General features: G+C 62.7%; 55 protein-coding genes and 1 riboswitch (2 of these 56 cut by a window edge). Of the genes, 36 read left to right on the top strand and 19 right to left on the bottom strand.

Annotated features, from left to right (window positions below; genetic code table 11):
- Positions 1-232: the 5' end (the start) of a precorrin-6y C5,15-methyltransferase (decarboxylating) subunit CbiE gene (gene cbiE, locus Q1A32_RS16110; RefSeq protein WP_299655289.1), read on the bottom strand. Its footprint begins 980 nt before the window's first position; the window shows 232 of its 1,212 coding nt (coding positions 1-232); its start codon is at positions 230-232; its stop codon lies beyond the left edge, outside the window.
- Between cbiE and Q1A32_RS16105 the strand changes: the two genes are divergently transcribed.
- Positions 231-986, top strand: a complete 756-nt coding sequence (locus tag Q1A32_RS16105) for a cobalt-precorrin-6A reductase (RefSeq protein WP_299655286.1) — start codon at positions 231-233, stop codon at positions 984-986. The genes cbiE and Q1A32_RS16105 overlap by 2 nt on opposite strands.
- Here the strand turns inward: Q1A32_RS16105 and cobJ are convergent.
- Genes cobJ through Q1A32_RS16070 form a run of 7 tightly spaced genes read right to left on the bottom strand, consistent with a single transcriptional unit; the run spans position 959 to position 8,857 of the window.
- Positions 959-1,711 (bottom strand): precorrin-3B C(17)-methyltransferase, encoded by a 753-nt coding sequence (cobJ, locus tag Q1A32_RS16100; protein ID WP_299655283.1) that lies wholly within the window; start codon positions 1,709-1,711, stop codon positions 959-961. The genes Q1A32_RS16105 and cobJ overlap by 28 nt on opposite strands.
- Positions 1,708-2,442 (bottom strand): precorrin-2 C(20)-methyltransferase, encoded by a 735-nt coding sequence (gene cobI, locus Q1A32_RS16095; protein ID WP_299655280.1) that lies wholly within the window; start codon positions 2,440-2,442, stop codon positions 1,708-1,710. The genes cobJ and cobI overlap by 4 nt, the downstream gene beginning before the upstream one ends.
- Positions 2,439-3,068, bottom strand: a complete 630-nt coding sequence (locus Q1A32_RS16090; RefSeq protein WP_299655277.1) for a precorrin-8X methylmutase — start codon at positions 3,066-3,068, stop codon at positions 2,439-2,441. Before Q1A32_RS16090 ends, cobI begins: the two co-directional genes overlap by 4 nt.
- 1 nt (position 3,069) lies before the next feature.
- Entirely contained in the window at positions 3,070-4,167 is a 1,098-nt protein-coding gene (locus Q1A32_RS16085; RefSeq protein ID WP_299655274.1) for a cobalamin biosynthesis protein CobG, read from the bottom strand.
- A complete protein-coding gene (cobN, locus tag Q1A32_RS16080; protein WP_299655272.1) occupies positions 4,164-7,397 on the bottom strand; it encodes a cobaltochelatase subunit CobN in 3,234 nt (1,077 codons plus the stop codon). The genes Q1A32_RS16085 and cobN overlap by 4 nt, the downstream gene beginning before the upstream one ends.
- Positions 7,398-7,409: 12 nt before the next feature.
- Positions 7,410-8,480 carry a cobalamin biosynthesis protein CobW gene (gene cobW / locus Q1A32_RS16075; protein WP_299655268.1) on the bottom strand — a complete coding sequence of 357 codons (1,071 nt, stop codon included), beginning with the start codon at positions 8,478-8,480 and terminating at the stop codon, positions 7,410-7,412.
- Positions 8,481-8,482: 2 nt separating this feature from the next.
- A complete protein-coding gene (locus tag Q1A32_RS16070) occupies positions 8,483-8,857 on the bottom strand; it encodes a DUF1636 domain-containing protein (RefSeq protein ID WP_299655265.1) in 375 nt (124 codons plus the stop codon).
- An 83-nt stretch (positions 8,858-8,940) separates the two neighbouring features.
- A riboswitch (cobalamin riboswitch) is annotated at positions 8,941-9,176 on the bottom strand.
- Positions 9,177-9,262: 86 nt separating this feature from the next.
- Between Q1A32_RS16070 and Q1A32_RS16065 the strand changes: the two genes are divergently transcribed.
- On the top strand, positions 9,263-9,865 hold the full coding sequence (locus Q1A32_RS16065) for an HAD family hydrolase (RefSeq protein WP_299655262.1): 603 nt from the start codon (positions 9,263-9,265) through the stop codon (positions 9,863-9,865).
- 69 nt (positions 9,866-9,934) lie between these two features.
- The gene (gene cobO / locus Q1A32_RS16060) at positions 9,935-10,546 is read left to right on the top strand and encodes a cob(I)yrinic acid a,c-diamide adenosyltransferase (RefSeq protein ID WP_299614907.1); all 612 of its coding nucleotides are present in this window, start codon (positions 9,935-9,937) and stop codon (positions 10,544-10,546) included.
- A gap of 9 nt (positions 10,547-10,555) precedes the next feature.
- On the opposite strand, the gene Q1A32_RS16055 is transcribed toward cobO, so the two are convergent.
- Positions 10,556-10,705, bottom strand: coding sequence for a hypothetical protein (locus tag Q1A32_RS16055; RefSeq protein WP_299611280.1), 150 nt, complete (start codon positions 10,703-10,705; stop codon positions 10,556-10,558).
- A gap of 97 nt (positions 10,706-10,802) precedes the next feature.
- On the opposite strand from Q1A32_RS16055, the gene Q1A32_RS16050 reads away from it, so the two are divergent.
- Positions 10,803-12,251, top strand: coding sequence for a cobyric acid synthase (locus tag Q1A32_RS16050; protein WP_299655258.1), 1,449 nt, complete (start codon positions 10,803-10,805; stop codon positions 12,249-12,251).
- 23 nt (positions 12,252-12,274) lie between these two features.
- Entirely contained in the window at positions 12,275-12,667 is a 393-nt protein-coding gene (locus tag Q1A32_RS16045) for a 5-carboxymethyl-2-hydroxymuconate isomerase (RefSeq protein ID WP_299614901.1), read from the top strand.
- A gap of 85 nt (positions 12,668-12,752) precedes the next feature.
- On the opposite strand, the gene Q1A32_RS16040 is transcribed toward Q1A32_RS16045, so the two are convergent.
- From Q1A32_RS16040 to Q1A32_RS16025, 4 genes are read right to left on the bottom strand one after another with little or no spacing between them, the layout of a single operon-like run.
- Entirely contained in the window at positions 12,753-13,487 is a 735-nt protein-coding gene (locus tag Q1A32_RS16040) for a proteasome-type protease (RefSeq protein WP_299611289.1), read from the bottom strand.
- Between the two features lie 39 nt (positions 13,488-13,526).
- Positions 13,527-14,327, bottom strand: a complete 801-nt coding sequence (locus Q1A32_RS16035; RefSeq protein ID WP_299655254.1) for a transglutaminase family protein — start codon at positions 14,325-14,327, stop codon at positions 13,527-13,529.
- Positions 14,328-14,330: 3 nt separating this feature from the next.
- Positions 14,331-15,272, bottom strand: a complete 942-nt coding sequence (locus tag Q1A32_RS16030) for an alpha-E domain-containing protein (protein ID WP_299655251.1) — start codon at positions 15,270-15,272, stop codon at positions 14,331-14,333.
- A 4-nt stretch (positions 15,273-15,276) separates the two neighbouring features.
- Positions 15,277-16,704 (bottom strand): circularly permuted type 2 ATP-grasp protein, encoded by a 1,428-nt coding sequence (locus Q1A32_RS16025; RefSeq protein WP_299611298.1) that lies wholly within the window; start codon positions 16,702-16,704, stop codon positions 15,277-15,279.
- Between the two features lie 231 nt (positions 16,705-16,935).
- Here Q1A32_RS16025 and Q1A32_RS16020 point away from each other — a divergent pair, with 231 nt between their 5' ends.
- The 4 genes from Q1A32_RS16020 (at position 16,936) to Q1A32_RS16005 (ending at position 21,307) form a co-directional block, all read left to right on the top strand.
- Positions 16,936-17,766, top strand: a complete 831-nt coding sequence (locus Q1A32_RS16020) for a 3-keto-5-aminohexanoate cleavage protein (RefSeq protein WP_299655248.1) — start codon at positions 16,936-16,938, stop codon at positions 17,764-17,766.
- A gap of 85 nt (positions 17,767-17,851) precedes the next feature.
- The gene (locus Q1A32_RS16015) at positions 17,852-19,087 is read left to right on the top strand and encodes an acyl-CoA dehydrogenase family protein (RefSeq protein WP_299611304.1); all 1,236 of its coding nucleotides are present in this window, start codon (positions 17,852-17,854) and stop codon (positions 19,085-19,087) included.
- A gap of 88 nt (positions 19,088-19,175) precedes the next feature.
- Positions 19,176-20,810, top strand: a complete 1,635-nt coding sequence (locus tag Q1A32_RS16010; RefSeq protein WP_299655244.1) for a hypothetical protein — start codon at positions 19,176-19,178, stop codon at positions 20,808-20,810.
- Positions 20,811-20,812: 2 nt separating this feature from the next.
- Positions 20,813-21,307 carry a hypothetical protein gene (locus Q1A32_RS16005; protein ID WP_299611309.1) on the top strand — a complete coding sequence of 165 codons (495 nt, stop codon included), beginning with the start codon at positions 20,813-20,815 and terminating at the stop codon, positions 21,305-21,307.
- Here the strand turns inward: Q1A32_RS16005 and truA are convergent.
- Positions 21,304-22,071, bottom strand: coding sequence for a tRNA pseudouridine(38-40) synthase TruA (gene truA, locus Q1A32_RS16000; RefSeq protein WP_299655242.1), 768 nt, complete (start codon positions 22,069-22,071; stop codon positions 21,304-21,306). The two genes, Q1A32_RS16005 and truA, sit on opposite strands and share 4 nt — an antisense overlap.
- A 201-nt stretch (positions 22,072-22,272) precedes the next feature.
- Here truA and Q1A32_RS15995 point away from each other — a divergent pair, with 201 nt between their 5' ends.
- From Q1A32_RS15995 to ileS, 6 genes are all read left to right on the top strand, one after another.
- Complete coding sequence (locus Q1A32_RS15995) at positions 22,273-23,685, top strand: YcjX family protein (RefSeq protein ID WP_299655240.1); 1,413 nt, start codon at positions 22,273-22,275, stop codon at positions 23,683-23,685.
- Positions 23,682-24,125, top strand: a complete 444-nt coding sequence (locus tag Q1A32_RS15990) for a GNAT family N-acetyltransferase (RefSeq protein ID WP_299655238.1) — start codon at positions 23,682-23,684, stop codon at positions 24,123-24,125. The genes Q1A32_RS15995 and Q1A32_RS15990 overlap by 4 nt, the downstream gene beginning before the upstream one ends.
- Positions 24,125-25,138, top strand: coding sequence for a YcjF family protein (locus Q1A32_RS15985; RefSeq protein ID WP_299655236.1), 1,014 nt, complete (start codon positions 24,125-24,127; stop codon positions 25,136-25,138). The genes Q1A32_RS15990 and Q1A32_RS15985 overlap by 1 nt, the downstream gene beginning before the upstream one ends.
- Positions 25,139-25,140: 2 nt before the next feature.
- Entirely contained in the window at positions 25,141-26,760 is a 1,620-nt protein-coding gene (locus tag Q1A32_RS15980; protein ID WP_299655234.1) for a cyclic nucleotide-binding domain-containing thioredoxin-disulfide reductase, read from the top strand.
- Between the two features lie 115 nt (positions 26,761-26,875).
- Positions 26,876-29,581 (top strand): DUF2339 domain-containing protein, encoded by a 2,706-nt coding sequence (locus Q1A32_RS15975; RefSeq protein WP_299655231.1) that lies wholly within the window; start codon positions 26,876-26,878, stop codon positions 29,579-29,581.
- A 283-nt stretch (positions 29,582-29,864) separates the two neighbouring features.
- Positions 29,865-32,786, top strand: coding sequence for an isoleucine--tRNA ligase (ileS, locus tag Q1A32_RS15970; RefSeq protein WP_299655229.1), 2,922 nt, complete (start codon positions 29,865-29,867; stop codon positions 32,784-32,786).
- 399 nt (positions 32,787-33,185) lie between these two features.
- Here ileS and Q1A32_RS15965 read toward each other — a convergent pair whose 3' ends face one another.
- Complete coding sequence (locus Q1A32_RS15965; RefSeq protein WP_299655226.1) at positions 33,186-35,378, bottom strand: primosomal protein N'; 2,193 nt, start codon at positions 35,376-35,378, stop codon at positions 33,186-33,188.
- A gap of 90 nt (positions 35,379-35,468) precedes the next feature.
- Between Q1A32_RS15965 and fsa the strand changes: the two genes are divergently transcribed.
- The 4 genes from fsa to Q1A32_RS15945 all read left to right on the top strand — a co-directional run bounded on the left by fsa (position 35,469) and on the right by Q1A32_RS15945 (position 39,190).
- Positions 35,469-36,122, top strand: a complete 654-nt coding sequence (gene fsa / locus Q1A32_RS15960) for a fructose-6-phosphate aldolase (RefSeq protein ID WP_299655223.1) — start codon at positions 35,469-35,471, stop codon at positions 36,120-36,122.
- 283 nt (positions 36,123-36,405) lie between these two features.
- Positions 36,406-37,113: a DUF484 family protein gene (locus tag Q1A32_RS15955; protein ID WP_299611338.1), complete on the top strand. Its 708-nt coding sequence runs from the start codon at positions 36,406-36,408 to the stop codon at positions 37,111-37,113.
- Between the two features lie 82 nt (positions 37,114-37,195).
- Positions 37,196-38,134, top strand: a complete 939-nt coding sequence (locus tag Q1A32_RS15950; RefSeq protein WP_299655220.1) for a tyrosine recombinase XerC — start codon at positions 37,196-37,198, stop codon at positions 38,132-38,134.
- Between the two features lie 366 nt (positions 38,135-38,500).
- Entirely contained in the window at positions 38,501-39,190 is a 690-nt protein-coding gene (locus Q1A32_RS15945) for a phosphatidylcholine/phosphatidylserine synthase (protein ID WP_299611344.1), read from the top strand.
- Here the strand turns inward: Q1A32_RS15945 and Q1A32_RS15940 are convergent.
- Positions 39,187-39,636 (bottom strand): methylated-DNA--[protein]-cysteine S-methyltransferase, encoded by a 450-nt coding sequence (locus tag Q1A32_RS15940; RefSeq protein ID WP_299655217.1) that lies wholly within the window; start codon positions 39,634-39,636, stop codon positions 39,187-39,189. The genes Q1A32_RS15945 and Q1A32_RS15940 overlap by 4 nt on opposite strands.
- Positions 39,637-39,772: 136 nt before the next feature.
- On the opposite strand from Q1A32_RS15940, the gene Q1A32_RS15935 reads away from it, so the two are divergent.
- The 3 genes from Q1A32_RS15935 to Q1A32_RS15925 all read left to right on the top strand — a co-directional run bounded on the left by Q1A32_RS15935 (position 39,773) and on the right by Q1A32_RS15925 (position 42,390).
- Positions 39,773-41,005, top strand: coding sequence for an MFS transporter (locus tag Q1A32_RS15935; protein ID WP_299655214.1), 1,233 nt, complete (start codon positions 39,773-39,775; stop codon positions 41,003-41,005).
- A 58-nt stretch (positions 41,006-41,063) separates the two neighbouring features.
- Entirely contained in the window at positions 41,064-41,930 is an 867-nt protein-coding gene (locus Q1A32_RS15930; RefSeq protein WP_299655211.1) for a 50S ribosomal protein L11 methyltransferase, read from the top strand.
- A 112-nt stretch (positions 41,931-42,042) separates the two neighbouring features.
- Positions 42,043-42,390 (top strand): hypothetical protein, encoded by a 348-nt coding sequence (locus Q1A32_RS15925; protein ID WP_299611356.1) that lies wholly within the window; start codon positions 42,043-42,045, stop codon positions 42,388-42,390.
- A 99-nt stretch (positions 42,391-42,489) separates the two neighbouring features.
- On the opposite strand, the gene Q1A32_RS15920 is transcribed toward Q1A32_RS15925, so the two are convergent.
- Both Q1A32_RS15920 and Q1A32_RS15915 read right to left on the bottom strand, forming a co-directional pair.
- Positions 42,490-42,699 (bottom strand): DUF1127 domain-containing protein, encoded by a 210-nt coding sequence (locus tag Q1A32_RS15920; RefSeq protein WP_299611359.1) that lies wholly within the window; start codon positions 42,697-42,699, stop codon positions 42,490-42,492.
- Positions 42,700-42,985: 286 nt separating this feature from the next.
- Positions 42,986-43,798 carry a serine protease gene (locus Q1A32_RS15915; protein WP_299655208.1) on the bottom strand — a complete coding sequence of 271 codons (813 nt, stop codon included), beginning with the start codon at positions 43,796-43,798 and terminating at the stop codon, positions 42,986-42,988.
- Positions 43,799-44,238: 440 nt separating this feature from the next.
- Here Q1A32_RS15915 and ruvC point away from each other — a divergent pair, with 440 nt between their 5' ends.
- Genes ruvC through Q1A32_RS15895 form a run of 4 tightly spaced genes read left to right on the top strand, consistent with a single transcriptional unit; the run spans position 44,239 to position 47,097 of the window.
- On the top strand, positions 44,239-44,745 hold the full coding sequence (ruvC, locus tag Q1A32_RS15910) for a crossover junction endodeoxyribonuclease RuvC (RefSeq protein ID WP_299655616.1): 507 nt from the start codon (positions 44,239-44,241) through the stop codon (positions 44,743-44,745).
- The gene (ruvA, locus tag Q1A32_RS15905) at positions 44,742-45,389 is read left to right on the top strand and encodes a Holliday junction branch migration protein RuvA (protein ID WP_299655205.1); all 648 of its coding nucleotides are present in this window, start codon (positions 44,742-44,744) and stop codon (positions 45,387-45,389) included. Before ruvC ends, ruvA begins: the two co-directional genes overlap by 4 nt.
- Positions 45,390-45,429: 40 nt before the next feature.
- Positions 45,430-46,464 carry a Holliday junction branch migration DNA helicase RuvB gene (gene ruvB, locus Q1A32_RS15900; RefSeq protein ID WP_299611366.1) on the top strand — a complete coding sequence of 345 codons (1,035 nt, stop codon included), beginning with the start codon at positions 45,430-45,432 and terminating at the stop codon, positions 46,462-46,464.
- 9 nt (positions 46,465-46,473) lie between these two features.
- A complete protein-coding gene (locus tag Q1A32_RS15895; RefSeq protein ID WP_299655202.1) occupies positions 46,474-47,097 on the top strand; it encodes a hypothetical protein in 624 nt (207 codons plus the stop codon).
- Positions 47,098-47,253: 156 nt separating this feature from the next.
- On the opposite strand, the gene Q1A32_RS15890 is transcribed toward Q1A32_RS15895, so the two are convergent.
- Entirely contained in the window at positions 47,254-48,390 is a 1,137-nt protein-coding gene (locus Q1A32_RS15890) for a lytic murein transglycosylase (protein WP_299655199.1), read from the bottom strand.
- Between the two features lie 193 nt (positions 48,391-48,583).
- On the opposite strand from Q1A32_RS15890, the gene Q1A32_RS15885 reads away from it, so the two are divergent.
- From Q1A32_RS15885 to ftsH, 10 genes are all read left to right on the top strand, one after another.
- Positions 48,584-49,426 carry an alpha/beta fold hydrolase gene (locus Q1A32_RS15885; RefSeq protein ID WP_299655196.1) on the top strand — a complete coding sequence of 281 codons (843 nt, stop codon included), beginning with the start codon at positions 48,584-48,586 and terminating at the stop codon, positions 49,424-49,426.
- A gap of 87 nt (positions 49,427-49,513) precedes the next feature.
- Positions 49,514-49,906, top strand: coding sequence for a YbgC/FadM family acyl-CoA thioesterase (locus Q1A32_RS15880; RefSeq protein ID WP_299655193.1), 393 nt, complete (start codon positions 49,514-49,516; stop codon positions 49,904-49,906).
- A 100-nt stretch (positions 49,907-50,006) separates the two neighbouring features.
- Positions 50,007-50,702: a protein TolQ gene (gene tolQ / locus Q1A32_RS15875; protein WP_299611380.1), complete on the top strand. Its 696-nt coding sequence runs from the start codon at positions 50,007-50,009 to the stop codon at positions 50,700-50,702.
- A gap of 3 nt (positions 50,703-50,705) precedes the next feature.
- Positions 50,706-51,176: a protein TolR gene (gene tolR / locus Q1A32_RS15870; protein WP_299655190.1), complete on the top strand. Its 471-nt coding sequence runs from the start codon at positions 50,706-50,708 to the stop codon at positions 51,174-51,176.
- Between the two features lie 3 nt (positions 51,177-51,179).
- Positions 51,180-52,298, top strand: coding sequence for an energy transducer TonB (locus Q1A32_RS15865; protein ID WP_299655187.1), 1,119 nt, complete (start codon positions 51,180-51,182; stop codon positions 52,296-52,298).
- Positions 52,295-53,611: a Tol-Pal system beta propeller repeat protein TolB gene (gene tolB, locus Q1A32_RS15860; RefSeq protein WP_299655184.1), complete on the top strand. Its 1,317-nt coding sequence runs from the start codon at positions 52,295-52,297 to the stop codon at positions 53,609-53,611. Before Q1A32_RS15865 ends, tolB begins: the two co-directional genes overlap by 4 nt.
- Before the next feature lie 88 nt (positions 53,612-53,699).
- Positions 53,700-54,218, top strand: coding sequence for a peptidoglycan-associated lipoprotein Pal (pal, locus tag Q1A32_RS15855; RefSeq protein ID WP_299655180.1), 519 nt, complete (start codon positions 53,700-53,702; stop codon positions 54,216-54,218).
- A 24-nt stretch (positions 54,219-54,242) separates the two neighbouring features.
- Positions 54,243-55,061: a tol-pal system protein YbgF gene (gene ybgF, locus Q1A32_RS15850; RefSeq protein ID WP_299655177.1), complete on the top strand. Its 819-nt coding sequence runs from the start codon at positions 54,243-54,245 to the stop codon at positions 55,059-55,061.
- A gap of 3 nt (positions 55,062-55,064) precedes the next feature.
- Positions 55,065-56,312 (top strand): tRNA lysidine(34) synthetase TilS, encoded by a 1,248-nt coding sequence (tilS, locus tag Q1A32_RS15845; RefSeq protein WP_299655173.1) that lies wholly within the window; start codon positions 55,065-55,067, stop codon positions 56,310-56,312.
- Between the two features lie 77 nt (positions 56,313-56,389).
- Positions 56,390-56,394, top strand: the 5' end (the start) of a protein-coding gene (gene ftsH, locus Q1A32_RS15840) for an ATP-dependent zinc metalloprotease FtsH (protein WP_299655171.1). Its footprint extends 1,912 nt past the window's final position; only the first 5 of its 1,917 coding nucleotides appear in the window; its start codon is at positions 56,390-56,392; its stop codon lies off the right edge, out of view.

Raw genomic sequence — 56,394 nt, 5'->3', positions numbered from 1 at the left:
GTCCCCGCAGGGACGCGAGGATGGCGATGCCGTCGGCGTAGGGGACGGGCCAGGGGATGAGATCTGTCCCCGCGGGGACACTTGTGGTTAACGGGTCGTTAACCACGAGATCCAGATGGCGTTGGGGGGCCATGATGACCTCAGCCTGCGTCAGGGCGGCTTGACTTGCAGCGGAGAGACCGGCAACTCCGTCTTCGCCTATTCCGACGATGGTAAGCCAGGGATCAGACATGCGCGCGAACCTTTTGATCCTTGCTGGCACGACCGAGGCCACCGCGTTTGCCAATACCGCCGCCGAAGCGGGGCTGACCGGGATCGTCAGCTTTGCGGGACGTGTGGATCGGCCCAAACGGCAGCCGTTGCCACAGCGGATTGGGGGTTTTGGGGGTGTGGGCGGTTTGGTTGACTACCTGCGAGCAGAGCAGATCACCCATGTGATTGATGCCACGCACCCCTTTGCCGCGCAGATGAGCCGGAATGCTGTTGAGGCCTGTGCACAGGCGGAAGTGCCGCTGATTGCACTGACCCGTGCGCCATGGGTCGGGCAGGCGGGCGATGACTGGACCCAAGTGCCGGATATTGCTGGGGCGGTAGCTGTTCTCAATCAGCCGGCCAAACGCGTTATGTTGGCGGTGGGGCGGATGCATCTGGCGGAATTCGCGCCGAACCCGCAACACTTCTATTTGCTGCGGCTGGTTGATCCGCCGAAGGACCCGCCGCCCTTTCCCGACCATCATGTGCTCGTGTCGCGCGGGCCGTTTACGGAAGGTGACGACCGGGCGCTGATGCTGGAGCATGGGATTGAGTTGGTGGTGTCGAAGAATGCAGGCGGCACCGGCGCCTATGCCAAGATCGCCGCAGCGCGCGCCTTGGGCCTGCCGGTGATCATGATAGACCGACCCGAACTGCCCGAGCGGCAGGAGGCACATAGCGTAGCCGAAGTTATGGATTGGCTGCGTCATTCCGGGGTCGACCTTGGGGTATAGACAATGGGCGCACCGTTGCGGTTGATGATCCGTGTGCGGGACGAGCCGACGATGACCATGGTTCGCATGTCCGCCATGTCGGCGCGCGTGTCGGGCAGAGGGACTATGCGGACTTCCTCGTCGGGGCGGGTGACGTTGCGGGCGAAGATGACGGGGCGGGTGTCGTTGCAGGCGTTTTTGAGGACTTCGAGTGTGCGTTTGAACCCTTCGGGCCGGGATTTCGAGCGCGGATTGTAGAAGGCCATGGCGAAGTCACCCTCCGCGGCGAGGCGCAGGCGCTTTTCGATCAGGCTCCACGGTTTGAGGTTGTCACTGAGGTTGATCGCGCAAAAATCATGGCCCAGCGGCGCGCCGCAGCGGGCAGAGGCGGCGAGCATGGCCGTGATGCCCGGCAGGACCGAGATGTCGAGGTCTCGCCAGTGCGCTGGGCCAGCCTCGACGGCTTCGAAGACGGCCGCGGCCATGGCGAAAACGCCGGGATCGCCGGAGGACACGACGACGACTTTGCGGCCGTCGGACGCCATTTCAAGCGCGTGGCGCGAGCGGTCGATTTCAACGCGGTTGTCCGATGCGTGCAGCGTCAGGCCGGGGCGTTCTGCGATGCGCGCGACGTAGGGGATGTAGCCGACAATGTCGGTGGCTTGGGTCAGCACATCCGACACTTCGGGCGTGATCAGGGCATCGTCGCCGGGGCCAAGGCCCGCGATGCGCACCCACCCGGTCATGGCCGGCGGCCCTGTCCATGCACGACGATAATCGAGAAATAGGGGGTAATCTTGCCCTCGGCCTGGCACAGTTTCTGGACATTCTGGTTCGGCATCGCCGCAAATTCGATCAGATAGGCGTCTTCGTACTTGCCCGCTCGGCGCAGAGCGCTGCGCACCTTGTCGATGTTGCGTCCGATCTTCATCACCACCAGCGCGTCGGCATGTTTCATGCCGCTGACCAGCGTGTCTTCGTCGAGCGTGCCCATGAGGACCGTCAGAATGTCGTCGCCCCAGGTGATCGGTGCACCGGTGGCCGTCCATGCGCCGGACATGCCGGTGATGGCGGGCACAACCTCGACCGGGACATGGGGTTTCAGGCGGGTGTAGAGATGCATGAAAGAGCCGTAGAAGAACGGGTCGCCTTCGCACAGGACCACGACGTCTTCGCCGCCGTCCGCCAGTTGGCGCAGGTGGTCGGTGCAGGCGGCGTAGAAGCCCGAAAGGATTTCGTTGTAGCGCGGGTCGGTCAACGGGATTTCAGTGGTGACCGGGTATTCCATTGGGAATTCAATGGCGTGGTCGGCCAGCATGCCGTTCACGATGGTGCGCGCTTGGCCCGGGCGGCCCGCCTTGCGGAAGAAGGCGACGTGCTTACCGTTGCGTACCAGACGGTCCGCGCGGACGCTGAGCAGGTCCTGTGCGCCGGGGCCGAGGCCGACGCCGTATATGGTTCCGGGTGCGCGTGTCATTCTTTGCGGCTTGCGATGGCGTTGACGGCGGCGACGGTGATGGCGCTGCCCCCCAGACGCCCCTGCACGATGCAGCAGGGGACGGGTTGGTCGGCCCAGAGGGCGTCTTTGGATTCGACCGCGCCGACGAAGCCCACGGGGCAGCCGATGATGGCAGCGGGGCGGGGGCAGTCGGGGTCTTCGAGCATGTTCAGCAGGTGGAAGAGCGCCGTGGGGGCGTTGCCGATGGCGACGACGGCGCCGCTCAGGTGGGGTCGCCAAAGCTCGAGGGCGGCGGCGGAGCGGGTGTTGCCCATCTCCGCCGCCAGTTCGCGGACGTCTTCGTTATGGAGTGTGCAGATCACTTCGTTGTTGGCGGGCAGGCGGGGGCGGGTGATGCCTTCGCTCACCATGCGCGCGTCGCAGAGGATGGGGGCACCGTTTTCGAGGGCCGTGCGGGCGGCGGGGACGAAGCCGGGGGAGAAGCGGCAGTGTTGTTCAAGCCCGACCATGCCTGCGGCGTGGATCATCCGCACGGCCACCTGTTCTTCGTCGGTGTCGAAGCGGTCGAGGGACGCTTCGGCCCGTATCGTGGCGAAGGATTGCAGGTAGATGGCCGCGCCATCGGTTTGGTATTCGTAGGGCATTTTAGCTCGCTGGCGTCAGGATTTGGGCAGGTGTCAGGCCGCGCTGGCGGGGGGCATCCCATGGATGGCCGTTCTCTACAAGGTCGAACGCGCCGTTGTTGCCGACAAGCGTTGTGGGTGCGGGGCGGGGGTGCGCGCACCCTTTTGAGCAGCCGGAGATGTGGAGGCCGGGTTTTGCGATTTTCCGGGCGAGAGTGCGTGTGTCGACTGTGGCAGCGGCGCAAGCAGGCGCGCCGGGGCAGGCGTGCGTGTGCAGGAGTGGGTCAGCTGGGTCCGTGATAAAGCCGTGGGGCGTGCAGGGGTATGCGTTTTCGAGGGTGAAGAGCCGCCATGGGGTGACGCGGAGCGCGGTGGCTTGGCTGTCTTGGATGAGGGCGGTGAGGGCGGCGGCGTCGATGCTGCCAAAAGGCGCGCCGTAGGTGGTGCCGTCGGGGTGGAGGCGGTCTGCGGTGGGGGCTGGTGCGGTGTCTTTCCAATGCGCGGGGAGTGCGGTGGTTTTCAGGTGTTTTGCCATGCGCCCAGCAGTCTGGCCGTTTGTTGCCGTGAACCAGTTGGCCAGGTCGATCAGGGCGTCCGGCGCATCCGCTTCGTGGATGCATTTGCCCTTGGAGGCACCGTCAGCGCGGAGGATGATGTCGCCTGTTGCGCTACGTTCGAAGCGGAAGTCGGCTGGGGTGTCGCTCAGGATGGGGTTTGCCCCGGTGTCGACGGCGATGCCCACTTTGGCTGGGAGCTTGGGCATTTGAGGTAGGGCTGAAAGGAGGTTGGCGTGCAGGCGGGTGGTAAGGTCGCCGTCCTGCCATAGGGGCGTGACGGTGATGTTGCGGCGGGCTTCGTCTTCGGCCGCGGCGTCGATGAGGTTGAGGCCGTAGAGCGCTTTGAGCAGGTCTTCGTGCTGGTCCTCGCGGACCCCCCGCATTTGCAGGTTGGCGCGGCTGGTGAGGTCGATGATGCCGTTGCCGTGGGTTTGGCTGAGGGTGCAGAGGCCGAGCGCTTGGTCGCTTGTCAGGCTGGCCAGACGGGGACGTATGCGAACGATCAACCCGTCGCCGGACATCATGGGACGCCATGCGCCGGGGCACCATCCTTTGACACTCATTGCGCGGCCTCAAGTGACGCGCGGATCGAGTTGCGGCGGGTGTGCCAGAGGCCTGCGGCATCAAGGGCGGCGAACTGGTCTTGCATGGCTTGGTACGCGCCCGGGTTGGCGTCTTGCAGGAAGGCCGAGACCTCGGGGTCTCCGAACGTGGCGTCGTGGTAGGCGTCGAACAGGTGCGGGCCGACGACGCCTGCGAGGTGCGCGAAGGCGGCCATGTGATCGAGGGTGGCGGCGATTTCGGCGCCGCCGCGGAAGCCGTGGCGCATCATGCCGCGCAGCCACTGGGCCTGCGTCGCGCGGGCCTGCACGACGCGGGCGATTTCTTCGGGCAGGGTGCGGGCGCGGGGGCGGTCGGGCTGTGTGGTATCGAGGTGGTAGAGGGACGCCTTGCCGCCCGTGACGGCTTGTGCCGCTGCAAAGCCCGCCTCGTGCGCAGCGTAGTCGGAGGCGAGGAGGACGTCCGTCTCGGGCAGGTCTTGCAGGTGGACGAAGCTGTCGGCTTGGGCGACGCGGGCGCGGATACCGGCCTCGTCCTTTTCCGTTTTCGTGCCATCGAGGGCGTAGGCGCTGGCGGCAAGCCAGGCGTTGCCCGCGGCGGTGCGCGCCTCGTCCGTGAAGGTCTCGATATCCGCGCCCATGCCGAGGCCGAAGCTGCCGGGGGCGGGGCCGTAGACGCGGGCTGTGGCTGCGTGGCCTGCATAGGGGTTCCAGTCGGGGGCTTCGTCGCGCCCGCTCAGTGCGCGGACGGCTTGGGCAAAGAGGGCTGAGAGCGTCGGAAACACGTCGCGGAAGAGGCCAGAGACACGCAAGGTCACGTCGATGCGGGGGCGGTCCAGGTCGGTGATGGGCAGGACTTCGATGCCGGAGACGCGTTCGGAACCTTGATCCCAGACGGGTTTCACGCCCAGAAGGTGCAGGGCCATTGCGAATTCCTCGCCCGCCGTGCGCATGGTGGCGGAGCCCCAGAGGTCGACGATCAGGCCGCGCGGCCAGTCGCCTTCTTCCTGCAGGTGGCGGCGGACAAGCTCTTCGGCCAGCTTGACGCCTTGGGCATAGGCCGCTCGGGTGGGGACCGAGCGAGGGTCGGTGGTGTACAGGTTCCGGCCTGTGGGCAGCACGTCGCGCCGCCCGCGATAGGGAGAGCCGGAGGGGCCGCCGGGGATGCGTTTGCCGTTCAGCGCGTTGATCAGGGCGGAGCGTTCGGTTTCAGCATCCTGACCCCAGATATGCAGGCCGTCGCCGAACTGGCTTTCCTTGATGTCGCAGACAAAGCGGTCGATGCGGGTGATCGCCTCTGCCGAGCAGGTGGCGCGGTCGAGGCCGAGATCGTTTTCGACGCCAATCGCCTGCGCTTCGGCCCGGATATCCTCTTGCAGCCGGTCACGGCGCTTGGGGTCAAGGCCGTCGGCGTTGGAGAACTCGTCGAGCAGCGACTCTAACCGGACAAAGCGGTCGGGCGCGGCGCTGTCTTTCATCGGGGGCGGCAGATGGCCCAGCGTCACGGCGCCGATGCGCCGCTTGGCCTGCGCGGCCTCGCCGGGGTCGTTGACGATGAAGGGGTAGATGACGGGCAGGGTGCCGGTGAGGGCTTCGGGCCAGCAGGTGTCGGACAGGGCGACGGACTTACCGGGCAGCCATTCGAGCGTGCCGTGCGCGCCGATGTGGATCAGGGCTTGCGTCTGGGATTGGAGCCAAAGGTAGAACGCGACGTAGGCGTGGCGTGGGACGCGGGAGAGGTCGTGGTAATCGTCGTCGCGTTTCGCCGGTGTGCCGCGCTCGGGTTGCAGGGCGATGAGGATGTTGCCACGGCGGATGGCGGGGAAGTGGAAGTGGCCCTCGTCGGTGTCCTCCTCGGGACTGCCCCATGAAGTCGTGAGGTCGTTCTGGAGGGATTGGTGGAGGTTGGCGAGAGCGGCTTTGTAGGCGTCGAGCGGCCAACCTATGGTTTCGGTTTCGAGGGCGTGCGCAACTGGGGACGCTTCGGTGTCGTGGCTTGCATCCTTGAGGTCCGACAGGATCGCTTCGGCCGAGGCCAGCGCGTCGAGGCCCACGGCGTGGGCCATGTTCCAGTCCTTGCCCGGATAGGTGCTGAGCACCAGCGCGAGTGTGCGGTCCTGCGCCGGGGTGGCGGCGAGATCGGTCCACGCTTTGACCCGGTCGGCCACAGTATTGATGCGCTGGGTATCGGCGGCGTGGGCGTAGCGGGCGAATTGCAGGTCGTCGTCGCGGGGTTGTGGTTCCTTGAACGACGCGACCCCGGCGAAAAGGCGGCCATCGACCTCTGGCAGCACCACATGCATGGCGAGGTCGGTGGGGGACAGGCCGCGTTCAGCCTCGTCCCATGCGTCTCGGGTCGAGGTGGCCAGCGCGATCTGGAAGACGGGGACGTTGCCTGCGTCGAGAGGGGACGTGCCATTCGCGCCGATGCCGGAGAAGGCGGTGGCGTTCACGATGGCGGCGGGTTTCAGATGCGCGATCTGGCGGGCCATCCAGGCTGCGGCTTCGGGGGCTTTGAGCGAGGGCGCAAAGAGGCCCAGGGCGCGGAAGCCGCGGTTGCGTAGAGCGTCGAAGGTGGCCTCGATCGGTGACAAGTCGGCGGCGGCGAGGTAGGCGCGGTAGAAGGTGACGATGATCAGCGGTTTGTCGTCTGCGGTCTGGATCAGGGGGCAGGCGACGCCGTCTTCGGGGGTCCATGCGCCGACGGATGGCAGGGATTTGGCCCCTTTGACCGGGCCTGCGTAGAGGCCGGAGGCGAGGGCCATTTGGGCAAGGGCCGCTTGGGCTGCGACCGCGCCGCCAGTGTCGCAGAGATGCGCGAGGCGGCGGAGTGTCGAGACGGGCAGGGTCGAGATGTCATCGAGGCGCGGGTCGGGGCGGCCATCGGCGGGCAGGACGGCGAGGGCGATGCCCTTTTGGCGGCAGAGGGTTTCGACCTGCTGCAGGCCATATGCCCAGTAAGGGACGCCGCCGATGAGGCGGATTAGGATGCCTTTGGCCCCTTCAAGCGTCTGTTCGATGTAGGTATCGACCGATAGCGGGTGCTTGAGGCCGACGAGGTTTGCCAGTCGAACGGTGGGCAACTTGCCGTCCGCCCGGTGATACGCCGCCGCGAAGGCCCCGAGGTCGCTGTCAGAGAAGGACAGCACCACCAGATCTGCGGGCGTTTGCCCCAGATCGGTGGGTGTCTCGGTCTCTTCGAGCCCGTGGCTTTCGCGGAAGACGACGTGCATCTTTGGCTTTCATTACTCGGCGGCTGCCGGAACATCCGTCAATGCGCTACGGATGGCTGCTGCATTCACGTCGTCATGTTCGGCAATCACGACCAAACGGCCCTGGCGTGCTTCATTTGCGGCCCACGGGCGGTCGTATTGATGGCGGACGCGGGCACCAACGGCCTGGACCAGCAGGCGCATGGGTTTGCCGGTGACGGCGGCATAGCCTTTGACGCGGAGGATGTTCTGGTCCTTCGCCATGGCTTCGATGCGGGCGACCAGCTCGGCGGGATCATCCACTTCGGGGATGTCGATGATGACGGATTCAAAGTCGTCATGCTCGTGGTCGTCATGGCCGTCGTGGTGGGAGGGCCTTGCGTCCATGTCGTCTTCGGCTGCGGCCTCAAGTCCCAGAATCACGCGCGGGTCGACCGCGCCTTCGGCCACTTCTACGACGGGCAGGGGGCGGGGGGCCTCAGTTGCAATGATCTCTTTGGCGCGTGCGATACCGTCGGGGCCTGCGAGGTCGGGTTTGGTCAGCAGGATGATGTCAGCGCAGCTGATCTGATCCTCGAACACCTCTGACAGCGGCGTTTCATGGTCGAGGCTGTCGTCGGCTTCGCGCTGGGCGTCGACGGCGGCGACATCCGGGGCAAAACGGCCTGCGGCGACGGCTTCGGCATCGGCGAGGGCAATCACGCCGTCCACGGTGATGCGGCTGCGGATGTCGGGCCAGTCAAAGGCTTTGAGCAGCGGTTTGGGCAGGGCGAGGCCGGAGGTTTCGATCAGGATGTGCTCGGGCTGCGGGTCGAGGGCCATGAGCGCTTCGATTGTCGGGATGAAATCGTCGGCCACGGTGCAGCATATGCAGCCGTTCGCCAGTTCCATGATGTTCTCGGCAGGGCAGTCGGGGATGGCGCAGCTTTTCAGAATGTCGCCATCCACGCCCACGTCGCCAAATTCGTTCACTACTACAGCGAGGCGTTTGCCCTGCGGGTTCTGCATCAGATGGCGGACGAGGGTGGTTTTGCCCGAGCCCAAGAAGCCGGTGATGACAGTGACTGGTATTTTGTTCAGGGAGACTTTGTTCAGGTTGGCCATGTTCAGAACTCCTGCGGGGGGATGCGGGCGATGCAGTTTTTGCGGAAGTGTTCGGGGCGTTCGCGCCAGGGGACGATGCCGTCTGCGGTGGCGGCGTATCTGCCGATGCCGTCGACGACCATATCGGCGTCGCGATCCTCCATCAGGTTGCCGTAGACATAGGTCCAGCGCTGCGCGCCACCGCGCACGGCGACGGAGCAGCCGGACGAGCAGTTGGACAGGCACTCGACGGCCCTAAGGGTCACACCTTCGGGCATGGTGCGGTTTGCCAGCTCGGCATGGAGCGCTTCGCCGGGGCGCGTGCCACCTTCGGGCACGTCCAGCTCGCGGCGGCATTTCACGCAGACCAAGAGTTCCACGGGGGGCAGATCGGCCATGTTCATTCCCTGTCGGGGGACGGCATGGCAGATGGCGGGCAGCGGCAAGGCCGTGTTGTCCCGACACCCGGCACACCCCGTCCGGTTTCGTCACGTCTGCTGGCAGGTCTCCCGGCTTGCGGATTTCGGGACACCCGTTTGTTTCGGGGTCTCGGTGGTTGCCTTGCCTTCCCGGCACTTGGCCAGTGGCGTGGAGCATCCTCTCCGGTCACGGTCGCGGGGGCGGCTGCGTTTACAAGAATTTTCATCCGAAAATTCCTGCGCGGCATTCCCTTTTCACCCGAAGCGAACTCCGGGCACCAGCCATACCGTAGTGCGCGGCGTGCAGAACAGAGTCAAGCGCGAACGAGATGGCGGAGAGGTACCATTCACCATAGGGTGCACACACGACAGGAGGCCACGCATATGACAGTTCTGGTCTGGGACTTTGACGGCGTACTGAACGCAAATATCAGGAAAGGTCGGTTCCTGTGGGCCGATACTCTTTATGCCGATTGGGGGATCAGGACAGAGGCATTGGCCGGGCATCTGTTTCACCCGGACCGGATTGGCCGGATCATGCGCGGTCAATCCGATTTGCGTGATGAATTGCAAACGTGGCTGTCCCAGGCGGGCCATGATGCAGATGCGGATGCGTTTCTTGCATATTGGTTTGCAAAGGACGCCTTGCCCGACCGGCAGGTGCTGCAACATTTGCATCGTTCGGGCATGCGCCATGTGATCGGAACCAACAACGAACCGCGACGAGCCGCCTATATCGAGCAGGAGATGGGCTTTGGCGCGCTGGTTGAGCACATCTTTGCATCGGGTCGGATCGGACACGCCAAACCCGATTCTGCGTATTTCAACCATATCGAAGCATGGAGCGGCGCGCCTGCTGCGACCCATGTTCTGATCGACGACACCAGGCGGAATGTGGATGCGGCGCAGGATCAGGGCTGGCGTGGTTTCCACTTCACGGATGAGACACGCGCCAACCTGCCTGCGTTTCTGGACGGGTTGGGCTGACGCAACAAAGACCTCTGGCACCTGCATCGAAATGATGGCACCAACCCTGTGACAACCCCGGAGGACGCCATGACCGACATCACCGAACGCCACAACGCCAAGATGAAAAAGATCAAGGCCGCGCGCGACAAGATGATGGAAACGAAGACCGAGGAAAAAGGTCTGATCATGGTCCATACCGGCCCGGGCAAGGGCAAGTCTTCGTCCGGATTTGGGATGATCATGCGCTGCATTTCGCACGGGATGCCCTGCGCCGTGGTGCAGTTCATCAAAGGCAACTGGGACACGGGCGAGAAGACATTCCTGCGCGACCGGTTTGCCGATGAGTGTCGTTTTTTCGTGAGCGGAGAGGGGTTTACGTGGGAGACGCAAGACCGTGAGCGCGATATCGCGGCGGCTGAGAACGGCTGGCGCATTGCCAAGGAACAGATTCTGGACCCAAAAATCCAGTTCGTCTTGCTGGACGAGATCAATATCGCGCTGCGCTATGACTATCTGGACATTGACGAGGTCGTGGAATTCCTGATGACCCAAAAACCGGCCATGACCCATGTCGTCCTTACAGGGCGCAATGCCAAGCCTGAGTTGATCGAGGCGGCGGACCTCGTGACCGAGATGACGCTGGTCAAGCACCCGTTCAAAGACCTTGGGGTCAAGGCGCAGAAGGGTGTGGAGTTCTAAGGCTGCGTGTCAGCTTAACAGCGCGGTGACCGTTTGAAGGTCGATGGCCCAGGCCGCTGCCGGTACGGCGATGGCGAGCCCCATCAGGCACAATGTCTTACGCGTTCTCGCCTTGGCCGCGCGCTTGCGGCGTTCCGGCGTATTTGTGAAGTCCAACATGATCTTTCCGTTTCATATGTGTGATGTCATGTAAGTGATCGCCGCAACAGCTTGGGCGACAAATCTGGCATTTCTGGGATGCCGGGGTGGAGGTATCATGGCGAACGCCCTTATGTTTCAGGGAACTGGATCCAATGTCGGCAAGTCGATGTTGGTGGCGGGCATGTGCCGCATCGCCGTCAGGCGGGGCCTGTCGGTCGCCCCGTTCAAGCCGCAGAACATGTCCAACAACGCTGCTGTCACCACCGATGGCGGAGAGATAGGCCGTGCGCAAGCGCTTCAGGCGATGGCCTGCGGATTACCGCCGCACACCGACATGAACCCGGTTCTGCTCAAGCCTGAAACGGATGTGGGAAGTCAGGTGGTCGTGCAGGGCAAGCGCCTGACAACCGTGAAGGCCCGCGCCTATTCAAAGTTGAAACCGACGCTGATGACGGCTGTTCTGGACAGTTTCCACCGCTTGAAAGCGCAGCATGATCTTGTCCTGGTCGAAGGGGCAGGCAGCCCGGCCGAAGTGAATTTGCGCCGTGGCGACATCGCCAATATGGGCTTTGCGCAGGCGGCGGAGTGCCCGGTTGTTCTTGCCGGTGACATTGACCGGGGCGGGGTGATCGCCCAGATCGTTGGCACGCAGGCGGTCATTGACCCCGCTGACGCGGACCTGATCCAGGGGTTCCTGATCAATCGGTTTCGCGGTGACCCGAGCCTGTTTGATGACGGGTATGCCATGATTGAAAAGCGAACCGGTTGGCGCGGGTTCGGCGTGGTGCCATGGTTCGAAGAGGCTTGGAAACTGCCCGCCGAAGATGCTTTGGACATCGCGACGCCGTCCCGACCAGATGGGGTCCACATCGTGTGCCTCAAGTTGTCCCGCATCGCCAATTTCGATGATCTGGACCCGCTGGCCCAGGAACCCGGCGTTCGGCTGACGATGCTGCACGCAGGGCAACCGCTGCCCGCGGATACGGATGTGGTGATCATACCCGGCAGCAAATCAACGCGCGGCGACCTGCAATTCCTGAAAGATCAGGGATGGGATGAGGACATCCGCGCCCACGCCCGCCGGGGCGGCCATGTGCTGGGTATTTGCGGCGGGTACCAAATGCTGGGGCAGGTTGTGGATGATCCGGAGGGGCTCGAAGGGCCTGCAGGTGCCACGACAGCTATTGGCCTACTCGATGTGCAGACCACGATGACGGATGACAAGCGACTGACCACCGTTACTGCGATGCATGTGCCAAGCGGGCAGGCGTTTCAGGGATACGAAATTCACATCGGGCGCAGCGATGGACCCGACCGCGCGCGACCCTTCGCGCAAGTGGCAGGTCAGGACGAAGGCTCCCTCAGCCCGAATGGGCGTATCGCGGGCAGTTACCTGCATGGCATGTTCCGCGACGATGGCTTTCGCGGCGCATGGTTGGCCAGCATCGGCGCGAGTGCAGGCAACGCATCCTATAGCGACACCGTCGAAGCGACACTCGACGGGCTGGCCGATCATCTTGAGACATATCTGGATGTCGATGCGCTTTTGGCTTGCGCGCGCTAGGGGCAGGGGCACACACTCCGGACATGCCTCATATCGTGCTCGACTACTCAGCCAACCTTGACGACATGCTGGACATGCGCGCGCTTTGTGCAGCGCTCAAGGATGCGGCGGCGGCGACAGGCGTCTTTCCAGCCGCGGGCATTCGCGTCAGAGCCCATGCTGCACATCATTCTGTGGTTGCGGATGGCGACCCACAACACAGCTTCATAGACATGACAATCCGCCTGGCGGCAGGGCGTAGTGCAGAGAAAAAGACCCAAGCCACGGATGCCGTCTTTGACGCCGCCAAGGCATTTACCGCGGCACATATGGGGCAATATCCGTTCATGTTGTCGCTTGAGTTGAGAGAGATCGACGCCGAATACAGCCGTAAAGTCAGCTCCATCCGAGACTATCTGCCGCCGGACATGCACTAGCAGTTTCTTCTGACTGAAAATACCACGGGGTTTGGGGCAGAGCCCCATCGCCAGAATGGTGTCGCGCGCAAGCGCGTCCGTTGGATCAGTCGAACTCGAACTCGGGCAGTTGATCAAACGCGACCTTCAGCGCTTCGCCCCATCCGTTGGACACGGTCAGGAAGTAAGGGTCGTCCGCTTCGATCCGTTCGGCATGGGTGATCGCAAGGCTGTCGCGGTCGTAGACCACATAGTCCAGCGGCAAACCGACCGACAGGTTCGACTTGATGGTCGAGTCAAAGCTGACCATCAACAGCTTCACCGCCGCCTCAAAGGGCAAGGCGGGGTCCTGCGCGCGCACGATGATCGGCTTGCCGTACTTGGCCTCACCAATCTGAAAAAACGGTGTGTCATCAGAGGCTTCGATGAAGTTTCCCTCTGGGTATACAAGGAACAGGCGCGGGGCGGCGCCCTTGATCTGGCCACCGATGATCATGGTTGCCCCGAACGCGCCATCGGCTTCCATGCCCGTCGTTGCGTTCTGAGCGATCACCTCTTTCAGCGTCCGGCCCACTTCGCGCGCGATCTGGAACATGGACGGTGCTTCCAGGATCGAAGGTTTGCGATCCTCGGGGGCCTTCGACCGTTCATCCAGCAACGAGATCACGGATTGCGTGGTGGCGAGGTTTCCGGCGGTCATGATCACGATCACCCGTTCGCCCGGCACTTCCCAGCTGTGCATTTTCTTGACGGTCGAGATGTTGTCGACGCCTGCATTCGTGCGGGTGTCGGACATGAAGATCAGCCCGGCATCCAGCCGCATCCCTACGCAATATGTCATATCTTGTGTGTCCCAGCCCCGAGTCGCGCCAAATGTGCGCTATTGCTGCTGCACCTGCAAGGTCACAGACATATCTTCCCCGGCGTTACCATAGCGTAAACCAGAAATGGGCGCTGCATCGCGGTAGTCCAAACCGGTCGCCACGCGGACATAGCGGGCATCGGGCGAGATGCCGTTGGAGATGTCAAAGCCGACCCAGCCCAGATTCTCGACATGCGCTTCGGCCCAGGCATGGCTGGCATCCTGATCCACTCGGTCATCCATCATCAGATATCCCGAGACGTAGCGTGCAGGATACCCCAGCGCGCGCGCGGCGGTGATGAACACATGGGCATGGTCCTGACAGACCCCGTGTGCCGCATCCATGACGTCCTCGGCGCTCAGGTCGGACGCGGCCTGATCCGTCGAATAGGGGACCGCCGCCAGAATTTGCGCAGACAGGGCATGCAAACGGTCCAGATCGCTGCCTTCGGTTGGCGCGTCGTTGACCAACGCCCTGATCCGAGGCCCGGCTTTCGTCAGCGCCGTGCTGCGCCTGAAAAGCCACAAAGGCACGTACCCGCCTTGGTGACCAACAATGCCGGAATTGTCCTCGACGTCCACGGTGCCGGAGCAGGTGATTTCGATCTCTGTCTGGCCGGGGGCAAAGCTGACCAGATCGACCGAGTTGGCATGCTCATCCTCAAAGGACACCTCGACCTGACCGCCGACCACGTCGATCTGCCAATCCTCGACCAACTGTCCGGGGCGGGATTTGGGACGCAGGCGCACCTGTTGCAAGCCATAGGGCACCGGGGCGTCATACGTGTAGTGGGTCTTGTGAAGTACTTTGAGGCGCATGTGCTATTCGCTGAACCTGTAGTCGATTTCGATTTGACGCCCCAAGGCCGCGCTGTCGCGCAGGAAGTCCGTGATAAACTCATGCAGACCATAGTCGAAAATGGCGTTCATGTCGTGGGCCTTGAACTTTGCGCAGACACTGTCGACCAAGGCGTGGCTTGGCTGATGCGCACCGTATTCCTTTTCCAGATACCCAAGATTGTCGCCGATCTTGCTGTAACAAAAAGCCAGACTACGCGGCAGACGACCGTCAAGGATCAGGAATTGCGCGATGGCCTTCGGGTCCACGTCGCCGTCATGCAGGGTCTGATAGGCGCGTGTGGTGGACGTGGCCCGCAGGATCGTGTCCCATTGCACATTGTCCGACGGGCTGCCAACCAACCGCACCGAGGGCAGCAGGATGTAATATTTCTGATCCAGAATGCGCGCTGTGTTGTCTGCGCGTTCATAGAACGTCCCGATGCGCGCAAAGTTGAAAATGTCATTGCGGACCATTGTGCCGTGCAGCGCGCCGCGCACAAACGCACTGCGCTGTCGGATCACTTGCAGCACGCGCGGCAGGTCCCGATCCTCGATCTGCTGGGCCAGCAGGCGCTTGAGCACCATGTAGCACTCGTTCACCGCCTCCCACACCTCGCGGGTCAGCGCCGTGCGCACAACGCGGGCATTCATCCGGGCAGCTTCGATCCCCGTAAGGATTGAGCCCGGATTGTTCGGATCACGCAGCAGAAAGTCGATGACCTTCGGACCATCCGGCGCGCCATGTGCCGCTTTATACGCCGCGCTCAGGCCCGTCGAAGACAGGATTGACGTCCATTCGCTTTCAGCCGCGCTCGACCGTGTCAGCGAAATGCGCAGGCCCGCATCGATCATCCGTGCGGTGTTTTCAGCCCGTTCAAGATAGCGGAACATCCAGAAGAGGCCGCCAGCGGTTTTGCCCAGCATCGCGCTACTCCTCCAGAATCCAGGTGTCTTTTGTGCCGCCACCTTGGGACGAATTCACCACCAGCGACCCTTCGGTCAGGGCCACGCGGGTCAGACCACCGGGTGTGATGTCGATCCGGTCGGGCGACACCAGCACGAAGGGGCGCAGGTCCACATGGCGCGGGGCAAGGCCAGCATCCGTCAGGATCGGCACCGTCGACAGCGCCAGCGTCGGTTGTGCGATGTAATTGTCGGGCGTTGCTTCCAGCTTGGTCCGGAAATCCGCGATCTCTTTCTTTGAGGCCGCAGGCCCCACCAGCATGCCGTAGCCACCCGAGCCGTGCACTTCCTTGACCACCAGATCGGCCAGGTTGTCGAGCACGTATTTCAGCGCCTCAGGCTCCGAACACCTGTGCGTTGGGACGTTCTTCAGGATCGCCTTTTCGCCGGTGTAGAACTCCACGATATCCGGCATGTAGCTGTAAATCGCCTTGTCATCGGCAATCCCTGTTCCGGGCGCATTGGCGATGGTAATGCCGCCCGCACGGTAGACATCCATGATGCCAGGCACACCCAACATGCTGTCCGGATTGAAATTCAGCGGGTCCAGATACTCGTCATCCACCCGGCGGTACAGCACGTCGATCGGCTTGTAGCCCCGCGTCGTGCGCATCGCCACGCGCCCATCCACCACGCGCAGATCGTGCCCCTCAACGAGTTCGGCACTCATTTGATCGGCAAGAAATGCGTGCTCGTAATAGGCGGAGTTATGAATGCCTGGCGTCAGCACGGCCAGCGTGGGCCGCCCACTGCAGGCATCGGGCGCACAGCCCGACAGCGATTTGCGCAAGGACCGTGGATACTGATTGACCGACTGGACTTTGATCTTGCTGAACAGTTCCGGGAACATGTGCAGCATCGTCTCGCGGTTTTCGAGCATATAGCTCACACCCGACGGTGTCCGCGCATTGTCTTCCAGCACAAAGAACTCATCATCGCCCGTACGCACCAGATCGGTGCCCACAATGTGAGTGTAGATGTCCCCGGGGGGCGTGACCCCGATCATTTCGGGCAGGAACGCGTCGTTGCGGGCGATCATCTCGGCGGGCAGGCGGCCTGCGCGTACGATCTCCTGTCGGTGGTAGATGTCATGCAGAAACGCGTTGATCGCGCGCACCCTCTGTTCGATCCCCTTGGCGACCTTGGCCCACTCGCGGGCGGCAATGATGCGCGGCACCAGATCGAACGGGATCAACCGTTCGGTGGCGTCCGGATCGCCGTAGACGTTGAAGGTCACGCCGATCAGGCGAAACAGTGCTTCCGCCTCTTCGGATTTCGCCAGCAGGCGGCGTGTGTCTTCGTTCAGAAACCAGTCGCAATAGTCGGCATAGGGGGCGCGTGCGTCCGTGCCATGGCCAAACATCTCGTCAAAGTAAGTGGGCTTTTTTGCCATCCCCTTAGCCTGCACATTCTGTCCGCCGCCGCAACCGGACTGGTCGATTGCGGTATCGAGCCGTGATTTCCTGCCTAAAAATCAGGCGGTTGATCGGTGCTGCGGCAGGTGCGTCGGCCAAAGTCTTTCACGATATCTTTGCGTCGTCACACATGTTCAGTGCGGAGGCGCACTGGACCTTGTGCAGCAATTGAGGAACGGTGGCGCCACGCAATCGACACGAGGCACCCCATGTCCGACCCCTGCATCATTTGTGTGGCCATCACCGGCTCTGTCCCCCAGAAATCGGACAATCCAGCGGTGCCGATCACGGTGTCCGAGCAGGTGGAGAGCACACATGCCGCGTTCGAGGCGGGCGCAAGCATTTGCCACGCCCATGTGCGCAATGATGATGGCTCGACCACATCGGACCCCGACAAGTTCGCGCTGCTGAAAGAGGGGATCGAGACGCATTGCCCCGGCATGATCGTGCAGTTGTCGACCGGCGGGCGGTCCGGCGCGGGCAAGACACGTGGCGGAATGCTGCCCCTGCGCCCTGACATGGCGTCGCTGTCCGTGGGATCAAACAACTTCCCGACGCGTGTGTACGAGAACCCTCCGGATCTTGTGGACTGGCTGGCATCCGAGATGGTGGCATATGATGTGAAGCCCGAGATCGAAGCCTTTGATCTCAGCCACATCTTCATGGCCGCGCAGATGCATGCCAAGGGCAAGATCAAGGACACGCCCTATGTTCAATTCGTGATGGGCGTGAAAAACGCGATGCCTGTGGACCGTCATGTCTTTGATTTTTATATTGAAACCGTGCAGCGTCTGTTTCCGGGTGCGCCGTGGTGTGCCGCCGGAATTGGCGCAAACCAGATCGTCCTGAACGAATGGGCCGTGGCTGCTGGCGGGCACGCCCGCACCGGGCTCGAGGATAATATCCGCTGGGACAAGCAAACCCTCGCGCCTTCAAACGCCGCCCTTGTCGAACGGCTGGCGGACATCTGCGCCCAGCATGACCGCCCTGTTGCCACCCCGGCGCAAGCCCGCGACATCCTTGGCCTGCGTGCTGCCTGACCAAATACCCCAGCGTCACCGCACGCTGTGGTAGACACTGCCAAGATGATCCGCCACCCTGACCCAAATCAGGAGGAGATCACCCATGGACATGTCATTCACGCTACGCCCCGAAAACCGCGACCTTCTGGACCGTGTGGCCGCCATGATCCGGGACGAGATCATGCCGCTGGAAGAGGAATACGCTGGCGAAGTGGCAAAGGGCGACCGCTGGACCTACACCGACCGGCAAACCGAAATCCTCGAAAGCCTCAAGGCGAAGGCCAAGGCCGCGGGCCTGTGGAACTTCTGGCTGACTGACAGCGAAAAGGGCTTTGGCCTGTCGACCGTGGAATACGCCCACTTCGCCGAAGAGATGGGCAAGACGCCTCTGGGAGCGGAAGTGTTCAACTGCTCTGCGCCTGATACGGGCAACATGGAAGTGTTCGAACGCTACGGCACCGACCAGATGAAATCCGACTGGCTGGCCCCGCTGCTCGAAGGGGACATCCGCTCCGCCTACCTGATGACGGAACCCGATGTGGCCTCGTCAGATGCCACGAACATCGCCATGTCCTGCGTCCGCGACGGCGACGATTACGTGCTGAACGGCGAAAAATACTGGGCCTCCGGCGCAGGCGACCCGCGCTGCAAGGTCTACATCGTCATGGTCAAGACGGGCGGCGACGAAAACCCCAAGCACAAGCGCCAATCCATGATCGTTGTCCCCGCGGGGACAGAGGGCATCGAAGTGCTGCGCCCCATGCTGGTCTACGGCCATGACGACGCGCCCCACGGTCACATGCACATCCGCTTCACCAATGTGCGCGTGCCTGCCGAAAACATCCTGCTGGGCGAAGGGCGCGGGTTTGAGATTGCCCAGGGCCGCCTTGGGCCCGGCCGCATCCACCACTGCATGCGCGCCATCGGACAGGCCGAAGCGGCCCTTGAGTTGATGTGCAAACGGTCGCTGGCCAAGGAAGCCTTTGGCAAGCCACTTGCCCAACTGGGTGCCAACTACGACATCATCGCCGAGTGCCGGATGGAGATCGAAATGGCCCGGCTTCTGTGCCTCAAGGCTGCATGGATGATGGATCAGGGTGATCCTCGCGCCGCTGCCCCGTGGATCAGCCAGATCAAGGTCGTGGCCCCACGCGTGTCGCTCAAGGTCATTGATGAGGCCGTGCAGATGCATGGCGGGCAGGGGATCAGTCAGGACACGCCGCTGGCCCATGCGTGGACGCATCAGCGGACCTTGCGCCTGGCCGATGGCCCGGACGCCGTGCACCGCCGTCAAGTCGCGCGGGCCGAGCTGAAGAAATACACACAGCAAAAAATGTAAGCCCGGAGCGTCGGCAAGGGCCTGCACCAAGCTGCAAAGCGTCGCAAAACTGCTTGCCTCAGGGTCAATTCTTGGCCCAAGTGAAGGTATGAAGGATCACGCCGCCCCACCCATGCCCCTACGCGCGCCCGAAACGGTGCTGCGCCTTGCGCGTATGGGGCAGATGATGCCCACGCGGCTCAGCTTTCTGCGTGTTCTTGTGCGGCGGCTGTGTGCTGAGCGGGCCGAAGTGCGGCGCATCCACTGGGACATTTGCGATCAGGGCTATGGGCAGGCGGCCTATGCCGTTGATCTTGGGGGCCACACCTATTCGCTGGTCGCCATCTCCAACGATCTGCCCGCCGATCAGCGCAGCGACCGCGTCATCGCTACGGCGTGGGATGCGGCCTTTGTCCTTTTTGACGGGATCGCCACGCCTGCGGAAATCGCACGCATCGCTGCCCAAGCACCAAAACAAGAGGCTGGCCGGTTCGAACCCCGCGACCTTGTCCTCAGCCGCGCGAACAAATCCGTGCGCATGTGGAATGCCACGGTGGCGGCGCTGAAAGCAGGGCTGCAACCCGATCCGCAAATGATCCGCGACATCGGCTACCTGATGCGCACCACCGCCGTTTACGGCAACGGCAAGTTCGGCATTGCCGACCGCTATCTGATTGCCGACCGTCCCGGCCTCGATGGCCCCTTCGCGGCAGAAATGCTGGCGGTCTTTATGATCCGCCACTTCACCTTGGATCTGGTCCAGCACGTAGGCGGTGCCCCGCTAGACCCATCGCTCGCCCGCCATCTGGGCATCGGCAACGCCACGGGCCTTGGCATGGCCCCGTTCCTCGTTAACCACCCGGTGCTGCTGCACAATTGGATACAAGCGCGCGAGACGGCTCTGGCCCGCGTTCTGGACCGAGACACGATCACAGATGAGCAACACACGCGGCTGCAATCCCTCGCCAAGCGCGCCCAAAAGCACCTGTCAGACTGGCACGTCCCGGCAGAGGATCACGACGCCATTTTGCGCCAATTGGAGGCAGACTGGGCCGCGTTCCTTCCTCAGATCGAAGCGGCAACCTCATTTGCCATGCTGTGGGATGCAGCAGCGGACCAAACGGACACTTTGCAAGAACTCCTAACAGCCCTCCTGATCGAGCTTTGCCCGGAAGACGTCGATGACCTCTGCCACGACATGGCCGACCGCCATGGCCCACTGATCGCGCCTTTCGCCGATACAGATGCCGTCAAATCCGCCGTTGAGACCCACTGGCAATGGGCGCTCGACTGCGACTATCACAACGCCGACGATTGCCGCCGTTTCTGGTACGTAAGTGCGGCCAAGCTGGAACCGCGCCTTGGCGACCGCTTTGCCGAGCCGGGGGCCGAGCTGGAAACCCCGCTCGACATCGCACGCCGCGTGGCACAGCTGCACGCAGACCTCCCCGACGCCGCCCAACCCGTTTCAAAGTTCACCGAAACCCACCCGCAACACACCCACGCCATCAACCGCGTGGCCCTGCTGACCCGCTACCCATACGCCGAAATCCGCGACAATCTGATTGCTGCGACGTGTCGCCCCATTGATATGCTGCGCTGCAAGCTCAGCTTCTTTGGAGCGACAAAGTTCGATCCCAAGTCCGACCTGTGGACCCGCATCACGCTGGCACAGGGCGCACCTTTGGGGGATGAACTGCGTCCCGAGATGGATGATTGGTGGCTTCCGGTAATGGAGCGATGAACATGTCATGGACCGAAGTACAGACGCTGGGTGTCAAGGCGGCCAGCGGTGCCGGAGTGCCGCCCGCACAGGCGCTCGCATTTGGCGCAATGTTGGCCCGCCATGTGGCCGATGAAGGCCCGCAAGGGGCGGTGCAAGCAGCCCTCGACAACCCCGACCGCATCGTGGCGCTGGCCCACCGTGTCGAGACAATTGTGGAGGCGGCGTCGATCACCTCCAAACCCGTTGATGCGACCGAGGATGACGCGGGCACCCGGGCCATGCTGGTCAGTTGGCTGGCGGGACTGCCCTGCAAATCCGAACTGGATGTCGCAGGCCCCAAGGTGCGTGTCAGCCTGTCGCTCACAGAACCCAGCACGCGGGGGCGGCCCGAACGGTTGGCACTTACCCCATCACTGACGGAACAGCTGAACACGCTTGCCGCCAAAACCTACGTCCCCGACAGCGATGCGTCGCGTGCAGGTGGCGCAGGGGCCGGGCTGATGGAACTGGACTAGGCGAACGGATCGTCAGGATATCCCACGCCGGCCAGATACAGCCCATCCGGTGGGCACACAGGACCACACGCGGCCCGCTCACAGGCCTCAAGCGCGGTCTTAACGTCCTCGGGCGCCCATGACCCCGCACCAACCCGCTCCAACGTGCCCACAAAACTGCGCACCTGATTGTGCAGGAACGACCGCGCCCGCACATCAAACTGCACCTCAGGCCCATGCACACCATCGACACGGACCACATCCAGACGGTCCAGCGTTTTCACCGGGCTGTCCGCCTGACAAATGGTCGACCGAAAGGTGGTAAAGTCATGCCGCCCGACCAGATGATCGGCGCCTGCCTGCATGGCGTCCACATCCAGCAGGTTGTTCACCCGCCACACGAGGCCTTTGAGATGCGTCGCAGGCGCGCGACGCATCAGAATACGAAACAGATACCGCCGCTCAACGGCCGAAAACCGGGCATGCCAATCATCCGCGACACGGACACAGGCCAGTATCGCCACCGGATGCGCCTTCAGGTGATAATTCAACGCCTCGGACAACCGAAAAGGGTCCCAGTCCTTCTCCATATCGCAATGGGCCACCTGCGCCAGCCCATGCACCCCGGCATCCGTGCGCCCTGCAGCGGCAATATTGTGATCACGCGGCTCCAGCTTCGCCAACGCAGCTTCGATCGCCCCCTGCACGGACGGCTGATTGGTCTGCCGCTGCCACCCGACAAACGGCCCCCCGTGATATTCGATTTTCAAGGCATAGCGCGGCATGGGCGCGGACCTATCCCCAATTGGCGACAACAGCAACGCCACGCTGCATCCTCATTGTCCCAAAAATGCGCCCGCCCATTGCCTGTCAGGTGGCTTTGTCACCGTCAGGGAAGGCATCTGCACGCACAACCCACACAACACCAAACTGGTACGCATCGAAACAACGCCTTACATAGCCCCTGACGATCAAAGGGGTGCGACGTGGTTCTGACGACAATTGCCGATGGGGTGCTGGATGTGGCCCAGGGCATCTATGATACCGGGGCGGACCTGTTCGGGGACACGACCATCCGGCTGGGCGTGACGGGGCTGGCGCGGTCGGGCAAGACGGTGTTCATCACGTCGCTTGTGGCCAACCTGCTGGATCAGGGGCGGATGCCGCACCTTCTGGCCGCCAGCGAAGGGCGCATCGCCGCCGCCTACCTGCAACCGCAACCTGACGACACTGTGCCACGGTTCGACTATGAAACCCATATCGGCGCGCTCACCGGCAGCCCGCCGCACTGGCCCGACAGCACGCGGGCAGTCAGCGAATTGCGCGTGTCGCTCAAGGTCAAGCCCAACGGGTTGCTGGCCGGGTTGCAAGGCCCGCGCACGATCCATCTGGACATCATCGACTACCCCGGCGAATGGCTGCTGGACCTTGGCCTGCTGGACCAAAGCTACGATGATTGGTCCGCGACAACACTGGCACGCCTCGCCACGCGTGACACGGCGGCCACCTTCCGCGCCGCGCTGACAGACGTGGATGGCGCTTCCAAATTGGAAGAACCGCAGGCCAAAACCCTTGCCGCCGCCTTCACCGACTACCTGCACGCCGCCCGCGCTGCGGGGTTCTCCGATTGCACACCGGGGCGCTTCCTGCTGCCCGGTGATCTCGCAGGCTCCCCCGTCCTCACCTTTGCACCGCTACCGCCCGGTGACGCGCCACGCCGCTCGCTGCGCCGCGAAATGGCGCGGCGGTACGAGGCCTATAAGTCACAAGTCGTCCGCCCCTTCTTCCGCGACCACTTTGCCCGCATCGACCGGCAGGTGGTGCTGGTGGACGCGCTGGGTGCCATCCACAACGGCCCTGCCGCGGTCGAGGATATGCGCGCCGCAATGTCGGAAATCCTGTCGGCCTTCCGCCCCGGTCGCAATGCGTTCCTGACACAGCTTTTCCGGGGCAAACGGGTGGAGAAAATCCTCTTTGCCGCGACCAAGGCCGACCACCTGCATCACACCCAACACGCCAGGCTGACCGCGATCATGGCTGCACTCACCCGCGACGCCCGCGACCGTGCCCGCTTTGCCGGGGCGGACACGCAAGCGCTGGCACTGGCCGCCCTGCGCGCCACGACCGAAGAGACGGTGCAACACGACGGCAGCCCGCTGGACGTGGTCCGGGGCACGCTGCTCGACACCGGCAAACAGGCGGCGTTCTACCCCGGTGCCTTGCCCGAAGACCCCGCGCACATCCTGTCCCCCGCGGCAAATGGCGCGCAGGAATGGCTGGGCGAAGACTACAGGGTCATGCGCTTTGCACCCGCCCCGCTGACCCTGCGCCCCGGCGACGGCCCACCGCACATCCGGCTTGACCGCGCGGCGCAGTTTCTGTTCGGGGACAAGCTGTGACCGTTCTGCGCCCCGCTCAGCCCACCGATGCAGGTGCCGTAGGCGCGATCCTGTCGGCCTTCATCGACGGCACCGACTGGATGCCGCGCATCCACACGCGGGCCGAGGATCTGTCCTTTGCCGGGTACATGATCGAACAAGGCTGGGTGACGGTGGCTGAAAAGGCCGGGCAGGTTTGCGCGTTCTCGGCGCTCAACGGACCGGAAGTGCATTCACTTTATGTCGCGGAGGGCGCGCAAGGGCAGGGGATCGGTGCGAACCTTCTGGCAGACATGCAAGAGGCAACAGACCACCTGACTCTCTGGACCTTCCAGGCCAACACCGGCGCGCAACGCTTCTACCTGCGCCATGGCTTCACCGAAGCCGAACGCACCGACGGCGCGCGCAATGACGAAGGTCTGCCCGACATCCGCTACGACTGGCACAAGGACAAATCGTGATGGCCAAAGGCCCCGTACTGATCGAGATCGAAGATGACCCCGCCCCCAAGGTGGCCGACGCACCCCCCGTGCCCGACACCACGCCCGTCGCGATGCCGCGCGGCGAGGCCATGCAAATGGCAGCGCGTGTCGCCACGCGCAAGCCGTCGCGGCTGGGTCGGTTGTTCTGGGGGCTGGCGGCAGCGCTTCTGATGGCGGTGCTGAGTGCGGCTGCTTGGGACTTCGTGAACGCGTGGATTGCGCGCGCGCCCATCGTCGGCTGGGCGTTCACCGGTCTGCTCGGGGCCTTTGTCGCCACGCTGCTGGTGATTGCCCTGCGCGAACTTGCAGCCTTGCGCCGCCTGACCCGGCTCGACGGCTTGCGCCACGCGGCAGCGCAGGCGGTTGAACAAAACGACCTTGCCGCCGCCCGCGCCGTGGTCGACCGGCTCGACGCGCTCTACCGCGCGCGCCCCGACACCGAATGGGGCCGCACCCGGCTGGCCGAGTTGCGCGGCGACCAGATGGACGCCCAAGGCCTGCTGAAACTGGCCGAAGACACCCTTGTTGCCCCGTTGGACAAGGCCGCCGAACGCGAGGTCGAGGCCGCCGCCCGGCAAGTCGCAGCCGTCACAGCGCTGGTGCCGTTGGCACTGGCCGACGTGGTGGCAGCACTGACCTCGAACCTGCGCATGATCCGCCGCATTGCCGAAGTGTACGGCGGGCGGGGCGGGCTTCTGGGCAGTTGGCGGCTGACCCGCGCGGTGATGGCGCATCTGGTGGCCACGGGCGCTGTGGCGGTGGGTGACGACATGCTGGAACCTGTGCTCGGTGGTTCAATTTTGGGCAAACTGTCCCGCCGCTTTGGCGAAGGGCTGGTCAATGGCGCGCTCACGGCCCGCGTGGGCGTGGCCGCCATGGAAGTCTGCCGCCCGCTCACTTATGCAACCGATGAAAGACCCAAGGCGCGCCGTCTGGTGAAACAGGCATTGGGTGGCCTATTTCAGGGTCCGAGAGACAAGGGACAACACTGACGATGGAAACATTTGCCGCTGATCTGAACACCATGGTGCGCACCCCGCTCAGCGACGGGCACGTCGCAGCATTGCACCGCGTCGGCAGGCGCGTGCATTTCAAGGCGGGCGACTGGATTCAGAAGGCAGGCGACCGGTTCGACGAATTCCACTACCTCCTCGACGGAGAGATGGAGGCCGTGAACCCCACCACCGGGCAACGCTATGGCAACGCCACGCTGGGGCCGGGGCAATATGTGGGCGAACTGGCGTTCCTGACGGGGGGTAAGACGTTCATGGGGATGCGTGCGGTGCAGGACACCGAACTGCTCTGTGTGCCGCGCGACGACATGCTCAAGCTGATGTCCGACATCCCGGAAATGTCCGACATCATCATCTCTGTCTTTGCGGCGCGCAGGCGGCGCATGGTGGACAATTCCGAAGGCGGTCTGACCCTGATCGGTGGCGAGGTGGACCGCGACGTGCGCCGCATCGCCAGTTTTGCCTCGCGCAACCGCATCCCCTTTGTCGAGGTCGAGATTGATAGCAGCGAAGGCACCGCACTGGCCAACCAGTGCAGCCTCAACCGCGCACACCCCGCCGTGGTCTTTGCCAAACATCAGGTGATCGACCCGCCCACGCCGCGCGGTGTGGCGGCCACGCTGGGCCTCGACTTGGCGCTGCGCAAGGAAGACGTCTACGACGTGGCCATCGTGGGCGGTGGGCCTGCCGGTGTGGCCGCAGGCGTCTATGCCGGGGCCGAAGGGCTGTGCGCCGTGGTGCTTGAGGACCTCGCCATCGGCGGGCAGGCAGGCACGTCGTCGCGGATCGAGAATTACATGGGCTTTCCCACGGGTATCTCGGGCGGCGATCTTGTGGGACGCGGCGAAATACAGGCGATGAAGTTTGGCACCCGCTTTGCCATGCCCGTGCGGGCGACGGAACTCATGCAATGCGAAAAGCACCTGTTCCATATCAAGCTGGACAATGACGACTGGGTATCGGCCAAGGCCCTGATCGTTGCCACGGGTGTGCAATACCGCCGCCTGCCGCTGGAGCGGTTGGAAGAACTGGAAGGCAGCGGCGTCTATTACGCCGCCACAGATGTCGAGGCGCGCTATTGCAAGGACACCGAAGTGGCGGTTGTCGGCGGCGGCAATTCGGCCGGGCAAGCGGCGATGTTCCTGGCCCGCACCGCGCGTCACGTGCATGTTCTGGTGCGTGGCGAGTCGCTGGCATCGTCGATGTCGGACTACTTGCTGCAAAGGCTTGAAAGCCATCCACGGATCACGATCCACCTGTGCACGCAGATCAAGGAATTGCACGGCGATGACCGCCTTGATGCGATCACGGTCCGTGACCGGCGCGGGGCGCAAGACTGGAAATTGAACACCAAGGCCGTGTTTATCATGGCGGGGGCTGCCCCCAACACCAAGTGGCTGTCGGATCTGGTGGAACTGGACGACCATGGCTTTGTCAAAACGGGCCCCGAGGTGGGCGCGTCCAGCGGTTATGAAACGTCACGCCCTGGTGTTTTTGCCGTGGGCGACGTTCGGGCCGGATCGGTCAAACGGGTGGCCAGCGCGGTGGGCGAAGGGTCGGTCGTGATGTCGGCCGTATGGGCGCATATCGCTGACGATTAGAGGCGCCCGCGCCATGGGGGCGACAGACTGACCTGCAAAGGTCTGGAAAACCTTGCCTTTTGTGTCTGGCGGTCGTGCGTTACCCTCTGTGTCACCTGTGTGCGAGGGGGCGAATATGGATGAGTTGTTGGTCATTGGCGGGTTCGTGATTCTCGCGATCCCTGTCGCTGTCATCTATTTGCTTGTGGCGGTATCGGGCCTGCGCAGACGCATCGCAGAGCTTGAGCGCGCCATGCCTGATGCATTGGCGACGCCCTCCACGAAAATCGCGGACGTGGCCCCCCGCGTGCCGGAGACATCACCGGACACCCCCTGGACACCTGCGACCCAGACCGACGAAACGGACGCCAAGGACCCCATTGCCGAACCCGCCGCAGCACGGGTCATCGCGCAACGCAAGGCGGCAAAAGCCGAACCGCCAGCCGATGTGCCGCCTGCTGGGCCGACGATGCTCATGCGCTTGGGATCATGGGTGGTTGCCAACTGGTTTTACGCGGTGTCCGCCCTGTCATTGGCGCTGGCTGGTCTGTTCCTCGTGCAATACGGCATCGAAAACGACTTTTTCCCGCCAACCGCCCGTGTGCTGGCCGCCCTTGGATTTGGTGGCGCTCTGATTGCCGGGGGCGAGGTGATCCGGCGGCGCTTTGGGGACAGTGACGACAGCGCTTCGGCCTACATTCCATCGGTCTTTTCCGGGGCCGGTTTGGTTTCCCTGTTCGGAGGGATTGCAGCCGCGCGCTTGCTCTATGATTTGATCGGGGTCGAGGCGGCCTTTGCCGGAATGGCTGCGGTTGGGCTGTTGGGCGTCGGGCTGGGATGGCTGTACGGGCCGCTTCTTGCCGCAGTCGGCGTGATTGGTGCCTTCACCGCGCCGCTGCTGGTGGGCAGTACAGTGCCCGCGACGTCTTGGTTGTTTGTGTATTTCGGTGTGGTCACAGCTGTCGGTCTTGGCATCGACACGATCCGCCGGTGGGCGTGGGTGTCGGTGCTCAGCCTTGCCTTGGGTTTTGTCATGGGGTGGTTGACGGTGCTGGGTGGCGGAACCGACTTGGTCCTGGGTTTTCAGGCGCACGTCGTGGTGCTGGCCGTCCTCGCGATCCTGATCCCCGCACGCTCTTTCCGCCCGGACCACGATGGTGTGCTGATCTCAGCCTATCTGCTGGATCTCAAGGGCACGAAACCGGCCTTCCCGACGCTGTTGGCGCTTGCTGCAATCATCGTGACATCTGCATCCATCGTCTGGAGCGCATCCGCCGGGGCTGAGCCTTTCTGGATGGCCGTGCTCAGCCTTGTGATCCTCGGGCTCGCGATCACCTACTGGTCGCTCAGTGCGCCTGCATTGCAGGAACTGGCCTTGCCGCCCGTCTTGGCCGTGATCGCGGTGATTGCGATCGAAGGGGTAGAAACCGGACCGGTGGTTGCGGCCTTTGCCGAGGCCTATGCCGTCACGGTCGAAGCGGACTTTCCGCTTGCGGTGACCCTGATGTGGGGCGTGGGCTTGCTGTTCAGTGCCGTTGCCGCCCTCCGCGCATTGCGTGCGGGCCTGTCGCTGGCATGGGGTTTGGCGGCAGCCTTGATCGCGCCCACAATAGCCATTGTGCTGGAGTTGACATGGGCACCGGCCGCGACGTTGGGCGCGTATAGCTGGGCCCTGCATGCTATCGTTCTGGCCGCTGTGATGGTCAGCTTTGCCCTCCGTTTCGCGCGCGTGGATGTGCCGGATCGCACCCGCGCGTCTGTCTTTGTGCTGTCGGCGCTGGCGTCTATCACGTTCGCTCTTGTCCTGATCCTGTCGCTTGCTGCATTGACGGTGGCGCTGGCCGCCACAGTGTTGGCTGCGGCCTGGCTGGATCGGCAATTCAAGCTGCCGCTTATGCAGATCTTCATTGCCGTGGGCGTTGCTGCCATCGGTGCGAGACTTGTCGGTGATCCCGGGCTTGGCTGGGCGCTGGATGCCCCGCTTTGGGAAATGGTGCTGGCCTATGCCGGATCGCTGGCCGCATTTGTCGCATCACTGTGGCTGTTGCGCGGGATGGAGCGCCGGACGGCGCGGATCATGCTTGATACGGCCGCTTGGTCGACGCTCGGTGTCCTTGTGTCCCTGCTTTTGATCCGGTTTCTCGACGATGTGCTGCCGGGGCATAACACGGACTCGCACTGGGCCATGGGCTTGTTTGCAGTCATCTGGCTTGGGCTGATGCTGGTTCAGATCCTGCGCATCGAACAGCTGGGCGGTGTGCTGGCGTGGGTGCGTGCAGCGCTCGCGCTGATCTTCGGTCTCGTGGGATTTGGAGCATTGGGTCTGGGCATGACGGTGCTGTCGCCGCTTTTGACCAGTTGGGGGGATCAGGTTGCTGGCCCGCCGCTTTTGAACACACTTGTTCCCGCGTATTTGCTGCCGGTGTGTCTGCTCGCCGCTGGCGCATGGCGCGTGCGCCACCGTGCTCTGCGCTGGGGCCTGGCGATTGTGGCCATCGGCACCGGCGTCTACTGGGCCTTCGCGACGATCCGCCACCTGTGGCAAGGACCTGTCCGCATGGAGTTGACCCACGGTTTCCTGCAGCCGGAGCTTTACAGCTACACAGTGGCGATCCTGCTGACCGGGGCGGTCCTGTTCTATCAATCGCTGGCGCGCAATGCGACGGGTCTGCGCCGTGCTGGCCTTGTGGTCATCGGGCTGGCCGTGGCCAAGGTGTTCCTGATCGATATTTCGGGCCTTGACGGGTTGGTGCGGGTCCTGTCGCTGGTGGTTTTGGGACTGTCCTTGGCAGGTCTTGCATGGCTCAACCGCTGGGCGCAGATGCGGCACCCTCAGAATTGAGCGCGCTTTTGCGCGCACATGATGTTTTGCGCCCCCCTCCGGGGGGCGCGTTGATGCGAGGCTCTGCCTCGCGCTCCGGGATATTTTCAGCCAGAAGAAGAGGGGACTTGTGAGCCTTCCGCCCCCTGCCTATAACGCGCCCATGATGCAGATGATCATCATTTCGCGAATTATATCCCCGGCGCTCTGACCCACCATTGAGCCGCCGGGTAAAGGTGCTTGAGACCACTCGCACCGCACCTCCGACATTTGCCAGATATACGACCCACGAAGGACGCCACCCATGTGTGCCGACACGCCCGACTACAAAGATACGTTGAACCTGCCCAAGACCGATTTTCCAATGCGCGCAGGCCTGCCCAAGCGCGAGCCCGGATGGCTGGAGCGGTGGGCGCAGATCGGGGTCTATGACAAGCTGCGGGAGAAGGCCGTCGCGGCGGAGGGCGCGCGTGCGCCGTTCACCCTGCATGACGGTCCGCCTTACGCCAACGGCCATCTGCATATCGGCCACGCCTTGAACAAGACGATCAAGGACATGATCGTGCGCAGCCACCAGATGATGGGCCGCGACGCGCGCTACATCCCCGGTTGGGATTGCCACGGCCTGCCCATCGAGTGGAAGATCGAGGAGCAGTACCGCAAGAAGGGCCGCGACAAGGACCAGGTGCCGATCAACGAATTCCGCGCCGAGTGTCGTGACTTTGCGGCAGGCTGGGTCGACATCCAGCGCGAGGAGTTCAAGCGGCTGGGCATCACCGGCAACTGGGATGAGCCGTATCTGACCATGGATTTCCATGCCGAGCGGGTGATTGCCGAAGAGTTCATGAAGTTCCTGATGAACGGCACGCTCTATCAGGGCTCAAAGCCCGTGATGTGGTCGCCTGTGGAACAGACGGCGCTGGCCGAGGCCGAGGTCGAGTACCACGACAAGGACAGTTTTACGATCTGGGTGAAGTTCAAGGTTGTGGGCACGGGCGATGCCACCCTCGACAGCGCGCAGGTGGTGATCTGGACCACCACGCCGTGGACCATGCCGTCGAACAAGGCCGTCGTGTATGGCCCCGATATCTCCTACGGCCTTTATGAGGTGACGGGCCGACCGGAAGAGTGCTGGGCGACTATCGGCGACCGCTACATCCTGGCCGACAATCTTGCTTCGGATGTGCTGGGCCGTGCACGGCTGGATGACACCATGTACCGCCGCCTGTGTGACATCACGCAGGATGATCTGGCCAAGATGACCCTGACCCACCCTTTGAACGGTGCCGCTGACGGCAATGGCGAATGGGACGACATCCGCGACTTCCGCGCGGCCGATTTCGTAACCGACACCGAAGGCACCGGCTTTGTCCATTGCGCGCCCTCGCACGGGATGGAGGAGTACGAGCTTTACCGCGAGCTGGGCATGCTCGAACAGGTCATCACCTACAACGTGAACCCCGATGGGCGCTTCCGCGACGACCTGCCGTTCTTTGGCGGCAAGGCGATCCTGAAACCCAACGGGAAGGAAGGCAACGCCAACGCCGCCGTCATCGACAAGCTGGCCGAGGTGGGCGGGCTCTTGGCGCGTGGCAAGATCAAGCACAGCTATCCGCATTCGTGGCGGTCCAAAGCGCCCGTGATCTACCGCAACACGCCGCAATGGTTTGCGGCCATCGACAAGCCCGTGGGCGACGGGCAGGACACGCACGGCACGACCATTCGCGAGCGCGCCCTGACCGAGATCGACAACGTCAACTGGACGCCCAAATCGGGCCGCAACCGCCTGCATTCGATGATGGAGGCGCGGCCTGACTGGGTGCTGTCGCGCCAACGCGCCTGGGGCGTCCCGCTCACCTGCTTTACCAAGAAGGGCGCGCTGCCCACGGATGATGATTTCCTGCTGCGCAACCCGCAGGTGAACCGCCGCATCACGTCCGCCTTCGAGACGGAAGGGGCCGATGCGTGGTATGACGAGGACGCAAAACAGCGCTTCCTTGAAGGGATCGTGAACCCGGACGATTACGAACAGGTGACCGACATCCTTGACGTGTGGTTTGACAGCGGCTCCACCCATGCCTTTGTCCTGCGCGACCGCGAGGACGGGTCCGAAGACGGCATTGCCGACGTCTATATGGAAGGCACGGACCAGCACCGCGGCTGGTTCCATTCGTCGCTTTTGCAATCGGTGGGCACCACCGGTCACGCGCCCTACCGCAACGTGGTCACGCATGGCATGACGCTGGACGAGAAGGGCTTCAAGATGTCGAAGTCCATTGGCAACACCATCGTGCCCGAGGAAGTCATCAAGCAATACGGCGCGGACATCCTGCGGCTTTGGGTGGCGCAGACCGACTATACGGCGGACCAGCGGATCGGGCCGGAGATCCTGAAAGGCGTGGCCGACAGCTACCGCCGCCTGCGCAACACGATGCGGTTCATGCTGGGGTCCTTGTCGGACTTTACCGAGGCGGATCGGACAGATCCGGCAGACATGCCCGAACTGGAACGCTGGGTGCTGCACCGCCTGGCCGAACTGGACCAGACGGTGCGCGAGGGCTACGGCGCGTTCGACTTCCAGCGCGTGTTCTCGGCTGTGTTCACCTTTGCCACCGTTGACCTGTCGGCCTTCTATTTCGACATCCGCAAGGACGCGCTCTATTGCGATGGCGATACGGTCGAACGGCGTGCCGCGCGCACCGTGCTGGACCTGCTCTATCACCGGCTGACCACGTGGCTGGCCCCGATCCTCGTCTTCACGATGGAGGAGGTCTGGCTGGAGCGGAACCCGGGCGACGACAGCTCGGTCCACCTGACGGACATCCCCGACACGCCCGCCGCGTGGCGCGATGATGCGCTGGCGGCGAAATGGGCGGGCATCCGGTCGGCCCGCCGGGCTGTGACGGCAGCGCTGGAAATCCAGCGGACCGACAAGGTGATCGGTGCCTCGCTCGAAGCGGCCCCGGTGGTGCATATCGAAGACGCGGACCTTGCCGCGACCCTGCAAACGCTGCCTTTCGCAGACATCTGCATCACGTCCCAGATCAGCGTGACGACCGACCCATCGCCCGCCGAAGCCTTCCGCCTGCCGGAAGTGCCGGGCATCGGCGTGGTGTTCGAGAAGGCGGACGGCGCCAAATGCGCCCGCTGCTGGAAAGTGCTGCCCGATGTCGGCAGTCACAGCCACGCGGGTGTCTGCGGACGCTGCAATACAGCGCTCAGCTAGGCGGAGGATACCTCTGCCTTACGGGGCTCTTGGCAGTCGATGGCGCACTCAGCGCTGCGTTGGTGCTCGTGGATATCGGGTGAGAGGGGGCCAGCCCCCTCGCGCTGACGCGCTCACCCCCGGGATATTTTTGGCCAAGAGAAATGGGCAAGGCGGTTCATTGGTTATGTCTCATAACCATCCTGGGTCAGGATGGGGCTGTGGGCCGTCTGGTCCTGGCAGTGTCTGGTCTGTTTGCACCGCGCGTTGCGTTAACCCCGGACCTGCCGCGCGTTGGGGGTGCACGGGGGGGGCACGCATGGTGCACTGGGGGTGACACCCTGTTTTTGGCGTCAAACTTTATGAAAATAGGGTGAATGTAAGGCGCCGACTCACCCATTCGGCAAAATCGGCACCGGTTCAGTAAAAGCTTTGCGGGTCGATATCGACGGCAAGACGCAGGTCGCCCTTCAACCGCACCTGCCCAACCCATTGGGCGATGGCGGACTGTAGTGCGACACCTTTGCCCGCCTTCACCAACAGCCGCACCCGGTGCCTGCCACGCACACGGGCGATGGGGGCAGGGGCGGGGCCAAACACCTGCGCGCCCACGCGCTGCAAGGGCCCGGTATTGCGCGCCAGAGCGTTTGCAAGATCAAAGACTTGCGCCACGTCCGGTCCGCTCAGGATGATCCCCGCCATCCGACCATAGGGGGGTACACCCGCCGCCTCTCGCTGTGCCGCCTCGGCCCGCCAGAACCCTTCTTCGTCGCCGGCCAGAATGGCGCGGATCACCGGGTGTTCGGGTTGATAGGTCTGGAGCAGTGCGGTGCCCGGTTTTTCCGCCCGCCCCGCGCGCCCCGCCACCTGCCGCATCAACTGGAATGTCCGCTCTGCCGCACGCAAATCAGACCCTTGCAGGCCAAGGTCGGCATCAATCACACCGACAAGCGTAAGCGACGGAAAGTTATGACCTTTTGCCACCAACTGCGTGCCGATGATGACGTCCGCACCGCCCTCGGCAATGGTTTCGATCTCGGCCTTGAGCGCCCGCGCAGACCCGTACATATCCGAACTCAGAACCGCCACGCGGGCATCCGGAAACAGCTCCACCGCCTCTTCGCCCAACCGCTCCACACCGGGACCGACAGGGGCCATCCGGTCCTCCGCCTCGCAGGACGGACAGACGGTCGGCATGGGCTTTGTCTCGCCGCATTGGTGGCACATCAACCGCTTTAGAAACCGGTGTTCCACCATGCGCGCATCGCACTGGTCACAGCCCACCTGATGCCCGCAGGCCCGGCACAGCGTGATGGGGGCATAGCCCCGGCGGTTCAGGAACAGCATCGCCTGTTCCCCCCGTTCAAGCCGTTGATTTACCGCCCTTTTCAGCTCTTCGGACACCCACCGATTGCTGGGCAATTTCTCGGCCCGCATGTCGATCGTCGCCATCGTGGGCATCACCGCAGGGCCAAATCGCGCCTCCAGATCAAGGCGCGTGTACTTGCCACTTTCGGCATTGGCCCACGATTCAAGCGACGGTGTGGCCGATGCCAAAACCACCTGTGCGCCCAGCAAGGACGCCCGCAAAACGGCCATGTCGCGCGCATTGTACAGCACACCCTCTTCCTGCTTGTAGGACGTGTCGTGTTCCTCATCTACAACCACCAGACTAAGGTTCTGGTAGGGCAGGAACAGCGCCGACCGCGCGCCGATAACCAACTGCGCATTGCCCTGCCCAACCATGCGCCAGATGCGCCGCCGCTCGGTCATGGTGGCCCCTGAATGCCACTCGGCCGGGCGGGCGCCAAAGCGTTCTTCAACGCGTTTCAGAAACTCAGCCGTCAGCGCAATTTCCGGCAGCAAAACAAGGGCTTGCCGACCGGACGCCAGACAGGCCGCAACAGCCTCAAGATACACCTCGGTCTTGCCCGACCCGGTCACACCGCGCAGCAGGGTTGTGCCGTAAGCCCCCGACCGAACCGCCCCAGCGATATGCGACGACGCCCGCGCTTGATCGTCGGTCAACGCCTTGCCGGGGCGCGACGGGTCCATGGGGGGAAAGGGCAGATCGCGGGGGCTGTCCTCCTCCGCCACGGCCCCCTGTTTCACCAACCCTTTGATGACCGAAGAGGTCACACCAGACAGCTCCGCCAACTCCTTCAGGGTAAATGCCAAGTCCCCATATTCGCCCAGGAATTCCAGCACCCGACGCCGCGCATCTGTCATCCGGTCCGGCTCGGCCTCCCCACGCCGGTACACCTTGCGCATCGACGGCGGATCACCCAGACCGGGCGCACGGGTCGCCAGCCGCAGCATCGCAGGCATCGGCGTCAGGGTATACGCGGCGGCTTTCTTAAGAAACGCGCGCATCTCGTCGCGCATGGGGGCGGCGTCCAACACGCGCAGCACCGACCGCACCTTGGCATAATCGTAATCACCCTTGCCCGGACCCCAGACCACGCCCAGCACCTTGCGCGGGCCCAAGGGCACCTCGACAAAGGCGCCCAGATGGCAGCCGCCCTCGGGCGCCTTGTAATCCAGCGCCCGGTCCAGCGGTTGCGTGGTCAGCACGGCCACCAACGCGCCCTCGTCATAGAACGACGGCGTCATGTTAGCGCCAACATATGAGGGGTTCAGTCTTCACGCATCCTGAGGTAAACGCTGACCAAGCAAACGCCAAGCCATCTAAGGGGACCACAGATGAAATTCTTTGTAGACACGGCCGAGATCGACGCCATCGCCGAACTCAATGACCTTGGTATGGTCGACGGCGTCACCACCAACCCGTCGCTGATCCTGAAATCGGGGCGCGATATCCTCGAAGTGACCAAGGAAATCTGCGATCTGGTCGATGGCCCTGTCAGCGCCGAAGTGGTGGCACTCGAAGCCGACGCCATGATCGCCGAAGGGCGCAAGTTGGCCGAGATTGCGGACAACATCACGGTCAAGCTGCCGCTCACTTGGGACGGGCTCAAGGCGTGCAAGGTGCTGTCGGGCGAAGGCAAGATGGTCAACGTCACGCTCTGCTTTTCCGCCAATCAGGCACTGCTCGCGGCCAAGGCCGGGGCCAGCTTTATCTCGCCCTTCATCGGGCGGCTCGATGACATCCACATCGACGGTCTTGAGCTGATCGAAGACATCCGCACCATCTATGACAATTACGGGTTCGAGACGGAAATCCTTGCCGCCTCCATCCGGTCGGTGAACCACATTCAGGACTGCGCCAAAATTGGTGCCGACGTCATCACCTCGCCCCCGGATGTGATCAAGAAACTGGCGAACCACCCGCTGACAAATGCGGGCCTCGATGCCTTCATGAAAGACTGGGCCAAGACGGGTCAGAACATCCTGTAAATCAGGGGGTTCCGGCCCGCCTTAGCATTACACGAAGCGCAACCGGCCCCAGAGGAAAAAGTCGGGGCGCGGATCCGTGAGTGGTGGCTTCATGTGTTCGTGTCATGGCGTGGATATGACAGGGCAGACGGCGGTATTCACGGGGAGAAGACGTTTCTACTTCCCCGTGCGTGGCGTCGCTTCGCAACAGGCCGAAGCGATCTGAACAATTATTCCAAGTTCGGTGCAGATTTCAGGACTCTGCTGTGATATGCCGTCAGGCAACAAAAAGAACAGGTACGGTATGAGCAGCCAACCCAAGATCGATGACGCCCTGCGTGAGGCGATTATCACCCGTCCGGATGTGATTCTGGACGACAAGGATCTGATGCATGCGCTGATTGCTGCGAACGAACGCGCAATGGGCGGCAACATTGTCGATCTGCGCGGCCTCGCCATGGAACGTCTTGAAGCGCGGCTGGACCGGCTGGAAGACACGCACCGCTCTGTGATCGCAGCCGCTTACGAAAACCTTGCCGGCACCAACCAGATCCACCGCGCCATCCTGCGCATGCTCGACCCGATGGAGTTCGAACCTTTCCTGCGTGATCTGGGCGGTGAGGTGGCCGAAATCCTGCGTGTCGACGCGGTCAAGCTGGTGCTGGAATCGGTGCAGAACGACAGCGACCCAGCTGTGCAGCGGCTTGGCGAAGTGCTCAGCGTGGCCGAACCCGGCTTTATCGACGACTATCTGACAGACGGGCGCGGCGGCAACGTGCGACAAGTGACCTTGCGCCAGGTGCAGGATTCCGATCCGGAAATCTACGGCGACGACGCGACCTGGATCCGGTCCGAGGCGTGCCTGAAGCTCGACTTTGGCGACGGCCGTCTGCCCGGCCTGCTGGTCATGGGCGCCGAAGACCCGCACATGTTTGGCCCGCAGCAAGGTACGGACCTCCTGGCCTTCTTCACGGGTGTGTTCGAACGGGCCATGCGACGCTGGCTGGGATGAGGGCGTTGTATTTCTGGATAAGAATGCACCAAAAACACCCCACCATGCCTTTGGCGCTCTCCGGCCACTTCCGATACGCTCCATGACCGAGATTTCCGTAAGTGCTCTGATCTCCCCCGCCGCTCGTGACGCGCTGGAAAACTATCTGGCGCATGAACGGGGCATCAAGGGGGCGGCGGACAACACGATCACGGCGTATGGCCGCGACATCACAGAATTTCTTGCGTTTATGACGGAACACTCGGGCCAGACCCAGGGGCTTGGCGCGCTTGCGCGGATCGACACGCGCGACATGCGGTCGTGGATGGCAAACACGCGGGCAGGGGGTGTGGGGGCAAGATCGCTGGCCCGCAAACTGTCGGCGGTCAAGGCATTCTACAAATGGCTCAGCCAGCGCGAGGGGTTCGAACCCACCGCCGTGCTCAGCACCCGCGCGCCCAAGTTTACCAAGAAGCTGCCGCGCCCGCTGGACGAAAGTGCAGCCCGCGAGTTGCTCGACATCACGCCTCTGCAATCGGACAAGCTGTGGGTGGGTCTGCGCGACACCGCCGTTCTGACGCTGCTGTGGGGATGTGGCCTGCGGATATCCGAGGCGTTGTCGCTGAGCGCGGGGCAGGCCCCCTTGCCGCAAGTGCTGCGCATCACCGGCAAAGGCGGCAAGGAACGGATCGTGCCTGTGATCGACGCGGCACGCGATGCGGTCGACGCTTACATGAATGCCTGTCCATTCGATCTGCCGGACGACGGCCCGCTCTTCCGGGCCATCCGGGGCGGCGCACTTGCGCCACGTGCCATTCAGAAGGTCATGGCCAACGCGCGCATGCAACTGGGTCTTCCGGCCAGCGCCACACCCCACGCCATGCGCCACAGCTTTGCAACGCATCTGCTCAATGCAGGCGGCGATCTGCGCGCGATCCAGGAGTTGCTGGGCCACGCTTCTTTGTCGACGACGCAGGCCTATACCGCTGTCGACACCGTCCGATTGATGGAAGTGTACGCCAAGGCCCATCCGAAGGCGTAGGTCATAGACCCTTCGCAGATAAGTACGATATCACGGACCGGCCCATAGCCATGCGTAAGTCTAAATCTGGCTTGGCAAAAAACCTGGAAAAACCAATCGCAGAAAACGCCGATCACGCGATGCCACAGGTTGGCGTTACCTTGATCTACAGCCCAACGGCAAAGTCATGAAGGTCAAGCAGAGCTTTTGCCATGACTGTCACATTGGCTGGGAGGCACAGGATCATCCGGGCTACCCGCTTGAAGAGGTGCGTTTGGGCCAGTAGCCAGCACACGGGCTGCGGCATGGCCTGCACCTGACCGCGCCGACCCATTCGGCGCGGTTTTTGCATTTGCAACCAACCGCATCATGTACCATGACGGGCTCATGACACTCCGAATGCGCGCCCTTGGCGTTCACCTCCTGACGGCCACGGGCGCCGTTTTTGCGATGCTGGCGATGCTGGCTGCGGTCGAAGCCAAATGGGACCTGATGTTCGTGTGGCTGGTCGTGGCGTTCTTCGTGGATGGGATCGACGGCCCGCTGGCCCGCAAATACCACGTCAAGGTCAACGCGCCCGAATTCGACGGCGTGCTTCTCGACCTGATCATCGACTATCTGACCTACGTGTTCATCCCGGCCTTCGCGCTCTTTGCGTCAGGGCTCATGGCAGGGTGGACAGGCTGGGTGGCCATTATCCTGATCACCTTTGCCTCCGCCATGTATTTCGCCGACACGCGGATGAAAACGAAGGACAATTCGTTCTCGGGTTTTCCGGGGTGCTGGAACATGGTGGTGCTTGTGATCTTCGCGCTCGAGCCGAATTTCTGGGTCTCACTGGCGCTTGTCACGGTTCTGGCCGTGGGCATGTTCCTGCCTTTGAAATTCGTCCACCCCGTTCGGACGGAACGCTGGCGCTGGGTGACGCTGCCCATGGCGCTTGGCTGGACGTTCTTTGCCGGATGGGCCGCCTGGGTCGACTTCCACCCCGAAAGCTGGGCGCATTGGGGACTTGTGGTCACATCGCTCTATCTGGTGTTCGCAGGCATCGCCCAGCAATTGATCCCCCAGCGCTAGATCAGGAACCCACCTTCGTGGCGCAGCAGTGCCACCTTGGTCTCGACCCCGCCCGCCCCGGAAAAGCCAGTCAGCCCCTTGGCCCCCATCACCCGGTGGCAGGGGATGATGATCGGAATGGGATTGCCGCCACAGGCTTGACCGACGGCCTGCGCCGGGACGTCCAGCATCTTCGCGATGTCCCCATAGGTGATCGTCTCACCAAACGGGATATCCGACATCGCATCACACACATCACGTTGAAAGTCCGACCCACGCACCTTGAGCGGCAGATCGAAGCGTTCCAGATCGCCAGCATCATAGGCCCGTACTTGGTCCACCGCGGCATCAAGGACCGCTGACCGGTCTGCCCGGCCCGTTGTGCCCCAGGTCAAGCGCACAATCGCGCCGTCCTCTTCCGTGAGGGTCAGATTGCCGAACTGTGTTTGAACGTCATGCTGTTTCATATGTGCAGTCTCTCGTGCGCGCGCAGATCCCGCAACCCGATCCTTGCGCTATGTGGGCGGCGTTCACAGACTGTCTGCGCCCCAGCGCACAGACACGCCCCTCGCCAAGGCGCGGGAAAAGGCGTAAGCCGCTCGCATGGCCCAATACATCGCACTTGATGACGCGCGTACGCTGCCGGCCTGGCGGCGTCCCGTCGCGCTTTTGTTCCTGATGGCCTTTGCCATGCCGATCGGGTTCTCGGTCTGGCTGGCACTACTCAACAACTTTGTCGTGGATGCCGCGAATTTCGATGGCGCTGACATCGGCCTGCTGCATGCAATTCGGGAAATTCCCGGCTTTCTGGCCGTGGGTGTCATCGTGGTGATCATGTTCATGCGCGAGCAGGTGCTTGGCATGATCTCTCTTGTCATGCTTGGCGTTGCGACGGCTCTGACGGCCCAGTTTCCGCAGATGGGTGGCATTCTGGCCCTGACCTTTATCAGTTCCATCGGCTTTCACTATTACGAGACGGTCAACCAGTCCCTGCAATTGCAATGGCTGCCCAAGGACCGTGCCCCCCAAATGCTGGGCTGGCTTCTTGCCGCCGGATCAACGGCCACGTTCCTTGTCTACTTCGTCATCATGGTTCTGTGGGAGCCGCTGGGCCTGACCTACAACACCGTCTACATGGTGGGCGGCGGCATTACGGCCGCGATCGCGGTGTTTGCCGTGCTGGCTTACCCCCAATTCGAAGCCCCCACACCCCAGCTGAAGACCTTTGTGCTCCGCAAACGCTACTGGCTCTATTACGCGCTGCAATTCATGTCTGGGGCGCGGCGGCAGATCTTCATGGTGTTTGCCGGCTTCATGATGGTGGAGAAGTTCGGGTTTCAGGTGCACGAGTTGACAGCGCTCTACCTGATCAACCTGATGGTCAACATTATCGTCGCCCCGCTGCTGGGCCGGATCGTCGCGCGCTTTGGCGAGCAGAAGGCGCTGGTGTTCGAATATACCGGTCTCGTGCTGGTCTTTCTTGCCTATGGCGGTGTCTATTTTCTCGGCTGGGGTCTGATGATTGCGGCGGCTCTGTACGTCATTGACCACATCTTCTTTGGGTTGGCGCTGGCACTCAAAACCTACTTCCAGAAGATCGCCGACCCGCAGGACATTGCACCCACTGCTGCCGTGGCCTTTACCATCAATCACATCGCGGCAGTTGGCTTGCCGGTTCCACTGGGGCTCTTGTGGCTCTTCTCGCCCGGTGCCGTGTTCCTTTTGGCCGCCGGTATGGCCGCCACATCACTCTGCCTTGCGCTGCTTATCCCCCGCCATCCCGTGCCGGGACACGAAACACGGCTGAGCGGGGCACTCCCGGCCCCCGCCGAATAGACCGCTTGCCGGGCCACGCAGGCCCCGCTAAGGCTCCGCCCAGCAACCGGAGACGATCATGCCCACATGGACCGCCCTCACCACGCTGAACGGCAAGGCGCAGGCCGACGCGCTCGGTGCCGCCCTTGAACACATGGACCCGGAACCAACAGGGATCGGTGTGTTCGAGGTTGAGGATGACAGCGGCCTGTGGGAAGTCGGCGCCTATTTCACGGATCAGCCCGACGACACGGCCCTGCTGCTGCTGACAACGGCGATGGGGGCCAATGCGTTCACCGTGTCCGAACTGCCCGAAACCGACTGGGTGGCGCATGTCAAACGGGAACTTGCGCCGGTCGAGGCCGGGCGTTTCTTTGTCTACGGCAGCCACGATGCGGACAAGATCCCCGAGGGAAAACACCCCCTGCTGATCGAAGCGGCAATGGCCTTCGGCACCGGACACCACGGAACAACACTGGGGTGCCTCAGGGCGCTGGATCGGCTGGCGCACGCGGGGATTGTCGCGGACAGGGTCGCGGATATTGGCTGCGGCACCGCCGTCTTGGCGATGGGGGCGGCGGCGATCTGGGACGCGGATATCGTCGCCAGCGACATTGATGCTCAGGCCGTGGACGTGGCGCGGGCGAACCTCGTAGCCAACGGGATGGAGGCCAAGGTCAAGCTAGCCGAGGCCGCAGGCTTCGACGATCCGGTACTCGCCGGTCCGTTTGACCTCATCTTTGCCAATATCCTGAAAGGGCCCCTGATGGCACTGGCACCAGACCTCACGGAACGACTCGCGACGGGCGGGCATGCGATTCTGTCCGGGATTCTCAACGAACAGGCGGACGATGTTGCTGCCCATTATACTGCTCATGGAAACAGTCTGACGCACAGGGAAGAGATTGGTGAATGGACCACACTCACTCTTCAAAAAAAGCCATAATTCGTCAGGGTTTTTAGCGGCTTTTGACGCATTTGCCCAGATTTCGCCACATTTCAGGCGCACCTTACAGAGCGAAATCGGTGGGGGCCGTTTCGGAGTTCACGAGGCTGCTATGGTCGAGACTCAACAACACTTCCAACAGCGCCTCGGCGCGCTTGGCCGCAAACACGCGGCCATGGGAAATGGGTACACCACAAAGGTTCAAAGCGACGGCCTGATTGTCGTCAAACCCAGATACCGGACACAAAGGAACGTCCCGCTCAGAGGCTTGCTTGCCCTTGCGCTGGGGTTCTTCGTGTTCAAGGCGTTCATGCTCGCCTCACTGAGCGAGATTACGTACAACGAACGGATCGCCAAACTGCAACAGGGCACCCAGATCGAACAGGCGGGGTCCTATCTGATGCAGATCGACCCGGTCACGCGGTTCATCGCCGGGTTTCTGGAACCGATCACCAAGTAATTACGGACCACTCTCCAAAGGAAAGCCGCGGTACCTTGTTCAGGTCCGCGGCTTTTGCTCGTGTCCGAGCAGGCTTTCGAAAGGGAGAGTTCGAAAGAGTTAGCGGCCGATGGCCACGTCGTCGATGTCGCCACGGACCAGGCCGATATCGTCAAGCTCACGGTCTGTCAGGGCGCTCAGGGCGTTGCGGGTCACACGTGCGTCGTTCCAGGCAACCACTTGGGCAACCAGTTTGGAGAATACGCCGGAGAAGTGGCCTGCAACTGGGGCAGCGCCATATGCGGGGCGGGTGGTGTCGAAAGCAGCCATTGCAGCAGTCCTTTTATCGATATGTTATGCCAATCATCTTGGCGGTGTGCTGCGCATTTAGGCGTTGTGAAAACACCCGACAAGTTGTGATAAGACATACGTGCCATGCGTTTTTTGCATGTCGCTGAAACAGGGTTAACCTGCCGCAAAGTAAGGTGAAAAATGGGTCGCAGTCGCGTCGATTTTCGGCCTTGAAATGACGAATTTGACTTATGACATCGCAAACAAATAGTCATTTTGCATCGGGTCCAGTAACGGCTCCGACTACCTGTGACGCGAGGTAACGCTAGGAGTCATCTGGGTCGACAAGACCGGCGTCGATCGCCATAACTTGCCTCCCCAGAGCTATGTCCCTAAGTGCTCTGGTTTTCCAGACTACGCCGAGCTGGCTTTCTTGGGCTGACAACCTTTTGTCGGTCCCGAAGGTAAGCCTACCAGAATAGACCCCCAGCAGTTCTACCTTCTCCATAGTATGTACCCAATCACCGCCCTTGGTGGGGCCGTTTGACACCCGTCTAATTACGGGAGCACCAGACATCCCTCGGTAAGTCGCCGTATCAACAAGCATCTTTGGCAAGCCGTCGACGTCAATTTCCGGCTCGGATGCGACTGTGGCTCGTTTCCAAATCGGTGTTTTTTCCACTTCTATGCCTAGTGGAAAGCCCAAGATAAATGCATCTTCCCCAGGTCGGAGGTAAATTCTCTGGTTCTCTATATCTTTTATCTGACATAGATTTTTGGCTGGTATCGGTTGAAAGGGTAAAAGCGCTACATCGACCTGTCCTCTTAAAGTCGGGTGCTGATACCAAACCGTGCCAAAATCATCTCGGCGGTAAATTACATCAGCGTAAATATGTTTCCCTGTGATCGCGTCAGCACCTTGCACGGTGAACGAATACTGATCTGGTGCCACCGAATTCTTGTTCAGCCATGCGCCTGTTATCGAATCTTTGCCCGCCACGTTGTGCCAGTTGGTCACTAGGTATATTTTGGATTGGAACTCCCACAGAAAGGCGGTTCCTGTCGCTAAAAACTTTCCTTTGCATGACATCGTGATCTTCATCGCCGCACCGCTCTGAAGCTGTATTTCATAGGCCATAAATAGTCTTTCGCTGAATGTGGAAGGGATAATTGGCGCGACGATGTCAATAGTCGGCAGAGGGCGTCTCCAAATGTTCCGGCAGAGCAGATGGTGCTTCGATGCCATGCTTTTCACAGCATTCGATCCAAACACCCCATCTTTCCTAATTGGTTGGTGGGGTGCGGTGCCCTTCTAGTGTCTGCAGAGCTGCCAAGAGATCAGGAGGTATTCTTTGAGGCAATTGGGTCATCGGAAAACAGGAACAGCATCTCTCGCCAAGGTCAAGATTTCGTCCCAAAGCTGTTTGCAGTCCGTCCCAAAGCTAGTCGCGCGCTGCCCATGTCGCCCAAGGGACAGGGATATGTCGGAAACGGCGCTTGCGCGTTACCACTTGGCGGATGTTCGCGTTTCGTGCTACTGACTCCGAAAAGCAACAAACAAGCAGGCGAGGGCAGAAAATCGTGCGAATTTTAGGGATCGACCCCGGCTTGCGTCATATGGGCTGGGGCATCATTGATGCGGATGGCCCGCGTCTGCGTCATGTCGCCAATGGTGTCTGCCATTCTGCAGGCGATGATCTTGCGTTACGCCTGCTCAGTCTCTTCGATCAGATCAACACCGTCATAGCCGGGCACGAACCTGACGCCGCCGCGGTGGAGCAGACCTTTGTGAACAAGGACGGAGCGGGGACGCTAAAACTTGGACAAGCGCGCGGGATTGCCATGCTGGCGTCCGCGCGGGCGGGCCTCAGCGTCGGGGAATACGCGCCGAACGCTGTCAAGAAGACGGTTGTGGGGGTGGGGCACGCCGACAAACGCCAAGTGGCCCACATGGTCCGTGTGCAACTGCCCGGTGTGGATATTGCGGGACCTGATGCCGCCGATGCGCTCGCCATCGCCATCTGCCACGCCCATCACGGCGCGGGGCAGGGGCTGGTTGCTGCCCTCGCAAAGGCACGCGCATGATTGGCAAGTTGTCTGGCCGCATCGATTACAAGGCCACTGACCACATCCTGATCGACGTGCGCGGCGTGGGCTATATCGTCTATTGCTCTGACCGGACGCTCGCGTCGCTGCCGCCCGTGGGGCAGGCCTGCGCGCTCTTCACCGATCTGGTGGTGCGCGAGGACCTCATGCAGCTGTTCGGGTTCCCGACATTGGCCGAAAAGGAATGGCACCGCCTGCTGATGTCCGTGCAAGGCGTGGGGGCCAAGGCGTCGCTCGCCATTCTCGGCACGCTGGGTACCGACGGCACCAGCCGCGCCATCGCGCTTGGGGACTGGAATGCGGTCAAAGCGGCCAAGGGCATCGGCCCCAAGATCGCGCAACGCATCGTGCTCGACCTCAAGGACAAGGCCCCGTCGGTCATGGCCATGGGCGGCACAGTGGTCGAAGCCACAGGCGATGCCGAGGCCGAGGTGATCGAACCCATCGCCGTCGCGGCCCCAGCCTCCACGGCGCAGGCCGATGCGCTGTCGGCGCTTGGCAATCTTGGATATGGCCCCTCGGACGCGGCAGGGGCAGTGGCACAGGCCGCAGGCGATGACCCGAACGCAGACACACCCGCCCTGATCCGCGCTGCATTGAAACTCTTGGCACCAAAGGGGTAGGGGTGGGCGGACGACACGTCCGCCTTACGATTGAGAGATGATGACCGACGCCTCTGACCCCACCCTGCGCGGCGCGACCTTGCCCGAGGATGACGCCACCGCATTTGACCGCGCGCTGCGTCCACAGCTTCTTGAGGATTTTGTCGGTCAGGCCGAGGCCCGCGCCAATCTGCGCGTCTTCATCCAATCCGCCAAACAGCGCGGCGAAGCCATGGACCACACCTTGTTCCACGGCCCCCCCGGTCTGGGCAAGACAACGCTGGCGCAGATCATGGCCCGCGAGTTGGGCGTGAACTTCCGCATGACGTCCGGCCCCGTGCTGGCCAAGGCCGGTGATCTGGCCGCGATCCTGACGAACCTTGAGGCGCGCGATGTTCTGTTCATCGACGAGATTCACCGCCTGAACCCGGCGGTCGAAGAGGTCCTCTATCCCGCGATGGAAGATTTTGAGCTGGACCTCGTGATCGGTGAAGGCCCCGCCGCCCGCACTGTCCGGATCGAGTTACAGCCCTTCACACTGGTCGGCGCGACGACCCGGATGGGCCTTTTGACGACGCCGCTGCGCGACCGCTTCGGCATTCCCACGCGCCTTCAGTTCTACACCGAAGACGAATTGTTTACGATTGTTGAACGCAACGCCCGCACCCTCGGCGCCCCCGCCGACGAAGGCGGCGCCCGAGAGATCGCCCGCCGCGCCCGCGGCACCCCCCGCATCGCCGGGCGGCTCTTGCGCCGGGTGGTGGACTTCGCCGTGGTCGAGGGTGATGGGCGCGTGACCAAGGAGCTGGCGGACTCGGCGCTGACACGTTTGGGCGTGGATCATCTGGGTCTCGATGGTGCCGACCGTCGGTATCTCAAGCTGATGGCCGATCACTATGGTGGTGGTCCCGTTGGGGTGGAGACTTTGAGTGCTGCGCTGAGCGAAAGCCGGGATGCGCTGGAAGAGGTGATCGAGCCGTATCTTTTGCAGCAAGGGTTGATCCAACGGACCCCGCGGGGACGGATGCTGGCGCAGCGGGCATGGCGGCATCTGGGGATCGAGCCGCCGAAGTCTTCGGGCGATTTGTTTGACTAGAGATGTGCGATGACACCTGACGAGATCGAGGCGCTGTTCCGGCGCGAGAGTGGTGACTATACCTTTGCCCGCTGGGGCCGCCCCCTGGCACCGGTCGTGTTCGGGGTGCAGGACGAAACCTTGGGCACGATCAAGGGCGCGGTCGAGGCGGTGTGCCAGTTGGCCGGGCACGAGATGGCGGAGACGGACCCCGAACTGGGGTCGAACTTCATGTGGTTCTTCTTTTCCGACTGGGCGGAGTTGCCCGACGTCTCTGGCCTTGATCGGTTGATCCCCGACCTTGGACCGTTGGTTGAACGGTTGCAGAACGCGGATGCCAATCAGTACCGCATCTTCCGCTTTGACGAAGCGGGTGCCATCAAGGCGTGCTTTGTATTCCTGCGGATGGACCAACACCTGAGCGCTGTCCCCGCGGAGACATTGGCGTTGAGCCAGTGTGTGCAGTCCATCCTGTTGTGGTCGGACCTCGCCTTTCGGGATCGCTCGCCGCTTGCGGTGGCGGGGGAGACGACCGTTTTGCGGCCTGACATTGCCGCACTCATTCGGGCGGCTTATGATCCGGTGATGCCTGTGGCCGCGGATGATGCGTCCCATGCGTTGCGGTTGAGTGCGCGGTTGGTGTCCCCGAACTGATCTGTCCCCGCGGGGACAGCCTGTTCGCTGGCGCAACGAAATTTTCACGCATTTACGATTTGCGCCTGCCCTCAATGGCTTGGATCAAAGTACGGCCCCGCAAGCGGATTTTAACCACGCGCGGCCCATGCTGGTGCCGAGGACGGGCGGCGCGGTTTACCCGCCCAGAGAGCGCAACAATTCAGGCGATGGATTGCCCGTGGCGGGCAGGCCCTGACTGCTTTGATAGGCGGTGATCGCGGCCTTGGACTTGGTGCCCAGCACACCATCGACCCCGCCTGTATCAAAGCCGCGCGCCGTTAGGCGGCGTTGCAGATCGATGCGGTCATCCTTGGTCAGGCCGTATTGATCGGGCGGGAAGGTGTCGCGCAAGGGGCCGCCGCCCGCGATGCGGTCAGCAAGGTGGCCCACGCCAATCGCGTAGCTGTCAGAGTTGTTGTAGGTCTTGATCACCCGGAAATTGCGCGTGACCTCAAAGCGTGGGCCACCGGGCTGCGGCTGGATGACCGTGCCGGATGCCGTGCCTGTCACCTCACGTCCCCAGCTTTGGCCAGAACGCCAGCCATTGCGCGACAGATAGGCGGCGGTGGAGGCGAGACTGTCGGAGGGATCATCGGACCAGATATCGCGCCGCCCGTCGCCGGTGAAGTCCACGGCGAAAGCCTGATACGAGGTGGGAATGAATTGTGTGTGCCCCATGGCCCCGGCCCATGAGCCGGTGAGGTTCGCAGGAGTGACATCACCCGATTGCAGGATGCGCAACGCCTCGATCAACTGCTTTTCAAAGAACGCACCGCGCCGCCCGTCAAAGGCGAGGGTTGAGGTGGCCGAGATCACCGGCACGTCGCCGCGCCGCTCGCCGTAGAAACTTTCCAGTCCCCAGATGGCGGTCACGATGTTGGCGGGCACGCCATAGCGCGCCTCGACCGCATTCAGGGTGCTGCGGTGGCGAGCATAGGCCGCGCGGCCCTTGGACACGCGTTCGTCGGACGCGGCGATGGACAGGTAATCTTCGAGCGTGCGGGTGAATTCGGTTTGGTTGCGGTCGCGCCGCACGACGCCGGGCAGGTAGCCGGTGCCGCGAAAGGCGGCGTTGAGCGTGGATTGCGAGATGCCCGCATTAGCGGCACGGGTGCGAAAGCTGGCGACCCATGCGTCATAGGCAGGGTTCGGGGTGGGGCGCAGGTCTGCGGGCAGGCCACCGGACGGGCGGCTGGTCGGAACGGTGGTTGCACAGGCGGACAGCGCGAAGGCGCTGAGGCCGAGCAGGGTGGTTCTGCGGGTGAGGTGCATGTGGGGGCCTGTGATTTTGTGACTGCTTTTCAGGAAGTCTAGTCGGAGTGGTGTTGGGTGCAAAGGGGCACGTGGCCGGGGGCTGCGTGCCACCTGTTGCAGTGGGCAGAATGTCGCCTCAGCTTTGATTGAGCTTTGTCCTTCGCGTGGCTAGCGTGGGCGCTTGTGCAAGGTGAACACGGGGACAGCGCGAATGCAGATGAACGTGAACGGGGCCGAGATCTTTTTCGACGTTGTCGGGGCGCAGTTGATGCCTGCGGGCGATGAACTGGCGGCGCGGCCTACGCTTTTGGTGCTGCATGGTGGGCCGGGATACGATCACACAACCTTGCGCCCCTATTTTGATCGGTTCGCTGACGTGTATCAGGTTGTCTATCTGGATCATCGCGGATGTGGCCGGTCGACCGCCCCGCAGGAGACATGGCATCTGGACCAGTGGGCCGATGATGTTGAGACCTTTTGTGCGCAGCTTGGCATCGAAAACCCGCTGGTCTTTGGTCAGTCCTTTGGCGGTATGGTGGCGATGCATTATGCCGCGCGCCACCCCGATCATCCTGCGAAGGTGATCCTGTCGTCTACGGCGGCGCGTTTTCTGCTGGACGAGACGGTCAGCGTCGCGACTCGATTGGGCGGCGACCGGGCCGGGCAGGTGGCACGGGACTTTTTCACCACGCCGACGCTGTCCGGCTATGACCTTTATGCCGAAGTGTGCCTGCCGCTTTACAATCGCGCACCGGCCGAGGATGGCGCGGCCTATCGCACATGGGCCATTCAGCGCCCGGAGGTGACGGTGCATTTCTTTGAAAACGAGATGATGGAGATGGATTTGCGGGCCAGTATCGCTGCGATCAGTTGCCCGACCCTTGTGCTGGGCGGGGCCGAGGACCCCGTCACGCCTGCGCGCTGTTCCGAGGAGATTGCCGCCGCGGTGGGGGCCAATGCCCGGTTGGAGATTTTTGAAGGGTGCGGCCATGGCGTGCACCGGGACAAGCCGGATGAGGCGGAGCAGATGATGCGGGCGTTTTTGGCGCAGTGATCGGGAGGGCGCGTTCCGTGCCCTGCCATGGGTTGCGTCATTTGCCGTGCTCGTGATCTATGACCGCATCCAAATGCCTGAGTATCCATGACCCCCCATCATTTCCCCATCACCGTTTATTATGAAGACACCGACATGGCCGGTGTTGTCTATTACGCGAACTATCTGCGCTATATCGAGCGCGCCCGGTCCACCATCGTTGAAGAGATCGGTCTGGATCAGGTGGCGATGCGTGAAAAGGGCATTGTGTTTGTCATCACACGGGTGGAGGCCGATTACATCTCGCCCGCCCGCATGGCCGACCGTCTGGACGTTGTGACCACCCATCAGGCCGCCAGCCCCGTGCGCTGGACCTTTGATCAGGAGGTGCAGCGGGACGGTCAGGTCCTGTTCCGTGCGCATGTTGTTGCCGTCACCATGACCACAACGGGAAAACCGATGCGTTTGCCCGCGGAAATCCGCGCAGCAATCGCAAAATAAGGGCGTTCTGACGCCGAAGTGATAGCTTTCCCCTAGGCTTTGCCTTACTCTTTGCGCCAGACAAGAGCCGAACAAGCGGCCAAACAAAAGAGCAGGCAGTATGGAAGCAGAAACGCTCGCCCTGGCGCACGAGGTTGATTTCTCGATGTGGGGGCTTTTCTTGCGCGCGACCTTTACGGTGAAACTGGTGATGATCATATTGATCGTCGCATCGTTCTGGGCGTGGGGCATTATCATTCAGAAATTGCTGGTCTACCGGCGGGCGCGGGCCGAGGCCGAGCGCTTTGATCGGGCGTTCTGGTCGGGGGAGCCTTTGGATGGGCTTTTCGATCAGATCGGGCCGGAGCCGGATGGGCCGGCCGAGAAGGTCTTTGCCGCCGGTATGATCGAGTGGCAGCGGTCGCATCGCGAAGATGGCGGGTTGATTGCGGGGGCGACGTCCCGGATTGATCGGTCCATGGATGTGGCGATTGCCAAGCAGGCCGAAAAGTTGCAGGGCGGTTTGACTGTGCTGGCCACGGTGGGCTCGTCTGCACCGTTCATCGGGCTTTTTGGTACCGTCATTGGCATCATGAACGCGTTCATCGAGATTGCGGAGCAACAGAATACCAATCTGGCTGTCGTGGCCCCTGGCATTGCCGAGGCGTTGTTGGCCACCGGTCTGGGGCTTTTGGCGGCTATTCCGGCGGTCATTTTCTACAACAAGCTGAGTGCGGACAGTGATCAGATCGTGGCGGGGTACGAGGCGTTCTCGGACGAGTTTGCCACCATCCTGAGCCGCCAGTTGGACGGCTGAGCCATGGGCGCGGGTGTCATGCAAAAGGACGAAGGCGGGTCACGGCGGCGCAAGCGCAGCCGGGCGCGGCCCATGTCCGAGATCAACGTCACGCCCTTTGTGGACGTGATGTTGGTGCTTTTGATCATCTTCATGGTGGCGGCCCCCTTGTTGACCGTGGGTGTGCCGGTGAACCTTCCCGAGACGGCGGCGGGTGCGCTGCCGACCGAGCAGGAGGAGCCGTTGACCATTACCGTCACCGCGGAAGGTGAGGTGCAAATCCAGACCACTGCCGTGGAGCGGGACCAGTTGGTTGTCCGCCTGCGCGCCATTGCCGCCGAGCGCGACAGTGATCAGGTTTTCCTGCGGGCTGATGGCGCTGTGCCTTACGAACAGGTCATGCAGGTCATGGGCGCGCTGAATGCGGGTGGGTTTTCCAACATTGGCCTTGTGACGGATATCGGTGGGCCAACGCTGGACGGCGAGGACGGGTAATCCTTGAACACCGGGCAGGTCATATCGGGTATCGGGCACGCGGGCCTGATCGGCTGGATCCTGTTTGGCGGGTCCTTTCAGTCCGAGCCGTTGCCGTTCGAGGTGACGGAAGTGTCCGTGATCTCGTCCGATGCGTTCGAGGCGTTGTTGCCCAGCGGACCTGTTCCCGACCCGTCCGTGGATGTGGCCTTGCCCGTGGAGCCCGAAGTGGTGCCGGACCCGGTTGAAACGCCCATACCGGATGAGGCGGTTGAGGTGGAACGACCCGAACCGACGCCTGCGCCGGAACCCGAAACCGTGCCGGAACCGCCCGCGCCTGATCCCGAGCCTGACGTGGTGGACGAGGCCCCTGTCTTGCCCACGCCGCAGGATCAGGCGGTGGTTGTGCCCGAGGTCGCGCCGCGCCCCATCCCGCGCCCGTCCGAGCGTGTCGCGCCGGAACCGGTTGCGCCACCGGCACCCGAAGCCACGCCTGATGACGTTCAACAGGACGCCGTTACCGAAGGTGAGACCGCTGAGACGCAGGCGGAAGAACAAGACGCGACCGCCCCCGAGGAGGCCACGACAGAAATCGTGACCGAAGCCGAAGAGCCGAGCCGCGCGCCAACGTCGTCACCGCGTCCGCCTGCGCGGCGACCCAGCCCGCCTGTGCAAACGGCGGAACCTGCGGCTGAGCCTGAGCCTGAGCCTGAGCCCGAGGCGCCAAGCACGCCGGTTGAGCCCACCGACACGGCGGAAGATGTGAACGATGCGCTGCGTCAGGCGTTGGGTGGCGAAGAAGAAAACGTGCCGCAAGGCCCACCCCTGTCGGCCGGTGAAAAGGATGCGTTGCGCGTTGCGGTGTCGAATTGCTGGAATGTGGGATCGCTGTCGTCCGAGGCGTTGCAGACCACCGTGGTTGTCACCGTGGACATGACCCAGGACGGCAAGCCGGTGATTCCGTCGATCCGGCTGGCCTCAAGCTCGGGCGGATCACAGACGGCAGCGCAACAGGCCTTTGAAGCGGCGCGCCGCGCGATCATTCGCTGCACGCGCGATGGATATGACCTGCCCGCCGAAAAATACGGGCAGTGGAAGGAGATCGAGATGACGTTCAATCCCGAAAGGATGCGTATCAAATGATGGTTCGAATGCTTTGCCTGATGGTTCTGTGTCTGGCCCCCGCATGGGTGGCTGCACAGGACGGCCCCTTGCGGATCGAAATCACCGAAGGGGTCATCGAACCCCTTCCCGTTGCAATCCCGGACCTCGTGCCCGAGGGCGCGGGCGCGGGCGATTGGGGGCAGCGGATTGCCCGCGTCGTTGCCGAGGATTTGACAGGCACGGGCCTGTTCCGGGAAATCCCGTCCTCGGCCTTTATCAGCCAGGTCAGCAGCTTTGCCGCCCCCGTGCAATATGCGGACTGGAAAGCGATCAACGCGCAGGCGCTGGTGGCCGGTGCGGTGAGCGTGAACGGCAACCAGATCAATGTGAAATTCCGCCTCTATGACGTGTTTTCGGGCGCGGAACTGGGCGATGGTCTGCAATTGGCGGGCACCACGGATGGCTGGCGGCGCATAGCCCACAAGATGGCCGATGTCGTCTATAGCCGCATCACGGGCGAGACCGGGTATTTCGACAGCCGCGTGGTGTTTGTGAGCGAAACCGGACCCAAGGCCGAGCGCCGCAAACGTCTGGCCATCATGGATTATGACGGGGCGAATGTGCAGTATCTGACGGGCTCTGAGTCCATCGTGTTGGCCCCTCGGTTTTCGACCACGGGCGACCGGGTGCTGTATACCAGTTACGAGACGGGCTTTCCGCGTATCTATGTCCTTGATGTCGGCAGCGTTCAGCGGCGCGTGCTGGAAAGCCAGCAAGGCACGATGAGCTTTGCGCCCCGCTTTGCCCCCGATGGTCAGACGGTTGTCTATTCCCTGACCCAAGGGGCCAATACGGATATCTGGTCGATGAATATCGGCTCGGGTCAATCCCAGCGCCTGACGTCGACCCCCGCAATCGAAACCGCGCCCAGCTTCAATCCCGATGGCACGCAGATTGTGTTCGAAAGCGACCGGTCCGGCACGCAGCAGCTGTATGTGATGCCCGCAGGTGGCGGCGAAGCGCAGCGCATTTCCTTTGGAGAGGGCCGCTATGGCACCCCGGTCTGGTCGCCGCGTGGTGATCTGATCGCCTTTACCAAGCAATCCAAGGGACGCTTTCATATTGGTGTCATGCGCACCGATGGCAGTGAAGAACGGCTTTTGACCGCTTCTTTCCTCGATGAGGGGCCAACCTGGTCGCCCAATGGTCGCGTCATCATGTTTGCGCGCGAAACGCAGGGGGCTGCCGGTCGGTCGACGCTTTATTCGGTAGACATCACGGGACGCAACCTGCGCCCTGTGCGCACGCCCGAAGGCGGATCTGATCCGTCCTGGGGACCCTTGCAACGCTAAACGGTCGCGTTTTCTTCTTGCGCAGGAACGTGATAAGCAGACGGAAAGACGCCGCATAGACGGCGCGACAACCAGAGAGGCAGAGGCCATGAAACTGAAATCTTCGATCTTGATGATCTGTGCGGCATTGAGTGTGACTGCATGTACCGATCCCGCCCGCTTGGGTGGTGCAGGTGGGGCAGATGACCCGTTTGCGAACGGTGCAGGCGGCGTGGTGCCGGGCAGCGCATCTGATCCGGCATCCCCGGCCTATTTCCAGCAGGCTGTGGGCGACCGGGTTTTGTTTGCGGTGGACCAGTCCACATTGTCACCGGAAGGCCGGGCGACACTGGATGGTCAGGCCGTGTGGCTGTTGCAGAACGCCGACTACACCGCCGTCATCGAAGGCCATGCCGATGAGCAGGGCACGCGCGAATACAACTTGGCCCTTGGTGCACGTCGCGCCGATGCGGCCCGCGCCTATCTTGTGAGCCAGGGTGTGCAACCCGGCCGCCTGCAGGTTGTCAGCTTTGGCAAGGAGCGCCCGATCGAGGTATGCAGCGAAGAAGCCTGCTATGCCAAGAACCGCCGGGCTGTTACGGTACTGGCAGGCGGTTTGACCAGCTAAGCAAACACGACAAGGGGCATGTCTGTGGGGAAACGGTTTATTGTTGCGGCGGTGTTGGCCTTTGGGCTGACCGGTCCTGTGCTTGCGCAGGACCAGACCTTGGCCGATATCCGGCAGGAGTTGATCGTTCTCAACACCGAGGTGCAACGCCTGAAACGGGAGTTGTCGACCACGGGCGGTGTCTCTGGTGGTGCCGCGGGCGGGAGCATCCTTGACCGCGTGAACGCCATCGAGGTCGAGTTGCAGCGCCTGACCGGCAAGACCGAACAGTTGGAGTTTCGCATCAATACGGTTGTGACGGATGGCACGAACCGCGTAGGCGATCTTGAGTTCCGTCTGTGCGAGTTGGAAGCGGGCTGCGACATTGGCGCGTTGGGGGACACCCCGACGCTGGGTGGCGGAGAGGCTCCGGCAACTGCCCCCGCGGTCCAGCAACCTGCCCCCGATGCACCACAACTCGCAACACAGGAAGCAGCAGACTTTGAGCGGGCGCAGGAGGCGCTCGCTGCCGGTGACTTTCGCGCCGCCGCGGACCAGTTTGCGACCTTTAATCAGACCTATCCCGGCGGACCCCTCTCGGTAGAGGCGGACCTGCGGCGGGGGGATGCGCTGGAAAGCCTTGGCGACGTTCGCGAAGGTGCGCGGGCGTTTCTGGCGGCCTTTTCCGTGGCCCCGACCGGGCCCGTCGCGGCCGAGGCTTTGTTCAAGCTGGGCGCGGCCCTTGGCCGATTGGGCCAGACCAACGAGGCGTGTTTGACCCTGGCCGAGGTCGAGACCCGGTTTCCCGGCGCGCCCGAGATTGCAGATGCCCAAAGCGCGATGCGCAATATCGGCTGTAGCTGAGGGATGCTTGCACCCCTGATCGCGGCGATTGAGGCGCAGATGGGGGCGACCCCCCCGGAACGCATCGGCGTGGCGGTGTCGGGTGGCGGCGATTCCATCGCGTTGATGGCGGCGCTTGTTCACTATTGCCGTGACGCGTCCGTTGAATTGCATGTTATCACCGTCGATCACGGCCTGCGCGAAGAGGCGAAGAACGAAATCGCGCTGGTCACCGATCTGTGCGCCCGTTGGAACCTGCCCCACCACGTCGAATACTGGACCGGGTGGGACGGGCAGGGCAATTTGCAGGCCATCGCACGTGATGCCCGGTACGAGATCATGGCTGACTGGGCCTATGCCAACCGCATCGGGTGCATTGCGCTGGGCCACACTGCCGACGATCAGGCCGAAACCTTCATCATGCGTCTTGCCCGTGGGTCGGGTGTGGACGGGCTGAGTGCCATGGCCGCACGCCGCGTGCATCATGGCATCACGTGGGTGCGCCCGTTTCTTGAGATCGAGCGCACGGCCCTTCGTCAATACCTGCAGGCGGCGGGTATCAACTGGTGCGAAGACCCCAGCAACGACTCGCGCGAATTTGAGCGGGTGCGCGTCCGCGACGCTTTGACGATCCTCGGGACCTTGGGTCTGAGGACCGATACGCTGGTCGAGGTATCTCAGCACATGTCACGCGCCCGCGAAGCGCTGGATTGGCAAACCTTTCTGGCGGCTCAGGAGATGGCGCAGGTCATTCATGGCGTCATTTCCATTGATCTGGCAAAATTCCGGCTGTTGCCGCAGGAAACGGCGCGGCGGCTGATGGTGCACACGCTCAACTGGACATCGCAACATGTTTACCCGCCCCGCAAGGACCCCGTCGCGCGGGCGATTGCCGCGGTGCGGACAGGACAGACGGCAACGCTGGATGGCTGTCAGGTCAGCGTCGAAAATGGCATGATCTGGGTCTTTCGCGAATTGAACGCTGTCAAGGATACCGTCAGCGAAGTGGGCGACATGTGGGACGACCGCTGGCTGATAACCGGCCCGGAGGATGACCCCGAATTGGAAGTGCGCGTTTTGGGCTATGAGGCGCTGTCGGGCATTGAGGGCTGGCGTGACATCGGCCTGCCGCGCGCCGCTTTGGCCGCATCCCCGGCCGTCTGGTACAACGATCAGTTGGTGGCTGCGCCCTTCGTCGGGCTGGACGATGAATGGACGGTCGAGCTGGACGGTGGCAAAGACGCCTTTTTCGCCGCACTTTTATCTCATTGAACATGTGCGCTGCATGTCTATCTTAAAGGAAACGGCCGCGGCGGGTGCTGCGTGTCGCTATAATCAGGAGATTTTCCTTGGG

This window comes from uncultured Tateyamaria sp. (assembly GCF_947503415.1).
Classification (GTDB): Bacteria; Pseudomonadota; Alphaproteobacteria; order Rhodobacterales; family Rhodobacteraceae; genus Tateyamaria.
This window is presented reverse-complemented; position numbering and strand designations above follow the sequence as displayed.

Bases quoted from the DNA above. Each gene is read 5' to 3' on its own strand.
- Q1A32_RS15985 (WP_299655236.1), top strand. From the start codon at position 24,125: ATGGCCAAAGGCCCCGTACTGATCGAGATCGAAGATGACCCCGCCCCC.
- cobI (WP_299655280.1), bottom strand. From the start codon at position 2,442: ATGACACGCGCACCCGGAACCATATACGGCGTCGGCCTCGGCCCCGGC.
- Q1A32_RS16055 (WP_299611280.1), bottom strand. From the start codon at position 10,705: ATGTTGGACTTCACAAATACGCCGGAACGCCGCAAGCGCGCGGCCAAG.
- ruvA (WP_299655205.1), top strand. From the start codon at position 44,742: ATGATTGGCAAGTTGTCTGGCCGCATCGATTACAAGGCCACTGACCAC.
- Q1A32_RS16020 (WP_299655248.1), top strand. From the start codon at position 16,936: ATGTCCGACCCCTGCATCATTTGTGTGGCCATCACCGGCTCTGTCCCC.
- Q1A32_RS16040 (WP_299611289.1), bottom strand. From the start codon at position 13,487: ATGACATATTGCGTAGGGATGCGGCTGGATGCCGGGCTGATCTTCATG.
- Q1A32_RS15950 (WP_299655220.1), top strand. From the start codon at position 37,196: ATGACCGAGATTTCCGTAAGTGCTCTGATCTCCCCCGCCGCTCGTGAC.
- tolR (WP_299655190.1), top strand. From the start codon at position 50,706: ATGGGCGCGGGTGTCATGCAAAAGGACGAAGGCGGGTCACGGCGGCGC.
- Q1A32_RS16035 (WP_299655254.1), bottom strand. From the start codon at position 14,327: ATGCGCCTCAAAGTACTTCACAAGACCCACTACACGTATGACGCCCCG.
- cobN (WP_299655272.1), bottom strand. From the start codon at position 7,397: ATGCACGTCGTCTTCCGCGAAAGCCACGGGCTCGAAGAGACCGAGACA.
- Q1A32_RS15955 (WP_299611338.1), top strand. From the start codon at position 36,406: ATGAGCAGCCAACCCAAGATCGATGACGCCCTGCGTGAGGCGATTATC.
- Q1A32_RS16105 (WP_299655286.1), top strand. From the start codon at position 231: ATGCGCGCGAACCTTTTGATCCTTGCTGGCACGACCGAGGCCACCGCG.
- tilS (WP_299655173.1), top strand. From the start codon at position 55,065: ATGCTTGCACCCCTGATCGCGGCGATTGAGGCGCAGATGGGGGCGACC.
- cobW (WP_299655268.1), bottom strand. From the start codon at position 8,480: ATGGCCAACCTGAACAAAGTCTCCCTGAACAAAATACCAGTCACTGTC.
- truA (WP_299655242.1), bottom strand. From the start codon at position 22,071: ATGCCGCGCTATGCCTTGAAAATCGAATATCACGGGGGGCCGTTTGTC.
- Q1A32_RS16050 (WP_299655258.1), top strand. From the start codon at position 10,803: ATGGCGAACGCCCTTATGTTTCAGGGAACTGGATCCAATGTCGGCAAG.
- Q1A32_RS15940 (WP_299655217.1), bottom strand. From the start codon at position 39,636: ATGAAACAGCATGACGTTCAAACACAGTTCGGCAATCTGACCCTCACG.
- Q1A32_RS15945 (WP_299611344.1), top strand. From the start codon at position 38,501: ATGACACTCCGAATGCGCGCCCTTGGCGTTCACCTCCTGACGGCCACG.
- tolQ (WP_299611380.1), top strand. From the start codon at position 50,007: ATGGAAGCAGAAACGCTCGCCCTGGCGCACGAGGTTGATTTCTCGATG.
- fsa (WP_299655223.1), top strand. From the start codon at position 35,469: ATGAAATTCTTTGTAGACACGGCCGAGATCGACGCCATCGCCGAACTC.
- Q1A32_RS16065 (WP_299655262.1), top strand. From the start codon at position 9,263: ATGACAGTTCTGGTCTGGGACTTTGACGGCGTACTGAACGCAAATATC.
- cobO (WP_299614907.1), top strand. From the start codon at position 9,935: ATGACCGACATCACCGAACGCCACAACGCCAAGATGAAAAAGATCAAG.
- Q1A32_RS15925 (WP_299611356.1), top strand. From the start codon at position 42,043: ATGGTCGAGACTCAACAACACTTCCAACAGCGCCTCGGCGCGCTTGGC.
- ruvB (WP_299611366.1), top strand. From the start codon at position 45,430: ATGACCGACGCCTCTGACCCCACCCTGCGCGGCGCGACCTTGCCCGAG.
- Q1A32_RS16025 (WP_299611298.1), bottom strand. From the start codon at position 16,704: ATGGCAAAAAAGCCCACTTACTTTGACGAGATGTTTGGCCATGGCACG.
- Q1A32_RS16015 (WP_299611304.1), top strand. From the start codon at position 17,852: ATGGACATGTCATTCACGCTACGCCCCGAAAACCGCGACCTTCTGGAC.
- ileS (WP_299655229.1), top strand. From the start codon at position 29,865: ATGTGTGCCGACACGCCCGACTACAAAGATACGTTGAACCTGCCCAAG.
- Q1A32_RS15915 (WP_299655208.1), bottom strand. From the start codon at position 43,798: ATGGCCTATGAAATACAGCTTCAGAGCGGTGCGGCGATGAAGATCACG.
- Q1A32_RS16005 (WP_299611309.1), top strand. From the start codon at position 20,813: ATGTCATGGACCGAAGTACAGACGCTGGGTGTCAAGGCGGCCAGCGGT.
- Q1A32_RS15880 (WP_299655193.1), top strand. From the start codon at position 49,514: ATGACCCCCCATCATTTCCCCATCACCGTTTATTATGAAGACACCGAC.
- Q1A32_RS15920 (WP_299611359.1), bottom strand. From the start codon at position 42,699: ATGGCTGCTTTCGACACCACCCGCCCCGCATATGGCGCTGCCCCAGTT.
- Q1A32_RS16045 (WP_299614901.1), top strand. From the start codon at position 12,275: ATGCCTCATATCGTGCTCGACTACTCAGCCAACCTTGACGACATGCTG.
- Q1A32_RS15935 (WP_299655214.1), top strand. From the start codon at position 39,773: ATGGCCCAATACATCGCACTTGATGACGCGCGTACGCTGCCGGCCTGG.
- Q1A32_RS15890 (WP_299655199.1), bottom strand. From the start codon at position 48,390: ATGCACCTCACCCGCAGAACCACCCTGCTCGGCCTCAGCGCCTTCGCG.
- Q1A32_RS16030 (WP_299655251.1), bottom strand. From the start codon at position 15,272: ATGCTGGGCAAAACCGCTGGCGGCCTCTTCTGGATGTTCCGCTATCTT.
- Q1A32_RS16010 (WP_299655244.1), top strand. From the start codon at position 19,176: ATGAAGGATCACGCCGCCCCACCCATGCCCCTACGCGCGCCCGAAACG.
- Q1A32_RS15885 (WP_299655196.1), top strand. From the start codon at position 48,584: ATGCAGATGAACGTGAACGGGGCCGAGATCTTTTTCGACGTTGTCGGG.
- Q1A32_RS15895 (WP_299655202.1), top strand. From the start codon at position 46,474: ATGACACCTGACGAGATCGAGGCGCTGTTCCGGCGCGAGAGTGGTGAC.
- pal (WP_299655180.1), top strand. From the start codon at position 53,700: ATGAAACTGAAATCTTCGATCTTGATGATCTGTGCGGCATTGAGTGTG.
- Q1A32_RS16085 (WP_299655274.1), bottom strand. From the start codon at position 4,167: ATGAGTGTCAAAGGATGGTGCCCCGGCGCATGGCGTCCCATGATGTCC.
- Q1A32_RS16070 (WP_299655265.1), bottom strand. From the start codon at position 8,857: ATGGCCGATCTGCCCCCCGTGGAACTCTTGGTCTGCGTGAAATGCCGC.
- Q1A32_RS15930 (WP_299655211.1), top strand. From the start codon at position 41,064: ATGCCCACATGGACCGCCCTCACCACGCTGAACGGCAAGGCGCAGGCC.
- tolB (WP_299655184.1), top strand. From the start codon at position 52,295: ATGATGGTTCGAATGCTTTGCCTGATGGTTCTGTGTCTGGCCCCCGCA.
- Q1A32_RS16090 (WP_299655277.1), bottom strand. From the start codon at position 3,068: ATGCCCTACGAATACCAAACCGATGGCGCGGCCATCTACCTGCAATCC.
- Q1A32_RS15965 (WP_299655226.1), bottom strand. From the start codon at position 35,378: ATGACGCCGTCGTTCTATGACGAGGGCGCGTTGGTGGCCGTGCTGACC.
- cobJ (WP_299655283.1), bottom strand. From the start codon at position 1,711: ATGACCGGGTGGGTGCGCATCGCGGGCCTTGGCCCCGGCGACGATGCC.
- Q1A32_RS15980 (WP_299655234.1), top strand. From the start codon at position 25,141: ATGGAAACATTTGCCGCTGATCTGAACACCATGGTGCGCACCCCGCTC.
- Q1A32_RS15975 (WP_299655231.1), top strand. From the start codon at position 26,876: ATGGATGAGTTGTTGGTCATTGGCGGGTTCGTGATTCTCGCGATCCCT.